Origin of the sequence: Echinicola arenosa, assembly GCF_014841125.1 — a bacterium.
Classification (GTDB): domain Bacteria; phylum Bacteroidota; class Bacteroidia; order Cytophagales; family Cyclobacteriaceae; genus Echinicola; species Echinicola arenosa.
In genome coordinates this window covers 1,095,758-1,153,428 of sequence record NZ_JACYTQ010000001.1, presented here as the reverse complement: position 1 = coordinate 1,153,428, position 57,671 = coordinate 1,095,758, and the positions used below count along the sequence as shown (strand labels likewise).

The 57,671-nt window shown below is 40.9% G+C and carries 46 protein-coding genes and 2 tRNA genes (1 of these 48 cut by a window edge); 25 read left to right on the top strand and 23 right to left on the bottom strand.

Going from position 1 to position 57,671, the window contains the following annotated elements; all coding sequences use genetic code 11:
- On the bottom strand, nucleotides 1-3,298 hold the 5' portion of the coding sequence (locus IFO69_RS04330; protein WP_192008655.1) for a nitrate reductase. 224 nt of this gene lie to the left of the window's left edge; the window shows 3,298 of its 3,522 coding nt (coding positions 1-3,298); the start codon lies at nucleotides 3,296-3,298; its stop codon lies off the left edge, out of view.
- A 17-nt stretch (nucleotides 3,299-3,315) separates the two neighbouring features.
- Nucleotides 3,316-4,671 (bottom strand): MFS transporter, encoded by a 1,356-nt coding sequence (locus tag IFO69_RS04325; protein WP_192008653.1) that lies wholly within the window; start codon nucleotides 4,669-4,671, stop codon nucleotides 3,316-3,318.
- Between the two features lie 891 nt (nucleotides 4,672-5,562).
- Here IFO69_RS04325 and IFO69_RS04320 point away from each other — a divergent pair.
- From IFO69_RS04320 to IFO69_RS04305, 4 genes are all read left to right on the top strand, one after another.
- On the top strand, nucleotides 5,563-6,243 hold the full coding sequence (locus tag IFO69_RS04320) for a DUF2461 domain-containing protein (protein ID WP_192008651.1): 681 nt from the start codon (nucleotides 5,563-5,565) through the stop codon (nucleotides 6,241-6,243).
- Nucleotides 6,244-6,788: 545 nt separating this feature from the next.
- On the top strand, nucleotides 6,789-9,179 hold the full coding sequence (locus IFO69_RS04315; RefSeq protein ID WP_225443980.1) for a TonB-dependent receptor: 2,391 nt from the start codon (nucleotides 6,789-6,791) through the stop codon (nucleotides 9,177-9,179).
- Between the two features lie 60 nt (nucleotides 9,180-9,239).
- Nucleotides 9,240-10,538 carry a hypothetical protein gene (locus tag IFO69_RS04310; protein WP_225443979.1) on the top strand — a complete coding sequence of 433 codons (1,299 nt, stop codon included), beginning with the start codon at nucleotides 9,240-9,242 and terminating at the stop codon, nucleotides 10,536-10,538.
- 188 nt (nucleotides 10,539-10,726) lie between these two features.
- A complete protein-coding gene (locus tag IFO69_RS04305; RefSeq protein WP_192008646.1) occupies nucleotides 10,727-11,995 on the top strand; it encodes a PepSY-associated TM helix domain-containing protein in 1,269 nt (422 codons plus the stop codon).
- A gap of 139 nt (nucleotides 11,996-12,134) precedes the next feature.
- Here IFO69_RS04305 and IFO69_RS04300 read toward each other — a convergent pair whose 3' ends face one another.
- The 5 genes from IFO69_RS04300 to IFO69_RS04280 form a co-directional block, all read right to left on the bottom strand.
- Nucleotides 12,135-12,959, bottom strand: coding sequence for a Cof-type HAD-IIB family hydrolase (locus IFO69_RS04300; RefSeq protein ID WP_192008644.1), 825 nt, complete (start codon nucleotides 12,957-12,959; stop codon nucleotides 12,135-12,137).
- Nucleotides 12,960-12,979: 20 nt separating this feature from the next.
- Nucleotides 12,980-13,255 (bottom strand): hypothetical protein, encoded by a 276-nt coding sequence (locus IFO69_RS04295; RefSeq protein WP_192008642.1) that lies wholly within the window; start codon nucleotides 13,253-13,255, stop codon nucleotides 12,980-12,982.
- 64 nt (nucleotides 13,256-13,319) lie between these two features.
- Entirely contained in the window at nucleotides 13,320-13,649 is a 330-nt protein-coding gene (locus IFO69_RS04290) for a hypothetical protein (protein ID WP_225443978.1), read from the bottom strand.
- Nucleotides 13,650-13,814: 165 nt separating this feature from the next.
- Nucleotides 13,815-14,837, bottom strand: a complete 1,023-nt coding sequence (locus tag IFO69_RS04285; RefSeq protein WP_192008638.1) for a PorP/SprF family type IX secretion system membrane protein — start codon at nucleotides 14,835-14,837, stop codon at nucleotides 13,815-13,817.
- The gene (locus IFO69_RS04280) at nucleotides 14,837-19,783 is read right to left on the bottom strand and encodes a PKD domain-containing protein (RefSeq protein WP_192008636.1); all 4,947 of its coding nucleotides are present in this window, start codon (nucleotides 19,781-19,783) and stop codon (nucleotides 14,837-14,839) included. The genes IFO69_RS04285 and IFO69_RS04280 overlap by 1 nt, the downstream gene beginning before the upstream one ends.
- Nucleotides 19,784-20,055: 272 nt before the next feature.
- Between IFO69_RS04280 and IFO69_RS04275 the strand changes: the two genes are divergently transcribed.
- From IFO69_RS04275 to IFO69_RS04265, 3 genes are all read left to right on the top strand, one after another.
- Nucleotides 20,056-22,200 (top strand): FUSC family membrane protein, encoded by a 2,145-nt coding sequence (locus IFO69_RS04275; protein ID WP_192008634.1) that lies wholly within the window; start codon nucleotides 20,056-20,058, stop codon nucleotides 22,198-22,200.
- Nucleotides 22,201-22,265: 65 nt separating this feature from the next.
- On the top strand, nucleotides 22,266-23,393 hold the full coding sequence (locus IFO69_RS04270; RefSeq protein WP_225443977.1) for a Gfo/Idh/MocA family protein: 1,128 nt from the start codon (nucleotides 22,266-22,268) through the stop codon (nucleotides 23,391-23,393).
- 161 nt (nucleotides 23,394-23,554) lie between these two features.
- On the top strand, nucleotides 23,555-23,815 hold the full coding sequence (locus IFO69_RS04265) for a hypothetical protein (RefSeq protein ID WP_192008632.1): 261 nt from the start codon (nucleotides 23,555-23,557) through the stop codon (nucleotides 23,813-23,815).
- Nucleotides 23,816-24,557: 742 nt separating this feature from the next.
- Here the strand turns inward: IFO69_RS04265 and IFO69_RS21580 are convergent.
- From IFO69_RS21580 to IFO69_RS04235, 6 genes are all read right to left on the bottom strand, one after another.
- On the bottom strand, nucleotides 24,558-24,740 hold the full coding sequence (locus IFO69_RS21580) for a GIY-YIG nuclease family protein (RefSeq protein ID WP_225443976.1): 183 nt from the start codon (nucleotides 24,738-24,740) through the stop codon (nucleotides 24,558-24,560).
- A 117-nt stretch (nucleotides 24,741-24,857) separates the two neighbouring features.
- Nucleotides 24,858-24,924, bottom strand: a tRNA-Leu gene (locus IFO69_RS04255).
- Complete coding sequence (locus IFO69_RS04250) at nucleotides 24,910-25,167, bottom strand: GIY-YIG nuclease family protein (protein ID WP_192008630.1); 258 nt, start codon at nucleotides 25,165-25,167, stop codon at nucleotides 24,910-24,912. Before IFO69_RS04250 ends, IFO69_RS04255 begins: the two co-directional genes overlap by 15 nt.
- Nucleotides 25,168-25,206: 39 nt before the next feature.
- A tRNA-Ala gene (locus tag IFO69_RS04245) sits at nucleotides 25,207-25,280 on the bottom strand.
- Between the two features lie 134 nt (nucleotides 25,281-25,414).
- Entirely contained in the window at nucleotides 25,415-26,035 is a 621-nt protein-coding gene (recR, locus tag IFO69_RS04240) for a recombination mediator RecR (RefSeq protein ID WP_192008628.1), read from the bottom strand.
- 11 nt (nucleotides 26,036-26,046) lie between these two features.
- Nucleotides 26,047-26,340, bottom strand: coding sequence for an ATP-dependent Clp protease adaptor ClpS (locus IFO69_RS04235; protein WP_192008626.1), 294 nt, complete (start codon nucleotides 26,338-26,340; stop codon nucleotides 26,047-26,049).
- Between the two features lie 53 nt (nucleotides 26,341-26,393).
- Between IFO69_RS04235 and IFO69_RS04230 the strand changes: the two genes are divergently transcribed.
- The gene (locus IFO69_RS04230) at nucleotides 26,394-27,839 is read left to right on the top strand and encodes a sodium:solute symporter (RefSeq protein ID WP_192008624.1); all 1,446 of its coding nucleotides are present in this window, start codon (nucleotides 26,394-26,396) and stop codon (nucleotides 27,837-27,839) included.
- Between the two features lie 11 nt (nucleotides 27,840-27,850).
- Here IFO69_RS04230 and IFO69_RS04225 read toward each other — a convergent pair whose 3' ends face one another.
- The 3 genes from IFO69_RS04225 to IFO69_RS04215 all read right to left on the bottom strand — a co-directional run bounded on the left by IFO69_RS04225 (nucleotide 27,851) and on the right by IFO69_RS04215 (nucleotide 29,631).
- Entirely contained in the window at nucleotides 27,851-28,219 is a 369-nt protein-coding gene (locus IFO69_RS04225) for a helix-turn-helix domain-containing protein (RefSeq protein ID WP_192008622.1), read from the bottom strand.
- 199 nt (nucleotides 28,220-28,418) lie between these two features.
- Nucleotides 28,419-28,763, bottom strand: coding sequence for an MGMT family protein (locus tag IFO69_RS04220; RefSeq protein ID WP_192008620.1), 345 nt, complete (start codon nucleotides 28,761-28,763; stop codon nucleotides 28,419-28,421).
- Nucleotides 28,753-29,631 (bottom strand): mechanosensitive ion channel family protein, encoded by an 879-nt coding sequence (locus IFO69_RS04215; protein ID WP_192008618.1) that lies wholly within the window; start codon nucleotides 29,629-29,631, stop codon nucleotides 28,753-28,755. Before IFO69_RS04215 ends, IFO69_RS04220 begins: the two co-directional genes overlap by 11 nt.
- An 83-nt stretch (nucleotides 29,632-29,714) precedes the next feature.
- On the opposite strand from IFO69_RS04215, the gene IFO69_RS04210 reads away from it, so the two are divergent.
- The 4 genes from IFO69_RS04210 (at nucleotide 29,715) to IFO69_RS04195 (ending at nucleotide 32,328) form a co-directional block, all read left to right on the top strand.
- Nucleotides 29,715-30,395, top strand: a complete 681-nt coding sequence (locus IFO69_RS04210) for an SDR family NAD(P)-dependent oxidoreductase (RefSeq protein WP_192008616.1) — start codon at nucleotides 29,715-29,717, stop codon at nucleotides 30,393-30,395.
- Between the two features lie 13 nt (nucleotides 30,396-30,408).
- Nucleotides 30,409-31,107, top strand: a complete 699-nt coding sequence (locus IFO69_RS04205) for a head GIN domain-containing protein (protein WP_192008614.1) — start codon at nucleotides 30,409-30,411, stop codon at nucleotides 31,105-31,107.
- Between the two features lie 4 nt (nucleotides 31,108-31,111).
- Entirely contained in the window at nucleotides 31,112-31,585 is a 474-nt protein-coding gene (locus IFO69_RS04200) for a hypothetical protein (protein WP_192008612.1), read from the top strand.
- A gap of 281 nt (nucleotides 31,586-31,866) precedes the next feature.
- A complete protein-coding gene (locus IFO69_RS04195; protein WP_225443975.1) occupies nucleotides 31,867-32,328 on the top strand; it encodes a hypothetical protein in 462 nt (153 codons plus the stop codon).
- A 12-nt stretch (nucleotides 32,329-32,340) separates the two neighbouring features.
- Here the strand turns inward: IFO69_RS04195 and IFO69_RS04190 are convergent, their stop codons facing one another.
- The gene (locus tag IFO69_RS04190) at nucleotides 32,341-32,760 is read right to left on the bottom strand and encodes an META domain-containing protein (protein ID WP_192008610.1); all 420 of its coding nucleotides are present in this window, start codon (nucleotides 32,758-32,760) and stop codon (nucleotides 32,341-32,343) included.
- Nucleotides 32,761-33,285: 525 nt separating this feature from the next.
- On the opposite strand from IFO69_RS04190, the gene thrA reads away from it, so the two are divergent.
- From thrA to thrC, 3 genes are read left to right on the top strand one after another with little or no spacing between them, the layout of a single operon-like run.
- On the top strand, nucleotides 33,286-35,733 hold the full coding sequence (gene thrA, locus IFO69_RS04185; protein ID WP_192008608.1) for a bifunctional aspartate kinase/homoserine dehydrogenase I: 2,448 nt from the start codon (nucleotides 33,286-33,288) through the stop codon (nucleotides 35,731-35,733).
- Entirely contained in the window at nucleotides 35,730-36,665 is a 936-nt protein-coding gene (locus IFO69_RS04180; protein ID WP_192008606.1) for a homoserine kinase, read from the top strand. Before thrA ends, IFO69_RS04180 begins: the two co-directional genes overlap by 4 nt.
- Before the next feature lies 1 nt (nucleotide 36,666).
- Nucleotides 36,667-37,959: a threonine synthase gene (thrC, locus tag IFO69_RS04175; protein ID WP_192008604.1), complete on the top strand. Its 1,293-nt coding sequence runs from the start codon at nucleotides 36,667-36,669 to the stop codon at nucleotides 37,957-37,959.
- Between the two features lie 123 nt (nucleotides 37,960-38,082).
- Here the strand turns inward: thrC and IFO69_RS04170 are convergent, their stop codons facing one another.
- Together IFO69_RS04170 and IFO69_RS04165 are read right to left on the bottom strand one after the other, a co-directional pair.
- Entirely contained in the window at nucleotides 38,083-39,867 is a 1,785-nt protein-coding gene (locus tag IFO69_RS04170; RefSeq protein ID WP_192008602.1) for a M56 family metallopeptidase, read from the bottom strand.
- Complete coding sequence (locus IFO69_RS04165) at nucleotides 39,867-40,241, bottom strand: BlaI/MecI/CopY family transcriptional regulator (protein WP_192008600.1); 375 nt, start codon at nucleotides 40,239-40,241, stop codon at nucleotides 39,867-39,869. The genes IFO69_RS04170 and IFO69_RS04165 overlap by 1 nt, the downstream gene beginning before the upstream one ends.
- Before the next feature lie 304 nt (nucleotides 40,242-40,545).
- On the opposite strand from IFO69_RS04165, the gene IFO69_RS04160 reads away from it, so the two are divergent.
- Together IFO69_RS04160 and IFO69_RS04155 are read left to right on the top strand one after the other, a co-directional pair.
- On the top strand, nucleotides 40,546-41,307 hold the full coding sequence (locus tag IFO69_RS04160; RefSeq protein WP_192008598.1) for an NRDE family protein: 762 nt from the start codon (nucleotides 40,546-40,548) through the stop codon (nucleotides 41,305-41,307).
- 98 nt (nucleotides 41,308-41,405) lie between these two features.
- Entirely contained in the window at nucleotides 41,406-42,389 is a 984-nt protein-coding gene (locus IFO69_RS04155) for a YpdA family putative bacillithiol disulfide reductase (protein ID WP_192008596.1), read from the top strand.
- 5 nt (nucleotides 42,390-42,394) lie between these two features.
- Here IFO69_RS04155 and IFO69_RS04150 read toward each other — a convergent pair whose 3' ends face one another.
- Nucleotides 42,395-43,717, bottom strand: a complete 1,323-nt coding sequence (locus IFO69_RS04150) for a sensor histidine kinase (protein WP_225443974.1) — start codon at nucleotides 43,715-43,717, stop codon at nucleotides 42,395-42,397.
- 112 nt (nucleotides 43,718-43,829) lie between these two features.
- The gene (gene ade, locus IFO69_RS04145; protein WP_192008594.1) at nucleotides 43,830-45,461 is read right to left on the bottom strand and encodes an adenine deaminase; all 1,632 of its coding nucleotides are present in this window, start codon (nucleotides 45,459-45,461) and stop codon (nucleotides 43,830-43,832) included.
- A gap of 190 nt (nucleotides 45,462-45,651) precedes the next feature.
- Here ade and cmk point away from each other — a divergent pair, with 190 nt between their 5' ends.
- The 8 genes from cmk (at nucleotide 45,652) to IFO69_RS04105 (ending at nucleotide 52,709) form a co-directional block, all read left to right on the top strand.
- Nucleotides 45,652-46,335, top strand: coding sequence for a (d)CMP kinase (gene cmk / locus IFO69_RS04140; RefSeq protein ID WP_192008592.1), 684 nt, complete (start codon nucleotides 45,652-45,654; stop codon nucleotides 46,333-46,335).
- A gap of 7 nt (nucleotides 46,336-46,342) precedes the next feature.
- The gene (locus tag IFO69_RS04135; RefSeq protein ID WP_192008975.1) at nucleotides 46,343-47,236 is read left to right on the top strand and encodes a 4-hydroxy-3-methylbut-2-enyl diphosphate reductase; all 894 of its coding nucleotides are present in this window, start codon (nucleotides 46,343-46,345) and stop codon (nucleotides 47,234-47,236) included.
- Nucleotides 47,237-47,367: 131 nt separating this feature from the next.
- A complete protein-coding gene (locus IFO69_RS04130; RefSeq protein WP_192008590.1) occupies nucleotides 47,368-48,729 on the top strand; it encodes a Na(+)-translocating NADH-quinone reductase subunit A in 1,362 nt (453 codons plus the stop codon).
- A gap of 3 nt (nucleotides 48,730-48,732) precedes the next feature.
- Nucleotides 48,733-49,935, top strand: a complete 1,203-nt coding sequence (locus tag IFO69_RS04125; protein ID WP_192008588.1) for an NADH:ubiquinone reductase (Na(+)-transporting) subunit B — start codon at nucleotides 48,733-48,735, stop codon at nucleotides 49,933-49,935.
- Nucleotides 49,922-50,671 carry an NADH:ubiquinone reductase (Na(+)-transporting) subunit C gene (nqrC, locus tag IFO69_RS04120; RefSeq protein ID WP_192008586.1) on the top strand — a complete coding sequence of 250 codons (750 nt, stop codon included), beginning with the start codon at nucleotides 49,922-49,924 and terminating at the stop codon, nucleotides 50,669-50,671. The genes IFO69_RS04125 and nqrC overlap by 14 nt, the downstream gene beginning before the upstream one ends.
- Nucleotides 50,672-50,717: 46 nt before the next feature.
- Entirely contained in the window at nucleotides 50,718-51,401 is a 684-nt protein-coding gene (locus IFO69_RS04115) for an NADH:ubiquinone reductase (Na(+)-transporting) subunit D (protein ID WP_192008585.1), read from the top strand.
- Nucleotides 51,402-51,415: 14 nt separating this feature from the next.
- Nucleotides 51,416-52,027, top strand: a complete 612-nt coding sequence (nqrE, locus tag IFO69_RS04110) for an NADH:ubiquinone reductase (Na(+)-transporting) subunit E (RefSeq protein ID WP_192008584.1) — start codon at nucleotides 51,416-51,418, stop codon at nucleotides 52,025-52,027.
- A 115-nt stretch (nucleotides 52,028-52,142) separates the two neighbouring features.
- The gene (locus IFO69_RS04105; RefSeq protein ID WP_192008582.1) at nucleotides 52,143-52,709 is read left to right on the top strand and encodes a DUF502 domain-containing protein; all 567 of its coding nucleotides are present in this window, start codon (nucleotides 52,143-52,145) and stop codon (nucleotides 52,707-52,709) included.
- A 55-nt stretch (nucleotides 52,710-52,764) separates the two neighbouring features.
- Here IFO69_RS04105 and trxA read toward each other — a convergent pair whose 3' ends face one another.
- Both trxA and dnaE read right to left on the bottom strand, forming a co-directional pair.
- Nucleotides 52,765-53,085, bottom strand: a complete 321-nt coding sequence (gene trxA, locus IFO69_RS04100) for a thioredoxin (protein ID WP_192008581.1) — start codon at nucleotides 53,083-53,085, stop codon at nucleotides 52,765-52,767.
- A 130-nt stretch (nucleotides 53,086-53,215) separates the two neighbouring features.
- On the bottom strand, nucleotides 53,216-57,505 hold the full coding sequence (dnaE, locus tag IFO69_RS04095) for a DNA polymerase III subunit alpha (protein WP_192008579.1): 4,290 nt from the start codon (nucleotides 57,503-57,505) through the stop codon (nucleotides 53,216-53,218).
- Nucleotides 57,506-57,671: the final 166 nt, after the last annotated feature.

Below are 57,671 nucleotides of genomic sequence, written 5' to 3'. Positions count from 1 at the left end.
GGCGCTTTTTGGAAAGCTCAGTTTTTTCTTCTATGAGACTTTTAAATTCGGCAAACTCAGATTTATCACCCATCAGGATGGCTCCCACCAATCGGTCCTGGTAGACAATACACTTTTTATAATAGGTTTGAGCGGTGTCAATCAGTAAAATTTCCTCATATCCTTCCCCATTTGGAGGAGGTTCAGGGATACCAATAGAACAAAGGTCTAGGTCAGCAAACTTTAGGATGTTCATTGGGACTGATCCTTTGTAAATACTCAAAAGGTCACCAGTAATAAATCTTGCAGCTATATCGGCTTGCATTTCTGCTGCGGCCGTAATGCCATTGAGTTTACCTTGGTGTTCAGCAATTTCACCCATAGCAAAGATTGAAGGATCACTGGTCTGTAAGTAATCGTTTACTTTGATTCCTCTTCCGCAGATAAGTCCAGCAGATTTGGCCAGTTCCATTCTTGGACGGGTGCCAATGGCATATACTACGGCGTTACAGTTTATGGTTTGACCACTTTTTAAGTTTACGGTTACACGTTTTTCATCTTCGTTACTTTCCAATTGGGAGACTTGGTTGTTCATGTACAGCTTTACCCCCATCTCTTCTATTTTTTCTCTCAACAGTGAGCTGGCCATCGGATCTAACTGTCGCTCCATGAGCCTTGATCCAAGCTGGACAATGGTGACGCTGATATTGATTTCACGCAACGCCGCCGCAAGTTCTAGTCCCAAGAGCCCGCCTCCTGCGATTAATACATGGCCTTCATAATTGAGGTATGATTTAAGTTCGTCCGCGTTTCTGCGGCTTCTCATGGTAAAGATACCCGGCAAATGCATGGGGACATCAGCGGGGACAAATGCCCGGCTACCAGTAGCCAGAATCAACGTGTCATAGTGATGAACCCTTCCTTTTTGGTCCGTTACTGTTTTATTGGATCGGTCAATGGATTCAATGCCATTTTCAACAAAAAGGGTTATGTTGAGTTTGTCCATTTCTTCCGCGTTCTTGAACTTCAACAAGTCTTCCCATGCTTTATGTCTGTTTACATAGTCTGGTAGTAGAACGCGGTTGTAAAAGGGATGTTTTTCTTTGGAAAATACATGGATTTCATCCTCTTCATTGAATTCCCGGTATGAGTTGATAAAGCGATAAGCAGCAGCTCCCGCGCCCACGATCAGGATCTTTTGCTTTGGTTTTACATATCGGATAACCTGCACAGCCGAGTATTTGAAGTCTGGCTGCTTAGACACTGGGTCAATGGCATTTCCGGTAATGTTGTTGGTCCTTGAGAAATCATTTTGAAGGATTTTTCCCCAGTGCATGGGTAAGAATACCACTCCCTTTTTGATTTTGTCCGTAACTTGTGCGTGGACCCTCACTTCTCCTCTCTTTCCTGTGATGAGCACGGTTTGACCATTGGTGATGCCTCGCTCAGAGGCGTCATCAGGGTGAATTTCCAGAAATGGAGTGGGGATATGCTTGTTCAGTTTAGAAACCTTCCCCGTCCGGGTCATAGTATGCCACTGGTCTCGGATTCGGCCTGTGGTCAGGATGAGCGGGAAATCTTCGGAGGGCTTTTCTGTTTTGTTTTTTGGTCCATTGGCAAGAATCTGAGCGCGACCATTGGCGGTATAGAATTTTTTATCGGTAAATAACCTTACTGTACCGCCTTCTTGCTTACTTTTAAATGGCCACTGTACAGTGCCTTGGGATTTTAAATAGGCATAGTCTAGACCTGAAATGTCAATATTGGTACCTTTTGTCAGTTGTGTGTATTCGGCATAAACCTCGGCCATATTTTGGAAATCAAAGCCTTTGAAGCCCATTTTCTGAGCGAATCGCAATAGTATTTCAGCGTCTGGAAGGGCATCTCCTGGAGCTGGATTGAATTTGTTAAGGTAACTGATTCTTCGTTCCGAATTGGTCATCGTGCCTTCCTTTTCTCCCCAACCTGCGGCTGGAAGTACCAGGTCAGCATAGGGAATAGCTTCTGCTTTACTGGAGATATCTTGGACGACCACAAATTTGGCTTTTTTTAGGGCTGCTTCTACGCGTCTGGCATCAGGCATGCTGACCAACGGGTTGGTGCAAATGATCCATAGCGCTTTAATGGTTCCTTCTTCAATGCCTTCAAAGATTTGGGTGGCGGTTTTGCCCGGTTGATCCGGTAAACTGTCCACTCCCCAAAAATTCGCTACCTCATCTCGGTGTGTAGCATTCATTAAGTTGCGATGGGATGCCAGTAAGGTTGCCATGCCTCCGACTTCCCTGCCTCCCATTGCATTGGGTTGGCCAGTGAGGCTGAAAGGACCTGATCCTGGTTTTCCAATGTGGCCTGTGATCAAATTGAGGTCTATCAGTGCGAGGTTCTTGTTTACTCCCTCTGCACTTTGGTTGAGGCCCATGGCCCATAAAGAAAGAAAACCTTTGGCATTGCCAATATACGAAGCGGCGAGCTTTATATCTTCTACGGGCACATCACAGATGGCCGCTGATTCTTCCAAGCTGGTCTCCATGACCAATTCCTTGTAAGCCTCAAATCCATCCGCATGGTTTTGGATAAAGGCTACATCAATATCTCCTTGCTCGATAAGGCATCTGCCTATAGCGAGGTAAAGTACTTCATCTGTACCAGGGTTAAGCTGAAGGTGAAGATCAGCTAGTGTACAACTTTGAGTGACCCTTGGATCAACCAAAATTATTTTTGTGTCTGGATGGTTCTCTTTATGTTTTTCAACCCTTCTCCAAAGAATGGGGTGGCACCAAGCTGGGTTGGCGCCAGCCACCAAGAAGCAGTCTGCTAACTCGATGTCTTCGTAGGCAATAGGGACACTGTCTTCACCTAATGTTTTAATATATCCCATTACGGCTGAACTCATGCACAGACGGGAATTGGTGTCTATGTTATTGGTTTTAAGATAACCTTTGGTCAGTTTATTGACCAAGTAATATTCTTCTGTAAGGCACTGACCTGATACGTAAAAAGCTACGGCATTAGGTCCATGTTTTTTGATGATAGATTTGAATACTGCTGCCGTTCTGTTGAGTGCAGTGTCCCAATCCACTTTCTCTAATGGATGTGATTTTCCCCAACGCATTTGGGGATGTAAAAGCCGATCGGATTTGTCTTCCACTACATAGTGGAGGTTCATGCCTTTTGAGCAAAGCATGCCCTTGTTGACAGGATGCTGTGGGTCACCTTCTACCGTGACCCTGCCTTTATTGTCTTTGTTGACAATGATACCGCATCCTACTCCACAGTAGGAGCAGGTACTTTTGTAGCTTTCAGCTTTGGCAGTTGACATGTGAAAGTTATTTAACTTTAGCTTTTTACAAATTCAGGCTGAAGATCTTTTTCAGAAAGTGATGCTTCCAACTCTGTTTTGGCAATTCTTTCATCTTCCTTAGAGAACCTCACAAGAAGGGAAGTTGCGCTGATCGCTGTAACAGCAATACCCAAGACGGTCAAGGCCTCACCATAAGAGATGCCTTCCATCTTGAAAAGGAAACCAGCCATTACAGCTCCTGCATTTCCGCCGGCACCGACAATTCCCGATATGGTCCCAATAGCTTTTTTATTCACAAATGGCACCACAGAGAAAGTAGCGCCCTCTGCCATTTGTACAAAAAGACTGAACAATATCATAGTCCCGATAGCCAATGGCAAAATGGTCATTTGAGCAAATAAGATCAATGCAAACCCTTCTACTAGAAGCACCGCGCCAAGAAAGCCCACTCTGCCTTTTAAGCCCCATTTAATGCCCGCTTTGTCCCCGAACATTCCGCCTACTGATCTAGCAAAGAGGTTCATCAAGCCAAAGAGACCGGCAATCAAACCTGCTGTTTTTAGATCTAATTGGAAGTAATCATGATAGTATATGGCAGCGATATTGTTGATGGTGAGCTCTATCCCAAAACAAGCTCCGTATATCAGAAACAAAGCCCATACCCTGTGGTCTTTAATAGCCGCTTTAAAGGCTCCTTGTCCATCCGCTTTTTTCTTCTTTTTATATTCCAAATCGGCTTTGCTTAGATCAGCAATATTGCCTTCTGGAAAATCAGTGGTCCATTTATAGTAAGCGATACCACATAATATCATGGCAATACCCGGAACGACCATGGCATATCGCCAGGCCTCCGCCTCCAGAAAACCTAAAGAGATAAATAGGGCAAAGATCAAAGGCATTATCATTTGAGTAACACCTCCACCCATATTTCCCCAGCCTGCAGAGGTAGCATTGGCAGTGCCCACTACGTTGGGGGCAAACATCACTGAAGTATGGTATTGTGTGATGACAAAGGAGGATCCGATTACACCGATCGCTAATCTGAAAAGCAAAAAGCTTTCATAACTATTGCTCAGTCCAATGAGCATTACGGGGATAGAACCAAGAATCAGCAAATAGGTGTAGGTGATCCTGGGGCCAATCCGATCCACTAACCAGCCAATCATTAACCTCGCAATTACAGTTATGGAAACAGAGGCAATGATGATGTTTCCGATTTGAGCCTTTGTCAGGTCCAATTCATTCCTAACCACCGCCATCAGGGGAGCAATTCCGAACCATCCGAAAAAACATAAAAAGAAGGCAAACCAAGAAAGGTGAAAAGCCCTCATCTGTGGTGATTTGAAATCCAATAATTTGATCGATGTTGCTTTTTTTGCTGATAGTTTCATGTCGTTTAGCATTGAAGATGAGACATCTGGTTAGGACTTGTTCTTTGGTTTAAGGATGAGGACCCGGGAGCACAAACCCGGATCCAAATCTATAAGCAGAGAACTATTGACTTTAAGCATAAGTGTCAAAAAGACTGTCGAAAAGCAGAAGAAGCCAACCTGGTGATTTTTCTACCCGATAATCCCTCAATTGAAGGGTATGGAATTTTCCCTAGGTTGGGCTCTGTTCTGCATCTCAATTGTTCAACCTTTTTGTCTACTCAAACGCTCTTTGAGTATTGTTTCTTTACCAGTGAGAAGCAGGATTCGCATTTTTTTAGTGTTCATTTCCTGTCGCTTTGTCTGGTTAAGGGGTTATTTGGTATTCATTGCTCATGACAAGCTATGTTGCAGCGCATAGAAAGGTGTTTTGATGTATTCCTTTTACTGTAATTAACACCTTCTATGGTTCATGCTGCTGGTTGTTTGTGTGTTAGTGAATCTCGCTAACAAGTGCTAAAGTAAGTAATAAAAATTAAATTAAGTAAAATTACGTAAATATTTTTACGTAATTTTTAATTAATACGTAGTAGAGAGGTAAGTGTTATGCCTAAATCCTAAAGGAAGGTTTTTCTATATTGGTATTCATGAAATAGTGAGGGCCTAAAATTAAAATCTGATTATCCGCAATGATGCCAGTAACCTTAAATCCTTTGCTTAAAGTGGTCAGAAGTTTGAAGCCTGAAGACCGAAGCAGTTGATATTTTAATCAAAACGAACATTTCGACTCGCTTTTAACCTTTACTGGTGCAATTGCGGATATACATTAATTAAAATAAGGGGCATTAGATAATCAATACAGGAAATAAATCTTACTTTTATTATTAGTCATCGGATCAAATATTTTCTACTATGAAAAATGACACATTAGAATTTCTGAGTTCATTGGCAAAGCACAACAATAAGGAGTGGATGGATGCAAATAGGGATTGGTACCTAGATGTAAAAGCAGGCTTCTTGGAGACAGTGACAGCTTTGCTGACAGAACTCTCTAAAATCGATTCAAGGCTGTCATTACTTAAAGCCAAAGAGTGTATTTTTAGGCAAAACCGGGATATTCGATTTAGTGCCAATAAGAATCCTTATAAGAATAATATGGGGGCTTATTTTGCAGTAGGAGGAAAAAAGTCTGATGGACCAGGTTATTATTTACATATTCAGCCTGGTGAATGTTTTTTGGCCGGAGGAATATGGATGCCTTCCTCAGGTGTATTGAAAAAAATCAGGCAGGAAGTAGATTATTCGGGCGCTGAATTGGAAAAAATCATTGCTGATCAATCATTTCAAATGACATTTGGAGAAATAAAGGGGGAAAGACTGAAGACTTCTCCTCGAGACTATTCAGCAGATCATCCTTATGTAGATTTTTTGCGCTTGAAGAGCTTTGTAGTTTCCGCTCCACTTTCTGATCAAGAAGCCCTTTCAGATAACTTGGTGGATATCTGTATGGCCACCTATCAAAAAATGAATGCTTTCAATGGTTTTTTAGAGAGAGCTGTTGAGGAGGCTGAAAGCGGAGAAGGAATACTTTAATGACAGAATTGAAGAAGCTAAATTTTTTTTTAAAGATATAGCACTGACCTCAAAGATATTTGTTGGTTAATTGTAATTATTTGAATTGAGCTAAGATAATTTATAAAGATTTATCTCCGGGAGAAGCTGACCTTACCGATTTACCAAAAGAAATTTTTATCAAAACCTCGAGTTCTCACGAAAAGAGGATTAATGATCTTGCGGTGCTGTAAGGGTATCTTCATTTATGAGCACTAATTGGATTTCATAGGTTGTGTTCCTTTCCTCTTGTATGTAAGTAATTATCAAGAATAAACCGTTCCCTCGCTTTAAATAACCATGCGGTAGTTCTTATTAAAAATAAATCTAAATAAACATTGCATTAAAAGTTTTTCATCCATATTTTTGCCTTCAGTTAGATTAAATCTAAATAAATACAGTATACTTCTGCTAATAAATGAGCAGAATAGAAAGCGAAACCTGAAATTTCATTTGAATTGATTGGTGCAAAAACAATTAGAATGGCGAATTCTTTACTTTTATTGAGAAAATCATGCGGCTTAACCATGCTTCTTATTCTAAGTGGATTGGTATTGGGGATTCAAAGCATTTACGCAGCCACAGTGAAAGGAAAGGTTCTTGATGCTCAGTCTGAACCAATACCTGGTGTTATTGTCCAGATCAAAGGAAGCACTTTGAGCACTATCACCTCCCTTGATGGAACATATCAGATCCTAGATGTGCCTCAAGGGGAATTTGAACTTCACCTCTCTTGCTTGGGTTATGAAGGTCATTCCAAAAAGTTATTTGTAAAGGAAACAGAAGAAGTGTTTCTCCTTGATTTCTCATTGGTTGAATCAACTACGGACCTGGATGGAGTGGTGGTGGTAGGACAATCTGTTAAAAGTGAAATCGAAACACAAGGCTTTGCTGTAGAGGTAATAGAGACTGAAAAGGCTGCCCTGCAATCAGTTCAGACCAACGATCTGCTCAATAGAACAGCAGGAGTTCGTGTAAGACAAAATGGAGGATTGGGCTCACGTGTGGAGTACAATCTTAACGGTATGACAGGTGGCTCTGTCCGCATTTTTATCGATGGGCTTCCTATTTCTACGTATGGACCATCTTTTAGTCTAAACAGTATTCCCCCAGCTTTAATCGAAGGTATAGAAATATACAAGGGCGTTATTCCTGCCCATCTTGCAGATGATGCATTGGGAGGAGCCATCAATGTGATCCTCAAAAAGGGAATGTCCAACCACCTATCTGCATCTGTTTCCTATGGCTCTTTCAATACTTTTCAGAATAGCCTCAATGCAGTTTTTCGGAATGAAAAATCTGGATTTACTACAAAAGTATCGGGCTTTTATAACTACTCGGATAATGATTATGAGGTGTGGGGGAAGTTTGTGAGGAATATTTTGCCTAATGGAAGATATGATTATGTCAGAGCCAAGAGGTTTAATGACAGCTACAGGTCTGTGGGAGGGAAGATTGATATTGGTTTTTCCAACGTGAAATGGGCGGATCAGTTTTTTATAAGCTACACGGGGTCTGATGACTATAATGAGATCCAGCACGGAGCCTATATGTCAATTCCTTACAAAGGCCGCTTTTCTACTTCCCAATCAAATGTCTTTGGACTTAATTACTCAAAGGAGGACCTATTAACCAGAGGCCTTAACCTTAATTTCAATGGTTCTTTCAGCAAGAGATCACAAGTGGTGACGGATACGGTAAGATGGAATTACAATTGGTTTGGTGAAATGAGCCTTGGGAAGTATGGGGAGCCAATATTGCGGCCGCAGGGCGCACAACAAGGAGCTCCCACCATTAACCACATAGACAGAAATGTAAGTACTTTCAGGGCAACTGCAGATTATGATATCACTAAAAATCACAAGGTGATCCTTTCTCAATCTTATTTTAATATTGATAGAAATGATCAGGACATGATGCGTAGTGCGCTTGAACGAGAGTTTGTGGGTACTAGGGATCTCCAGAAGTACATTACCTCATTAGGGTACGAGTTCAATTTGATTCAATCAAGACTAAAAGGAAATATCTTTGGTAAATACTATGTTCAGGATATTGATCGGATGGATCCACTATTGGAAGAGGGTGAAAGGGTAGAGGATCGGGTGTCCAGTAAGAGAAATACAATTGGCTACGGTATGGCTTATTCTTTTAAGTTGTCCAAGAAGCTGTTGATACTGACATCTGGTGAAAAGGCAGTAAGAATGCCTTCTGAGGGAGAAATCTTTGGTAGCCCTGGAGAAAATATCGTGGAGAATATTAGTATCAGGCCTGAGATCAGTAATAATTTCAACCTTGGGTTCAAACTGGGTGATTTTATAGTCGATAAACATGAGTTTTCATTCTCCGGTACAGGGTTTATAAGGGATACCAAGGATAAGATTACACGCGAGATCAATGACAGGATTAACGATGCGGTACAGACAGCTCCCTTTGTGAACTTGGGAAAAACCAAGGCCATTGGCTTTGAGGGCCAGGTAAACTACTCTTTTAGAAATAAACTACAGGCATCAGTGAATTTCTCCAAATTCAACTCTGTATTTAATACAAAATATGATCCGAATGGGAATGTCTATAAAAACTATAATCAGCAGATTCCCAATGACCCTTACTTTACGGTAAACAGCTCTTTAGAATATACAGTCAGAGATCTCTTTCAAAAAGGATCTACACTAAGACTTTCCCATTATTTCAGTTTTGTAGAAAGTTTTTACACCACATGGTTGGAAATTGAGGACTTCAGAACACCTCGACAGTACGTTCATGATTTTGGCACAACCTATATCCTTCCAAATCAAAGGCTTGCCATTAGTGCGGACCTGAGAAATATTTTTGATAAGCAGGTTTACGACAACTTTGCTGTACAAAAACCAGGAAGGGCCTTTTATCTCAAAATCAACTATACAATCAATAAATTCTAAAATTTTTGAAAAATTAAAACCAATAAGATGTTCATTACAAACAGTTTAAAATCAAGGTTTTTGCAGTTAGGACTTGTGGCAGTTACATTGTCGGCGGTCAGCTGTAACAGTGAAGAAGATATTACTCCTGATACCGAAGTAGAAGCAGGTCGTTGGGTGACCATAGCCGGTGCAGTTATGGGCGAGAATCCTGGTGATGGAAATGGTGGAACCCAGATTTATGCAGTAAGCTATGAGGATGCCATTGATCCAGAAACAGAGATTAATGTTTTTGACAATGGTGCTCCAGTAAAATCAAACCGTACCGCAAGACTGCAGGTTTCTGAAGATGGAAATACCTTGTTCAACATTGCTTACGCAGGTGAAAATGGTGGGGAATATTCCAAGTTTGCTGTTGAAGGTGGAAGCAGCTATATGCAGGAAGATGTGACCGTCAATATCTCTCAATATGCAGGGACTGCTCCGCGATGGAGTAAGTTATATAACGGTGACCAAAACGGAATAGCAGTAAATGTAGCAAATATCACTGCTAACAATGCAGAAGATGAAACTATTCCCTATCAATACCATAGAGGGATAGCTACCATATTGGATTTGGATTTACAGAATACATTAATTCAGGATTACAAGCAGTATGAGATCCCGTTGACAGCAGAAGAAGAGCTAGCAGGTCACTGTATTTTCAGGTTGGATGCACCTGTGCTCAACCAAGCAGGGGACAAATTATTGATCGGTACTTGGATGCGTAAATATGATCCAGCTACGGGTGATAGTGAAAGTGAGTGGGAAAGATTGGGTACAAAGACTGTTGTGGTTGATTACCCTTCATTGGAAAACCCAACAATCATCACTTCTACACAAGCCAATGGAGACTGCTCTGGGTACAGAAGTAACGTGAACCAATTGGCAGAAGACGGATACATTTATCAATCTACCAATAGAGATACCAATGGTTCCCATATCTTAAGAATTACTCCCAACAATGAATATGATAATTCCTTCTCTATTAGTCTAGATGAGGCACTTGGACTAACTGACGTTTATGTAGATACATGGAAATATGTCAATAATGGAATTGGTTATGCGTTGATCCGTCATGGAGAATCTGATCAAGGTTATATCGTTAGGTTGGACCTTAACCAGCAAACAGCAGCTTTGGTGGATGGTATTCCTGATGATGCTGATGTAAGATTCAATCAATACCAAGGATTCGTGGTGAATGAAAACGATCTTCTTGTAACGGTTTCTCCACTGGGTAAAAATGGTAATATCTATGTGCTTCACAGCCAAACTGGCGAGGTGTCAGTAGGTGCTAAATTGGTAAACCAGCCAGGAAACCATTTTATCGGCGCGTTCTAAATAAGAAAAATCCTTCCTATAAGCCCCTGTACCATCAGTTGTTGGTACAGGGGCCTTATGGGTTCAAAGATGATCTTCATAGACTACTGCCTCCAAGAAATCAAATAAAAGAAATTGCTGACTTAGTAATTTCTTTTTCCAACTGAAATAAATGATCCCCTTCTCAAACCATAACTAAGTTCAATAAGATGAAGACGAAAAAGAAAAAGACCAATTGGCAAAAGGTCAGGAAGTTCTTTAATGATATCCACCTTTGGGTAGGACTGGCTGGAGCCTTAGTGCTCATTCCGATTTGTTTATCAGGAACTATTTATGTTTACAATACTGAACTGCAGGAAATGTTCAGTTCTCATCTTCATTGGATCGAAAAGGAGGAGGGGCAAAGTAAGTTGACTGTTGAGGAAATGCTGAATAAATTATCCAGCAAGGTGGAAGGAAATATTACAGGAGTTTCTATTCCTCATGATGAAGCAAGAACCTACGAGTTTTCTGTCAGGGAAGAAGGGAGTCGAAGCCGGTTTGGTACAACTTATTACATAAACCCGTACAATGGCGCAATTGTAGGTAATTCGGAGGAGAAAAACTCTATAGCCGGATTTATGCGGGATATGTTCAGTCTGCATCGATGGTTGTTGTTGGACAAAATTGAGGAACCACTGTTTGAGGGTTTGGAAAATAGGAAATTGGGAAGTTATATTTCGGGAACAGCAACCATTTTATTTACCATAGGCTTGATCACCGGAATAGTAATTTGGTTTCCCCAAAAGCTGAAAAGCTGGAAGCAGGGCTTGAAGTTAAAGTTAAACGGTAGCTGGAAAAGAGCCAACCATGATTTGCATAATACATTGGCTTTTTATTCCTTTTTATTTCTTTTGGTCATGGGCTTGACGGGCCCACAGTGGTCTTTCCCATGGTACCGTACAGGACTTCAGAAGGCTTTGGGGACTTATCAAGCTCCTTCATCAAGAGGAGGAGATCATGGTCGTCCTACTCAACCCAACAGAGAAGATAAGTCTGATGAAATACAGGTAGAATCCCCTTCCTTTTTGGCATTTGAAGAGTATATCCTGGCGGCGGATAAAAGCCTTCCGTATAAAGGAGATTACCGGATCAGTATTCCACAAGATGCAAATAGTAAAATAGATATATCCAAAAGTAAAGTGGGTTTCTTTGCCCCAGCTGCTGGTGATAGGGTAAGTCTGGATCCTGAGACGGCAGAGGTAACTGATGTTCAGATTTTTTCCGACCAACCCTTTAACCAGAGAGTGGCCAGATCCATTAAAGCACTGCATATCGGTTCCGTTTATGGAGGATTTACAAAGCTACTTTACTTTATTTCCTGCTTGATTGCAACAAGCTTACCGGTTACAGGTACCTTGATTTGGATTAATAAAATGAAGAAAAAGCCGAGAAGAAAGAAGCCAGTAGTGAAAAAGGAGGCTTTAGTGACTTCCTGAGTTTTGATTTTGGATAGATGTTTTTAATGGTGCCTGTTTGAGAATTTTTATCACTAAGAAAACATCTTAAAAAGTAAAAGGCCATTACATTATTTTTTGTAATGGCCTTTTACTTTTTTAAACACTTGCTAGAAGATGATCAAAGTAAATATTTTTCGATCATTAGTGCCACGCCATCCTCGGTGTTTTTGGCTGTGATTTCATTGGCTACTGATTTGACTTCTTCTCGGGCATTGGCCACAGCCACCCCATGTCCCACTGCATCCAGCATTTCTATATCATTGTAATTGTCACCAAAGGCCATTACTTCTGACATTTTAATGCTGTATTTCTGGTTAAGAAGTAATGCAAGGGCACTGGCTTTAGAGATTGCTTTAGGCGCAATTTCGATATAAGTGTCTTTGGATCTATAAAGGTGGAGATCTTCATTTTTTTCCAGTTCCAAAACTCTAAAGATGTGATCTATTTGCTCAGCTGGCCCCATACACATGACTTTGTGGGCACCGGCCTTTCTGCTGTTCCAGTCATCATGAACTTCTTGCCAAGGGCGAATCAAGGGTTTGACTTTAGTACTGGTGATTTCTCGGTCAGTCCAAAAATCTTCTTGTGGGGCATACCATTCATCTTCATGGTAGACACTGACATGGATGTCTGTTCCAGCAGACAAATCAGCAATATGATGGCAAATATCCAATGGGATTTTGACCGTGTCCAATAACTCGAAGTCATCCTTTGTGCCATTAAAGTGGATCACATATCCTCCATTATAACAAATCATAGGGTTTTTGAGCCTATCCATGGTAGCTTGTAAATGTCTCATGGCACTGGGCATTCTGGAAGAAGCCAATATAACCGGAAAATCATCAGGAAGCTGTTTTATAGCTTTGATGGTTCTTTCAGAGATTTCTCTGTTTTTGTTCAATAAAGTACCGTCAATATCGGTACATATTGCTTTGATGTTCATGAATTAACTTGTTCAATATTTTATGAAAAACCGAAATCACTTGCCCTGTGTCCGCTTGAAAAGAAGCTGAGCCCAACCAAACTTATAAACAGGAAAGTAAGCACTACAGCGATTGCATAAACAATTAAAGCGGCTTTGGCATAATTGGCTTTGCTTTCAGGTGTGTTTTTATCCACTGCCCAGATAATAAGCATGATAAACCCAATAAATGGAATACTGGTGACTATCAGGGTGATGATCCAGTCTCCTACTGAAACCGGGGGCTGGTAGTTGGATTGGGGCGCATTATAATTCATGTTTCGGTTGTTAATGGTAAAAATAATAGATTAAACCTTAAGGCTTTCTTATAAATCTGTGAGTCTATTGTTTGTCAACAAGACTCGCCACCTCGAATGTGTAATTACTTTGATAAATGGTTTGGGATGGGATTTGTTCGTTGGTCTTAATGATGAACACTTCTATCTCATAATAATCTTCACTTTCGGAAGCCTCAATGTATGTCTTTGCACATTTTCTGGCAATGTTGGCTTCATTCTCATAAAGCTCGGGTAGTTTGCCATCAAACAGCTTAAGCTCTATTCTACTGCTGTCGTTGCTAAAGTCCTTTTGGAAGTGGGACTCAATCCTGGAAAAACCGCCAATGGCCATCACCTCCCCTTGCCCCTTGAACATGCTTGAATTGGCTATCATTTCGAAGATTTTCTCAGGATTACAACTACAGCTAGTAAGTAAGAAGCAACTGCATATGAGTATTAAGTAGGGGAGTTTGGTAACTTTCATAGTGTTTGAGGTTCTATTCAAAGTTAACCTAAAATGTGAAAAGTTAAAATTGGGCCATTCAATCCAAATCGACTTTTACATCATATAATAGAAACAGTCGTTGATTCTGGATCTTCTATTTCTATCCCTAGGGTTGCCCCAGAGGAATAAATAGCGCAGGGATATTTCATGTGCACCTTTGGTCTGACTCCCAATATTGGACAGCATAAAATCATAGCTGTAGCCAATCACAATGCCCGATTCCAATTTGATTCCCAATAGAAATATTAAAGAATCATGATTGGCGTTTCCCCGTGTTCCTGGGATTCCGCGGTAGCTTAGTCCTCCAATAACGGATCCATAGAGCAATTGGGTGCCGATGTCCAATTGCTTAAAGGGCCCCTGTTGCTTGTAACTGGCCATAACGGTAGCTTGATTATCAAATTTTGAACCGAAATAATCATTTGCTCCCAAAGGAAAATTGATCCCTCCATGGCCTCCCCATTTAACAGGAAGTGTGCCCAAAGACTCATCGGGATAGAAGCTCAATCCAGGTTGATTGATATGGTGAGCTGCGGCTCCTAAAAAGAAATATTCATTATGCACCAAGGCTCCAAATGAAAGGTCAAGATAATTATAAGGTTCAAAGTCTGGAACATCATCCAAAGTGACCGGATTGATGTTCTGGGCAAAGATGTCAATCTGGTCACCAAAAACAAGGTTGTCCAGTACAGCACTTCGCTGAACGATAGCGGCTTGCCCACCAAAGCGAAAGACCCAATCCTCAGCCAGTTGTAGTTTGTAGGAATAAAAAAAGGAAATGTCGCTGGTTTTGATTTTCATATTGGACTCTTGGAAACTGTTGATCGCTACCCCAAAGCCGCTTTTAAGGTCATAGCTGTAATGGTCGAAGTAAGCAGAATACGCTGTAAAATCATTGGAAAGCCCTGGCCATTGTTTGCGATAGTTGGCTCCAGCTCGGGATAATTCTGTGGCTCCGGCCATGGCAGGGTTGAGGTACAGTGGTGCGGCATAAAACTGAGAATATTGAAAGTCCTGAGCTATGCCGGCACTGAGCAGTATAAAAGTAAACCATATGGTCAGTAGTGCTTTTTTCATTATTTTAGAAGTAAAAAGACATCAGTAACAGACTTTTGCCTGTTGTCCATTGTACTGTAGTTGAGCTTGTATACATAGTTGCCCGGCTGAGCAGGAACACCGTTTATCGTGCCATCCCACCCTTCTGAATTAAGGTCATCCGTAAAAAAGATGATTTCTCCCCATTTATTATAAATCCAGAATTCCAGTGATTTGACCAAGGTAAATTTTGGAAAGAATTGATCATTGATGCCATCGCTATTGGGAGTGAAAACATTGGGTACAGCAATAAAATGATCGCTAACTTCTAGGGTAAGCTGTTTCGTGGAAGTACATCCATAAACATCTATGATATTCAATGTCGTGGTATAGGTTCCGGGGCTACTGTATTGATGGATGGGATTTTGCTCTGCGCTGGAACTGCCATCCCCAAAGTCCCAAAAGACCGAGGCAATATTTCCGGAAGAGAGGTTTTGAAAAGAAACATCAAAATTCACCAAATGGGAATTGAACTCCGCAAAACTGTCTGAGTTGGCTTCAGCATCTACCACTGTTGGGGGATTTTCTATGGTGAAGGATTCTGTATAGAAACATCCGTTACCGTCGACAATTTCTACTGAGAATAGGCCGGATTGATCGGTACGCATCAATAAACCATTGTTGCTCACTTCCCCTGCCGACCAATTGATCGAATAGGGTGGAATTCCTCCTGTGACAAAGAGTTCTATTTCTTCAGTTACTTGACTTTGCTCACAGGAAATTTCAACGACCCTTCTATCGATTACTGAGATAGCTGGTGGTCTTTTGACTTCAAATTGTTGCACATAGGTACAGCCAGCAGCATCAATGACCGTAGCGAGATATTGTCCTGCAGGTATATTCAAGATTTCTTGATCTGTTGATCCGTGGTCCCAGCTAAAGCTATAGGGAGGTGTTCCTCCAGAAATGCCAATGCTTATACTTCCACTTTGCGGATTGTCACAATCAGTAGCATCTATGACTTGGGACTCCATAATAAGAGGTGCGGGTTCAAGGATATTGAATTCTTGCCTGATCTGGCAGCCATCATCCAACTCTAAAGTGACTCCATAACTGCCTGATGCGAGGTTGAATAGGTTTTCAAGTTCTGATCCATGGTCCCACCTGATCGTATATCTTTGGCCATCTTGCTCCAAATTAAGACTAATGCTTCCATCTTGCTGGCCAAAACATGAAATAGACTGCACTTCTGGGTTGATCTGAAATATGTCAGCGTCCAAAATCGTGATCTCTTCGATTTTTGTACATCCTACTTGATCTGTCACCGTAGCAGTATAAGTCCCAGGGCCAAGATTTTCAAAGGCCAGTTCATCAGAACCAAAATTCCAGGATAATTGATAAGGAGCTACTCCTCCTTGGATGTTGAGGGCCAAACTTCCATCATTGGCGCCGTAACAACTGATGTCTTCTTTAGTATAGTCGATTTCTAAAGTGGCGGCAGGTTCCGTAATGCTGATTGGCCCTAAGCTGGCAGGACAGTTGGAGCCATTAAATACGGTCAGGAAATATTCTCCAGCTGGAATATTGCTTAGATTTTGGGTGGCCGCACCGAAAAGTTGTCCGTCTTTTTCCCACTCATAGGTATAGGGGATATTGGTGTTTCCCCCACTGATGTCAATGTTGATCGCGCCGGAGGCTTCGCCTGCACAAAGTATTTGAATGGCTTCTGATAAGCTGATATTTACTCCGGAAGGTTCTTCCAGAATATATTCGATGGTCATTGCGCAGCTTGAACCATCTCTTATGGTTAAGTTATAAGTTCCGGCCACTAGACCATCAATGACAGCATCAGAAGAAGTAAAGCCATTTGGTCCAGTCCAGTCAAAGGTGTAAGTGCCATTTCCACCAGATGGATTGATTTGGATGGCTCCGTCTGCTGCTCCAACACAGGAGATAGGGTAACCGCTAAAGTCTGAAATCTGCTCAGTTACTGTGATTGGAGGGTTTACTGTGATGGAATAGGATGAAGTGTTTCCTGAACAATTCCCTTGAGACTCAGCTGAGCTGCTTACGGTGTAGATTATTTCGACAGGAATTCCTGTCGGGTTAATTATCTGTTGAGCGGGGATGGTGTTGCTTTCTCCAGAAAGAACCAACCCATCTAAGCCATTGGCCTCAGCTGTCCAGGTGAAGGTAGCGTCATCTATGTTGCTGGAAATGTTGATAGCTTGGGTTTGTTCACCGGAGCAGATTACCTGGGTGGGAGAAGAGTCAAAATTGATCACTGCTGAAGGAATGACTTCTACGGTTAATTGGAAAGATGGACCTGTACAACCATCCAATTCCGGAATGATCAAGTAATTGACACTTTCAGAAGTGTTGCCTGAATTGATCAAAGTCTGTTCGATAGTAGGCGAAGGATTTGATTGATTGGAAGACCCAGAAATATTGTCTCCTCCCAATGCTGTCCAAGTATAGGTAGTGCCTGAAATTTGCTCCTCGGGTACAAAGTTGAAAGGTTCCCCATTACAAACTGAGATTGTATCATTGCTGTATTCCAGGCTAGGGTTAACGGTGATTGTATAGACGGCAGGCTGAACGTTGCAGGAACCTTGTTCTGTAGCAATTATGATGGCCGTGTAAGTGACTTCCACTGGGGACCGGGTGGGGTTGATAAGGGTTTGAGATGGGATTTCCGTACTTCCAGAGGTAGCTCCACCTGTAATGGGACCATAATCTGCGCTCCACTCCAGCGTAGTCCCGGGGGAAGAAGTTAAGGTCACAGCTTCAGAAATTCCTCCTGAACAAATTATTTGATCACCTAAAGAAAACTCAATAATGGGTGCAGGTTCTACGTTGATATTTACCGTATCTTCGGCACTGCATCCTGTTTCATTGTCTGTGATGATCAGGGTGTAGGTGCTGTTTGCACTCGGGCTTACAGAAGGATTGGCAATGTTGGGAGGACTTATAAGGTCATTTCCCGAGCTGAACCATCTGTAGCTATAATTTCCTGAATCCAATGCTGCTCCCATAAGTGTTATGGTTTCCCCATTACAAATGGTGCTGTCTTGACCTGCTTCAGCGATTGGCGGCGCATTATATGCAAAATTGACAGTATCCCTCACCACGCCACATCCAGAAGTAACAGCGAGAATTACAGACTTTTCACCAGGTGTGTCAAATGTAATCAAGCCAGGGTCTCTCAGGGTAGAGCTTGCTGGTGTTCCGCCAATAAATGTCCAAAGGTAGGTGGGTTCACTCGGGTCGCAGAGGTCTATACTAGCCTGAGGATTGAATTGTGAAGGCTCGCAAATATTCGCAATAGAAGCAATGTTTACAATTGGTGGTGCATAAACACTGATCTCTTTTTCATCTGTAAATGTCCCACAACTGGTGGTAGTACTTAGGGTAATCGTGTATTTACCAGGACCGATAAAGTTAAATGTTGGGCTTAAGGAATTTGCTCCGCTACCTTCTCCAAAAGCCCAGTCTGCGCTAGTTCCGCAGAAATCCCTTTGGTACCTTACGGTCCAATTGTAAACAGTCGAATCTCCGCAGCTTTCATCTACGATGGAGTTGTTGGTAGTATTGACGGTTAGTGGTCCGCAGCCTTCCAAGATGTCCGCTTCAAACGTAATATTTGGAATGGCGGTGACACAAATGGTTTTTACTTCCTCATTAATACCACAGCGGTTGCCTGTGATCAATTTAACAGTATAGGTGCCAGGTTCAGAGAAGATAGGGTAGATCAGTTCTGATCCATTCATCCAAGAGTTGGGTGCATTGGGGTTGGGTTGATTGCCTAAGTTCCCGGAAGATAATTCCCAGCCTGTCTCAGGAGTGATTTGCCAGACGAATTTTCCAAAATCCTCACACTGTCCATTATTGCTCACTTCTCCCCCAAATTCTGTAAGATTCTGAATACGTACAGGGCTTTCAACGCATACAGGTTCTTCTGGTGCCGAAAATTCTGGATCTGGGGCCTCAGATACGTAAATAGGAGAAACCACTGCTGATGAAGCAGAACAGGGGTTGGAAGCGGTGATCTTTACTGAGTAGGAATTGGGAAAGTCACCACTATTTACACCGCAAGAAGATTCTTCAAAGGTATGGGTTACTTCTGCTGGAGGGGGGTGATTATAAGTCTCTATGGGAGACCCGTCTGAATAATCAACGGTATAAACGGTGCCTTCAGGGTTGTTTTCGGTTCCTGTTATGGGGAAGGAAAGTGTTTGCCCCCCACATACGTTCGTGTTACCCGGGTTGCCCAAACCGACTGCAGGGTTGGATCCCACAAATATTCCGTACTCTTCTGTGGCAGTACAGCCATTTGAGCCAGTTACAGAATAGGTGATTCTATAAATGCCGATTGGATAGGCATGAGAAAGTTCGGACCAGGCCGATCCCGTAAATTTTTCAGAACCATCCCCCCAGTCAAGTTCATAGGATACATTGGTGTCTTGGGTAGTGGATTGGTTGTAAAAGATAAATTCAGAATCATTGTTTTCACAAATGATAATATATTGCAGGTCATCAAAGTCAACACCGTTTTGTTCACTTCCCACGGCAAGGGAAGGGGCCTGATTGAGCGTGATGTCTTTGGTGATCGTGCTTTGACTTCCATCTGGCTCGGTGGCGGTAAGTGATACTGTGAAGGTTTGTGTGGAGGTGCCTGGATCTCCAATAAAGCTGTGGAAAGGATGCTCTTCCGTAGAAAGGTTGTTGTTACCTGAGTTTTCATCACCAAAATTCCACTCAAAGGTCAAGCTGTCTCCTGTGGAAAGATTAGTGAAGTTAATGTCCGTGTAGCTACAGGTAATGGAAGTATCAAATTCAAAATCCGCAATGGGAACCAATCTCAAATCATCAGAAAGCCTTGATGGTTGTAATAAATCTGTAAAGGAAAAATTGTTAGCAAGGGCAAGAACAGCACCCATTATTAGCATCAAAAACACGATGAAAAAGAAGGGGAGCCTGTGGTTCATAAAAAATAAAATTTAGAAATAGCGCAGATCAATGGTTTGGTTAATTTAACGCTAAATCTCAAATAATCAATGTTAAAATATATTTTTTTAATTTTAAAATACCTTTTTATGTATATGTATATTGTTTTAGTAAGCGTTTAGAATTCTCAGGTTTTCAAAATCACTAGGCGTTGAAATGGCTTCACTCTCAGATTGATTTATTTGTGTTTTAATCGCTCTCTTTACTAATATTTTAATCTTCCTTTTTTAAATTGACGCTGTAAATTTTTGAGATGGCATATTTAAAACCTGTAGCGCTAAAGAGTTTTATTTTAGGTCAGTATTTCACTGATGGTGTAAAGATGACCCTTGGGGTGTTACTCCCAGCAGTAGTGTTTTCATTTTTGGGAGACTTTAGAACAGGAATAAGTATTTCTTTAGGGGCTTTTCTGGTAAGTATTTCAGATAGCACAGGCCCTACAGAACATAGAAGGGTTGGGATGTTGGCCAGTTGTGGTTTTGTCTTTTTAAGTGCCCTGATTACAGGGATTCTCAATTTTAGCACCTTGTTGTTGGCCATTGAAATTCCATTGTTTTGTTTCATCTTCGCCATGTTTACAGTGTATGGAGTCCGTGCTTCCTCCGTTGGGGCAGCGGCTTTGCTAGCCATGGCCATTTCTATGGATTCCAACAAAACAGAAGCTGCCTTTTGGGTTTATGCCTTGATGGTATTGGCAGGAGGGCTGTGGTATACGGCATTGAGTCTTTCCATAATGGAAATCCGGCCTTACAGGGTTGCACAGCAGGCATTAGGGGAAAGTATCTTGAAGGTGGCCGCTTTTCTTAACCTAAAGGCCAATTTTTATGCGAAACAGGTAGATATTGAAAGTAATTTTCAAAAGCTGGCGACCACCCAGATAGCCGTAAATGAGCATCAGGACAATGTACGTGAGATGTTGTACAAGACCAGGGTAAGAGTAGGGGAGTCTATCAAGTCTGGCCAACTGCTCTTGGTGATCTTCGTGGATACCTTGGATATTTTTGAGCAAATGATGTCCACCCATTATGATTACAAAACCCTAAGACAGCTGTACGGACATCATGGGGTTTTGGAGGATATGGGGAAGGCAATTAAAATGATTGCAAATGAGCTTTCCCGCTTGGGCTATGCACTGATCAATAATGAAAAGCCCCGGAAAAAGCAGCCTAAAGAAGCTGTTTTGACAGAGCTTCGATCCAAAATTGAAGAGATGGAAAGCCAAGGGGTGAAATGTTTGATGTTGAGGAAAATACTTTCCAATATACGTACCATCAGCACCCGTGTGGATAATATCTATAATTATTTTTATGAGGAAAAGTTGACATTTATTTCCCAAACTCGAGAAGAAAGCTTATCAAAATTCGTAGGGCATCAAAGCTTTTCATTTAAGATAATCCTTGACAACCTGAGTTTGGAGTCCAATGTTTTTCGCCATGCAATAAGGCTAGCTGTTACCTGTTTGGTTGGCTTTTTGATTTCTCTACAGCTTTCCTTGGGAAATCACAGTTATTGGGTGGTTTTGACCATTTTGGTGATCTTGAGACCGGGATTTAGCCTGACCAAACAGCGGAATACGGAAAGGATTTTGGGAACGCTGATCGGAGGAGTGACGGGTGTTCTGATTCTTTATCTGGTGGATGATTTTACCGTTCGCTTTGTTTTTCTTGTATTATTTATGGTTTTGGCTTATTCTTTTTTAAGGATTAGATACATTCTTGCCGTGGTATTTATGACACCGTTTATTTTCATCGTTTATGGGTTTCTCTATCCGGAATCCAATTTTATGATTGCTCGGGAAAGAATTATTGATACCCTGGTGGGGTCCGGTTTGGCCTATTTGGCCAGCACTTACTTTCTCCCTAGCTGGGAGTATATTGGCTTTAGGCCTTTGATTATAAATGTGCTTAAAGCAAATTTGGAATATTTCGCACAGATTGTCAGCCGCTTTGAGGAGGAGAAGTTTGATGAGATATCCTATCGTTTGGCAAGGAGAAAAGTTTACTTGCAATCGGCGAACCTTTCTGCAGCTTTTCAGCGTATGCTGGATGAACCAAAAAGTAAACAAAAACACAAACAAGAGTTACATCAGTTTGTGGTGCTAAACCATATACTGGTCTCTTGTTTTTCCACTTTGTCTTCTAGTTTGATCAGAGAAGACCTGGTGCTTTCCTCCCACGACCAAGTAGTAAGGATCAAGCGAGCTAGGAATTATTTGCTTAGGGCTTTAGAGCATTGGGGCGGTAATTATGAAGGACTTGACTTTTCGGTTTTGAATGATGAGTCTCACTTATTAAAAGAAGCAGATTCTTCCGAAACTTCATTACTGACAGAGCAGTTGCGCTTAATCAGAAAGACCTGCTCTGATTTGGAAAGGATAAGTAGAAACCTGGCAGACTAAGCTGGGTGACAAGGAAAGGCATGATAAATTCTGTTATATTGGGGCAACTAAAACCTAATTAACCTATGAAAATAACCGTATTTATTAAGTGTTTTTTTGTTTTGCTTTTTGCAAATATTATGCTAGTAAACCCATCTCTTGGCCAAGAGAAGGTCAAGTTTGCGATGGTGGGACTTTCCCATGGCCACAGTCCTTGGTTTTTTGAGTGGGGACAGCAGGAAAATATGGAGTTGGTGGGCGTTTTTGAACCCAATGAAGACTTATTGGATAAATTTCAACAACGTTATAATTTGAAAGGCGACCTGCTTTTTACTGATCTGGAAGAAATGCTAACAAAAAAGAAGCCTGATGGCATTTTAGTATTTGGCCCCATTTATCATCATTTGCAGGCTGTGGAGCTCGCAGCACCGTTGGGGATTCATGTGATGGTGGAAAAGCCCTTGGCCACGACACTTGCGGATGCGGAAAAAATGAAAGCTTTGGCCATTAAACATCATATTCACCTACTGGTGGACTATGAAACTTCTTGGTATCCAACGACAGAACAAACTTTCCGTTTTTTTAATAAACCACAGACAGCATATGGGGACATCAGGAAAATGGTTTTCCATCATGGCCATGAGGGGCCAAAAGAAATTGGTGTTGGACCGGAGTTTTTGGAATGGCTGACAGATCCTGTGAAAAATGGTGGGGGAGCTTTGGTAGACTTTGGCTGTTATGGAGCTAATATCATGACCTATTTGATGCATGGTGAAAGTCCAGTTGCAGTCACTGCAGTCACCAAAACATACAAACCGGAAACATATCCAAAAGTGGATGATGAGGCGACCATTATCGTGGACTATCAGGATGCCCAAGGTATTATCCAAGCCTCTTGGAATTGGCCTTTTGGAAGGAAGGATATGGAAGTTTATGGTGTGAAAGGTTATGTCATCACCAAGGATGATACAGAATTGAGGTATCGCACTAAGGGTAATGGGGAAGTGGTCGAACAGATCAACCAAGAGGACTTGGGCTTAGTCAGCAATCCTTTTGAATATTTCAAACAAGTAATAAAAGGAGAATTGGTTCCTCCTCCATTTAGCCCTTATACTTTGGAAAATAATATGCGGGTCATGGAGATTCTTGAAGCCGCCAAGGAATCTGCTAAAAGAGGAGAAAAAGTGATGTTGAAGAATGATGCTGTCCACTGATTTTTGAGGGTGATGTTTATAAGAAGATGTGATGATATAAAATGGTGATAAATAGGTTTTTTGAAGAATTTTTTGTAAATAATGATAATGTAAATGAGTGTGGATTAGAATATTATTCTTTTTCACTTTCTATGGATAACAACCTTTTAACCCAAAATGCCATGTTAGATAAACTTAATGTTGCCCAGAGTAAAATAGCGGTAAGCCCTGAAAGTCACAGGCGAATCAGGATTATTGCAGGATGTGTAAAGGTGATAGCTTTTTTGATTTTTATTTCCCCTTATATTTTACGGATGACAGACAATGCTTCCATCAATGAGTTTTTTCATTTGACGCTAGGGAGTATGGGGGTCTCCTTATTTTTGATGCTGGCTGCTGAATTATCAGTGGCACTCATAGAGCCAGGAAGATTTGATGGGTAGGGAGAAATGAGAATTAATTGAGTAAAAAATAAAAAAGGCAAGCTGATCAGCTTGCCTTTTTGGTAGAGTTAGCTATACTAAAATATTTGATGGAGAATTTGAAATCGCTAAGTTGGACTTTATGTGCGAAATTAAGTTACAGGTGTTGCTTTAGGAGTTGTAGCCACAATTAAGACAGGAGGCCAAGATGATTTAATAAGATTAAAAAACCAAAGAATAAAAAGAAGATGTTAAATAACAAAATGAAATAATCGTTTTTTCCGCACAGTTTAGTAATGATTTGAGGGAAGCGATTCTTACATTATGAAAGTCGGTCAAACTGTCCCGACGGGTTATTAGCAAAATGATACCTCAAGTTGCTGTCTCAAAAGCCTCATCCTTACTTTCTAAAAGGGGTGTTCCCTTATAGCAGTCTTGGGGATACCTTGGGGTCTAGTAGTATATACGTTTCCTTTTGGCTATTTTCCCAGAAATCATGGTATTTTTCCGATAAGGAAAGGCTTTGAATATCGATTGGAAACGATATAGAATTTGATTATAATTTGAAGCTTACGATAGAGATTAAAATAGTTTCAATTGCTTTATGTTTTTTTAGAAAAGCGTAAATTCCCCTGTCATCTGATTATTGTTTGCCACCGAACTCCAACCCCTTCCCGCATTCTTACCTGTTTGTTCGTTGGGTACTTTCTTCTTTTTAAATTAAGTGAATAGGCCTTGCGACTAGGCGGGGAGTCCGGGATGCTCAACTGGTCATAAAAACGGTCGTCGAAAAGCCATTCGATGTACTTCCTGCTTTTTTCTTTTTGATTTCATATTCTCTTTTGAGTGCAGCTGTCCGATCTTCGTATTCTTCGAAATACCTGATTTCCCAATGTGGGGCTCCAGACTTTGTTGAAGGTGTCAGTCCTTGATTGTGATGATACAACCGTCCCTCCAAATCCTAGGTGCTACCTGTATAGTATTTTTTTGTCTTTAGAGAATATGAAATATAAACGTAATACATAGCAAAAATAGAAAAGGCCCGCAAATTTGCGAGCCTTCGTGGAGAATATCGGATTCGAACCGATGACCTTCCCGACAGTTGTCGGGACGCTCTAGCCAATAGAGCCTTGGTCGAAAAGCCATTCGATGTACTTCCTGCTTTTTTTCTTTTTGATTTCATATTCTCTTTTGAGCGCAGCTGTCCGATCTTCGTATTCTTCGAAGTACCTGATTTCCCAATGTGGGGCTCCAGACTTTGTTGAAAGTGTCAGTCCTTGATTGTGATGATACAACCGTCCCTCCAAATCCTGTGTGCTACCTGTGTAGTATTTTTTTGTCTTTGGAGAATATAAAATATAAACGTAATACATAGCAAAAATAGAAAAGGCCCGCAAATTTGCGAGCCTTCGTGGAGAATATCGGATTCGAACCGATGACCTCTACACTGCCAGTGTAGCGCTCTAGCCAACTGAGCTAATCCCCCATTTTCTTTTTGGACTTCAACCGATGACCTTCCCGACAGTTGTCGCGCTCTAACAATGCCGATAACTATCGGGATAATGCCCCTTTATGAGGGCACAAATATAGGATGGGGATTTTTTTGAAACAAGGATTTTTTTATTCTATTGAATAATTTACCCGGGTCAGGATACTTCTGCCCAAAGTAACCTCATCAGTATATTCCAGTTCGCCACCGATGGGGATGCCTCTGGCAATGGTGCTGACCTTGACTCCTTTTTCTTTTAGCTTTCGGGTAATATAAAAAGAAGTGGTGTCGCCTTCCATGGTGGATGGCAGCGCCAAAATAACTTCATTCACTGGTTCGCCCGAATGGGGCTGTTCAATGCGCTGCATTAGGGAATCGATTTTCAATTCCTCGGGGCCTATGCCTTGAATGGGAGAGATCACCCCACCAAGCACATGGTACAAGCCATTATATTGGGAGGTATTTTCTATGGCCAATACATCAGGAATATCTTCCACTATACAAATCAGTCCTTTATCCCTCCTTGCTCCTTGACATACACTACATACTTCTTGATCTGAAATGTTATGACAGACCTTACAGTATTTGGTGTCTTTTCGAAGTTTGGTAATGGCTTCGGTAAGGTTTTCAGAAATGGCTTCGGGTTGCTTGAGCAGGTGTAATGCCAGTCTTAGGGCAGTTTTTTTGCCTATACCGGGCAATCTGCTGATTTCATTGACCGCATCTTCAATAAGTTTGGAAGGGAAGTTCACCGGGAAAGGGATTAAACGATGGCTGCCTGGATACCAGCATCCAGAATGGATTGGCACATTGGCTTTAGTTGCTTTTTACTGCCTTTTTTGACAGCACACTTGCCTTTGTAATGAATGATGAGGGTGCACTGTTCTGCTTGTTCTTGGCTGTGCTTGCAGACCTTGATCAGGACTTTAGTGACATGCTCAAACGTATTGATGTCATCATTAAACACCACCAAGTCATGCTCTTCAGTATCCACCAAATCTTCCAGTAAGATTTCGATTTCTTCTTCTACAGTATGTTCTAATGGTTGCATGCTCATTTTGCAAAGTTAATAATTATAAACAAATTAGCAGCCTTTATTATCAGCACTCTATGGATTCAAATTTAATACTCCTCGTAATAACTTCCTATTTCCTGTTATTGTTCATTATTTCCTGGTTAACCTCTAGAAAAGTGTCACAGGATACTTTTTTCACAGGAGACAGACAATCTCCGTGGTTTTTGGTGGCCTTTGGGATGATTGGAGCCTCTTTATCAGGGGTGACCTTTATCTCGGTGCCTGGGGAAGTGGGGAGCAGTAATTTCTATTATTTCCAGGTGGTGATGGGCTATACGCTTGGCTATCTTACGATTGCCAAGGTGCTTTTGCCGCTCTATTATAGGATGAACTTAATTTCTATTTACGCTTATTTGGAAGATAGGTTTGGCTTTTGGTCCTATAAAACAGGAGCTTTTTTCTTTATCCTTTCCCGGACATTGGGTTCTTCCATCAGGGTTTTTCTAGTGGCAGGAGTGCTACAGCTGATTTTGTTTGACGATTGGGGAATTCCTTTTTGGGGCTCTGTATTGATCACGGTTTCATTGATATGGCTCTACACACATAGGGGAGGGATCAAGACAGTCGTCTGGACGGATACTTTGCAAACTTTGTTTATGCTCATGGCCGTAGGGACAAGTATCTATTTGGTGGGCCAGGACTTGGGGATAGATGGTGCAGGAGGATTATTGGGCCGTGCTTTTGCAGATAGTCGATCTAAGATATTCAATTGGGACTGGCAGGCTGGCACCAACTTCTTTAAGCAATTTGCTTCTGGTGCTTTTATCACCATTGTCATGACAGGCCTAGATCAGGACATGATGCAGAAAAACCTTACTTGTAAGAATATTGGTGATGCACAGAAAAACATGTTTTGGTTTACGATTATCCTAGTGGTGGTTAACTTATGTTTTTTGGTACTTGGTGTGTTGCTTTACCAATATTGCGAAGTCAATCAGATTACTTTGCCGGCACGGACAGATGATCTTTATCCCATGCTCGCCACTGAGCATTTCAGTATGTTTGCAGGAACGGTCTTTGTGTTAGGGATCATTGCTGCTGCCTACTCCAGCGCCGATTCTACCTTGACTGCACTGACCACTTCATTTTGCTATGATTTTCTGGAGATAGAAAAAAGATACCCGCAAGAAAAGCGCTCGGGAATTCGCAAACGGGTCCATTTGGTCTTTACAGGGATTATGTTTTTGGTGATCCTGGCCTTTAGGTGGATCAATGATCAAAGTGTCATCAATGCTGTTTTTATCATCGCAGGCTATACTTATGGTCCATTATTGGGATTGTACAGCTTTGGCTTGTTTACCAAAAGAAAAGTAAAGGACAAACTGGTTCCTTTTATCGCGCTGGCAGCTCCCGTTATCGCATTTATCCTCAGCAGTAATTCGGAAGCATGGCTTTGGGGTTACCGTTTTGGTTTTGAAATTCTAATATTAAATGGTGCCCTGATGTTTGTAGGCCTTTTGATTTGGAGTGAAAAAAAATAAGAGGAGAAATACTAAACTTCTCCTCTTTCAATTAGGGTATTCAACTTTCTTAATCTTTTTAGTTGGTTTTCCAAAGTTTCCATTGATCCATCCAATTTGATGAGAACAGAAAAACTGTTGCTGCTGCTGGAGTCACCATGAACACCATTTGAGCTGATTCTTGGTGAACCATTAATCAATTCCTGAACTTCCACATCGTAAAGTTTGGAAAGCTTGATCGCATCGTCCATTTTGAGATTGGATCTGCCTTGTTCATATCTTGAATAGGCGGTGTAATCTTTCTTGCCGAGGTAATCTGCAATATACTCTTGGGTAAAGCCGCGAAGGACACGGTATTTTCTTAAATTCTCGGCAATGTGCTGTTTTAATTCTCTTTCCATTTTAATCAAGGTTTCTAATTCTGAAAATCATATCGCAAAAAGCGTACACTTTTTTCAGGATAAATACTTAACACCAAAAACAGGTTATTAATTCCCTTTATTTATCGCTTTAGGTTTTTTTTACTAAAATATACATACGTAAAAAACGTTAATAAAGGATGAAATATTGGTGACATACTCCCTAAATTTCAACAGAAAGTTAAAGCTCAAGTCTTAATTCTTCATTAGGATCCCAAAATACCTTGTTAAAATCCATGATTTTATCGTTCTCCACTTTTATGCCTTCTTTTTCTAGCTGTTCCTGCATTCTTTCTGGTGGGGAAAAATGGTGTTTTCCAGTAAGCATTCCTGATCTATTGACTACCCTGTGAGCGGGTACATCATCCATTGTGTGGGCTGCATTCATGGCATACCCCACGGTTCTGGCACCACTTTTAGCTCCTAAGTAGTTGGCAATGGCTCCGTAGGAGGTAGCTCGTCCCCTCGGAATAAGCCTTACTACCTGGTAGACCAGGTCAAAAAAGTTTTCTTTATCAGTTTTCACGGGCAATTTCAATGATGGTTTGATTGATCAGTCTTTTGATTTCTTTTTCGTTTGTCTTATTGGTGGTGGTCAAAAGAAATTGACATTTGAATTTGATGGCTTCCCTTAAAATTTCCATGGTCTTGAGGGTGAAGCTGTCTTTTTGAATATGTTGATTGAAGGAAGAGGCTGCCATTCTGAGCTTTTTCTCAATGTCATTGACTTCCAGGGATTGACTGATTTTCATTTCAAATTCAAAAGTGAGCTTCTTATTGTTTTGTTTGGAATGGTTAATGACCTGGGAGGTCAAAATCAGGCTGTTGGGAATCATGACCAAATCTGCGTCCTCATTGACCAAAACCATGTTGAGTAGGGTGACATCTTTGATACGGCCCTGCTGGTCTCCTATTTTTACCATGTCACCTAAAGAAAGTTGGTCAGAGAACATAATGATCAGTCCGTTGATCATATTGGTGATATAGTCTTTGGAAAGCAAGGCAATGGCTGCAGCGACAATAGTGATGCTAGTGAAAAAGTCAATAGGTTTGATACCAAATAAAAACATCATGGAAATGACCAATACGGCTACATTGAGGATGCTGGCAATATGGTTGATCCCAAGGACAAAATTACTTCTGAATGGGTCTTGGCCTTTTCTTCTAAGGTAAAACCTAACGGTAATGATTCTTCCCAATGAAATTAGTATGTGACTACTCAATAGGAAAGTGGCAGCTTTTAAAACATCATCAATGTTAGGTATATGATAGATCAGGTTTTGCGAAATCTTGTTTTCAAATACCTTAAGAAGAATGAAAGACAAAACCTTAAAAAAGAAAAGTAGTCTATTTCTCTTTTCCCGCTCTCTAATTTCTGTTTTTTCCGTTGTCATGTTGGATTCGAAAATAAAATCTTAATTTTAAGATTGTACTTTTTTCATCAATACTAGATAAAAAAATATAACCATAAAACAATATGAATAGAAATATCATCATTACGGGCGCAGCAGGAAATTTAGGGACGGCAGTTGTGGAAAAGTTTACTCGGGAAGGGTTCAAGGTGATCTCAACTGTGGCTCCAGGAAAGCGTGAAGAAATGGAGGAAGCCAATGATGTCTATGAATTGGACGTAACAGATGAAGCGCAAGTGGCTGAATTTGCCAAAGAATATGCGATTCAATATGGTGGAGAACTCGAGGCCATTGCCTGTTTGGTAGGTGGGTTTGGAATGGGAGACTTGGAAAATACTTCTCAGGCTGATATCGAAAAAATGATTCAGCTAAATTTCTTCAGTGCATTTAACATGACCAAGGCCTTTTTGCCAGTCTTTAAAAAATCCCAAAAGGGAACATTTTTATTTGTAGGTGCCAGGCCTGCTTTACAGCCAGCAGATGGAAAATCACTTGTGGCATACACTTTGAGTAAGGGAATGGTGATCAGTTTGGCAGATTTGGTTTCGGAAGAAATGAAAGGTACAGGAGTACGTTCGCACGTTTTTGTGCCCAGTATCATAGATACACCACCAAACCGGGAAGCCATGGCTGATCAGGATTTTTCAAAGTGGGTAAGCCCATTGGAGATTGCAGAGGCAATGCACTATGCGGTTTCAAGCCCAGCTTTGAGAAACATGACTTTCAAACTATATGGTGGAGTATAAACAATCGAGTATAATGAAAAATCAAATTAAACTTATTTTGGTATTTGCCTTAGTGGCAATCGGCTCAAAAACCCGGGCTCAGACAAGTGAGGCTTCTAGGGATTTAGGGATTTTCAATGCTGTGGAAGTTGCTAATTCCATTGAAGCGGAATTGATCAAGGGAGAAGCTTATAAGGTTGAAATTTTTGCTTCCGGTATTGATGAATCGAATATCGAAACAGAAGTAGAAGACAGGCAGTTGAAGGTGAAAATAGGTAAAGGGAGTTTTGGAAGTAATTCTGTGAAGGTGAAAATCACTTATGCAGGAGAATTGGATAAAATTGAAGCCAGTACCAGTGCCAAAATCTTTGTCAAAGATGTGATTAAAAGCAAGAACCTGACTTTGTTTGCTCAAACCAGTAGTTATTTGGAAGCCAAAGTAAATGTTTTAAAGCTTAAGCTGGAAGCCAACACCAACGGGAAATTATTTGTGGAAGGATCCACTACTGATTTAGACTTGGAAGCTTATACCAAAGCAAATATAAGCGCAGATGGGCTGGTTACAGAAAATGCGGAAGTAAGAACCAATACAGCCGCTGAATCTGTAGTCACGGTGAAGTCTTCAATAAAGGGGACTGCGGGCACTGCTGGAAAAGTTTGGTATATTGGTGATCCAGGCATGGTTGATGTTAAGACCAATACTGGAGGAGATATTGCCAGAAAGAAAAACTAACAGGATGATTAACCATTGGAAGAAAATTATATTGACCCTGCTGTTGATAGCAGGGTTTTCTTATTGGGGGCATGCTCAATCTTTTGATACTGATGAACTGGAAGTGAAATCGGTAATAGATGCCATGTTTAAAGGGCTTGAAGATAAAGATACAGCAATGATCAGAGCCGCATTTTCCGAGGGAGCCAGGCTAGAAACCATTAGTCAAAGACTCGAAGAGGTGTCCACAAGAAGCCAATCTGTGGAAGATTTTGTGAGCGGGATTGGAAAAGTTCCTGCTGAGATGGAGCTGGAAGAAAGGTTGTTGGATTATAAAATAAAAATAGATGGCCCTATGGCTGCCGTTTGGACACCTTATGCGTTTTATGTCAATGGTGAACTCAGTCATTGCGGGGTGAATTCTTTCCAGTTGGTAAAGTTCACGAAAGGTTGGAAGATAGTTTATATCATAGACACGCGGAGAAAAGAAGGCTGTTAACTTTTTCTACGTTTTTTTAATGCAACAGCAGTAATAACTGCCACCTCAAGAAATACAAAGGAAAAAGCAAAGATGACTTGTCCTTGGTCACTTTTAATGGAACCTTTGAAAAGGATGAAAAGTAGGAATACGGCGATGGCTATGATAAAGCCTGATTTTATACTCATGCCCAAATAAACGAAAAAAATACCTTCCCAGAAAACCAAGACCTTGGTAAACAGAAATTCAAATCAGGGGATTTCCTTTATATTTGAAGCTTCATTACTATTTAAGTTGCCAAAATGAACCATATCCCTTTTTCAAAGATAGAATTGCATCAAGAACTGGTCGGTCAAATCAGTGAAAAGTTGAAACTCATTTCGGACAGCATCCGTCAACTAAAGGATTCTTCTGCAGAAGATACCAAAAGTAGTGCTGGTGACAAATATGAGACGGGCAGGGAGATGATCCGGCAGGAAATGGACAAGGCAGAGAAAATGAGCTTGGAGTACAAAAGCCAGTTAGAAGTGCTTTCCAGTTTGCGTCCGGATGAATCCACTGAGCTCATTCAAAGGGGAAGTTTAGTGGTTACTGACCGCATGCCATTGTATATTTCTGTTGGATTCGGTAAGGTCAATATAAGTGGGCAAGAAGTTTTTGTGATTTCGTCACAAGCCCCACTTGCCCGGTTAATGATGGGGAAAACTGCTGGTAAGGTAATCAGCCTAAATGGAATAACTTATCATATTAAGGCTGTGCAATAGATAAACGAACTGTTATTTGCTTTGAGGGATTAGGGTCATAAGTTCTGAGGCCCCATCAAGTAAGGTGAGTTTGTCCTTGTCTACTTTGAAATTGGAAACGTTTTTTAAAGCACTCATGAATTTATCCTCACCGCCTCCAGGACATGCTTTTTTGGTCATTGCACCAGGGTCCAGATTAAGATTGGTGCCACTCAATTCGAAATCTCCACTAAAAGAATTACATCCACCGAATCCGGATAATTTGCCATCATCCATAAAGCTTAAAGAAGGAAGTGCTCCACTGAACATATCCAGCCCGCCGCCCATTAAGGAGGATAAAACCCAATTGTTGCCAGTAAGCATTTTTAATGGGTTAAGACTAGATACGGAACTACAGGAACCTAACCCTAAAAAAAGGGCAAATAGCAATGCAGAAAGTTTTAACTGTTTCATAGAAAAGTGATTTTATTTTAAATTTTATTGAGATAGTTAAAATATAAAAAAATCCTGATACTTTTTTTCGTTTTATAAAGTTAATGGAAAGAAACGTAAATAGAATATCTGAATGGGATGAAGCAATTAAAGAAATCTCAACAGGTTAATGTTGTGTTCTTTCTGTTTATTTAGAAATAAAATATTGTTTTTATTAATGATGTTTGTTGTGGATGTGGTAAAAAACGAAAGGTAGTTCTGATGATTTGTTAATAAATATTTGGGATAATAGAAATTTGTCACTAAGATTGTCCTGTCAATAATGAAATGATGATTAGCTCAGTCGAAAAATATTCCGATCTCACCATCGCTGCAAATACGCAGAAGTTTGGCTGTGCCATTTTTTTTAGCATCATTACACGAACCTTTTTTATGACTACCATTACGGGGTAATCCCGTGTCTATCTATTATATTGCCGCAAAGTACCGGTCCTGTTTTGGGACATCAAAATCCATTTACATGCCATTAAAAATCGATTCATTTTTATGAAAATTATAAAATTCGGAGGATCCTCCATTGCTAATATCGAGAATATCGAGAAGGTGTTTTCCATAGTAGAGAAGAGAGCTGATAAAGAGGAGTTTGCGTTAGTATTTTCTGCTTTTGGAGGCGTCACCGAACAATTACTTCAATGCGCCACCATCGCTCAGCAAAGTGAAGAGAGTTACCATACCATTCTCCAGGAATTAGAGAAAAAGCATTTGGACATCGTCAGGAGCTTGGTACCTGTACAGCAACAATCCACAGCCTTGACTTTCGTCAAAGTAAGGTTCAATGAGCTGGGAGACCTGTTTCATGGGATTTATCTGATCAAAGAATGCTCTGATAGAACCATGGATTATGTGTTGAGTTTTGGAGAGCGCCTGTCCAACTTTATCCTAGTGGCTGGCCTTCAAGCAAGAGGAAAAGACGCAATTTATTTAGATGCCCGTGATGTGGTCAAAACCAATGACCGTTTTGGGCACGCTAAAGTGGACTTTGCAAAGACCAATGCGCTAATACAAGATTATTTCAAATCGCACAAGGGCTTAAAAGTAATTACAGGCTTTATAGGAGCTACTGATAAAGGCGAAACAACAACTGTAGGCAGAAGCGGTTCTGATTACACCGCATCAATTTTTGCAGCTGCTCTAAAAGCTGAGCAAGTGGAAATCTGGACGGATGTATCAGGGGTGATGACAGCAGATCCAAGGTTGGTGTATACAGCCTTCACCATACCCCAGCTGAGCTACAATGAGGCCATGGAGCTTTCCCACTTTGGAGCGAAAGTGGTATTCCCTGCAACTATGCAGCCAGCCATGAAAGAAGATATTCCTATCTATATCAAAAATACATTTAAGCCAGATGAAGTAGGAACGCTGATCAGCCGTGAATCTGGTGAAGGCAAGATCATTAAAGGTATTTCCTCCATGGGGAATATTTCTATCCTTAATGTTCAAGGGCCAGGACTTGTTGAAGTGATCGGCGTAAGCCAGCGTTTTTTCGGAACTTTGGCCAGCTATGGAATCAATATTGTGTTGATCAGTCAGGCTTCTTCTGAACATAGCATCTGTGTGGCTATCCCATCTAAGGACGCAGCCAAAGCCAAGTCCATGATAGAAGAAGAATTTAGATATGAAATTCAAAGTGGGGAGATGGATGAGGTGCAGGTGATGCCTGATATGGCAGTGATCGCAGTAGTGGGTGAAAACATGCAACACAACCCAGGAGCCAGTGGAAGAATGTTCCAGGCACTTGGTAGAAACAACGTAAACGTAGCGGCTATAGCACAAGGCAGTTCAGAGTTGAATATTTCTGCAGTGATTTCACAAGCAGACTTACAAAAGGCACTTAACGCGCTTCATGAGGCTTTCTTCTTGTCTGACTTTAAAGTACTACACGTATTTTTGGTAGGGGTTGGCTTAATTGGTAAAGCACTCATCAAGATGATTGCCATCCAACAGAAGAAGCTCCAGGAAGAAAATATGTTGGACATCCAGATCCACGGTATGGCCAACTCAAGATATATGAAATTCCATGAAGATGGCTTTGATTTGGCAACTGTTGGGGCGCCAGATGAAAATGACACGCCAATGGATATGGAAGCTTTTATCGGTACGATGTCAGATATGAACTTTTCCAACTCAGTCTTGGTGGATTGCACAGCAAGTCAAGATGTGGCGGATGTTTATAGCCAGATATTGGATGCCAAAGTGGGGATAGTGACACCGAATAAGAAAGCAAATTCAGGTCCATTAGATACCTATAAAGCGCTGAAGAAACTGGCTGGTCAAAGAGGGGTAAGGTTCTTTTACGAAACCAATGTGGCGGCGGGTCTTCCTGTAATCAATACTTTACAGGACTTAATGCTCAGTGGTGACCATGTCCACCGTATCGAGGCAGTACTGAGCGGTTCGATGAATTATATCTTCAGTGAATTGGAGAAAGGAATGCCGTTTAGTGAAGTAGTCGCCCAAGCTAAGGAAAAAGGATATACGGAGCCGGACCCAAGGGATGATCTCAGTGGTATGGATGTAGCCAGAAAGATTTTGATTTTAGGCCGTGAGGCTGGTCAGGACCTGCATTTTGAAGATGTGGCAATACAGAGTATGGTGCCTGAAGACTGTGTGGATGCCACAACGGTGGAAGAGTTTTTTGAAAAGCTGAAAAAGCATGATGCACATTTTAAGCAGCTGTTGGATGAAGCCAACACCAAAGGGGAGAAACTAAGGTTTATGGCTACTCTTGAAAATGGCAAGGCGAAGGTGGGATTAAATTCCTTGAACAGTGAGCACCCTTTCTATACCTTGAAAGGGAGTGACAATATGATATTGTTCACTACTGAGCGATACAATGACTTCCCGATGATTGTCAGAGGGCCAGGAGCAGGCGCCGATGTGACAGCTGCCGGTGTATTTGCAGATATTATCAGGCTAGGAAACTATTCAAGATGAAAAAGGTAACAGCATTTGCTCCAGCAACGGTAGCCAATGTTTCATGCGGTTTTGATATTCTTGGCTTTGCCGTGGAAGAGTTAGGGGACAAGGTAGCAGTGTCTTTGTCTGATGAGCCGGGCGTAAGGGTAGTGAAGATAGAAGGTGATGGAGGAAGACTGCCCTATGAAACAGATAAAAATACCTGCAGTGTAGCCGTAAAGGCTTTCATAGAGGAGATAGGTTATAAAGGGGGCTTGGAAATAGAGCTCTTTAAAGGCTTGCCTTTAGGAAGTGGCATGGGTTCAAGTGCAGCTAGTTCAGTGGCGGCCTTGGAGGCGGCCAACCAGCTTTTGGGTAACCCATTAGAGAAAAAAGCCTTGCTTCCATTTGCAATGAAAGCTGAGGGAGTAGCTTGTGGAGCAGAACATGCGGATAATGTCGCACCTTCGCTTTTGGGAGGTTTTGTGTTGATCAGGAGCTATAAGCCTTTGGATGTGACTAAACTCCATGTTCCGCCGGGGTTGTATTGCACATTGGTCCATCCTCACTTGGAGTTAAATACTGCAGACTCTAGAAGTGTTTTGCGTCAGCAAGTGCCTTTGAAAGATGCTATTATCCAATCAGGAAATATTGCTGGATTGGTTGCGGGTTTGTTTCAGGAGGATATGGGCTTGATCAGCAGATCCCTTCAGGATGTGATCGCAGAGCCTTCCCGTTCTGTTTTGATTCCAGGTTTTGACGAAATCAAGAAATCTGTAAAAAGTGTTGGTGCTTTGGGAGCTGGTATTTCTGGCTCGGGCCCCACAACATTTATCCTTTCTCCAAGCAGGGAAGTAGCTGAGCGGGCAAGTGAAATTTGCCAAGAAGTTTTCAATAAAATTGGACTGGAAGTGGACTTGTACGTTTCTGCAGTAAATGTGAAGGGAACATACGTCATCAACAAAGCTTAATATGAAATTTTACAGTACTAATAATAAAGACCATAAAGTATCTCTAAAAGAAGCAGTGATCAAAGGTTTGGCTCCCGATCAAGGTTTGTATATGCCTGAGCAAATTCCGCAACTGCCGGCTTCCGTAATTGAAAATCTCTCCAAATTGTCTTTTCAGGAGATAGGGTATGAAGTGATCGGGGCAATTTTTGGGGAAGACCTAAGCCATGATGAAATCACGGAATTGGTAGATCATACTTTAGCATTTGATGCGCCTCTTGTGGAGGTTGAAAAGGATATTTATACCTTAGAATTATTCCATGGGCCTACGCTGGCATTTAAGGATTTCGGGGCAAGATTTTGCTCTAAGTTGATGAGTATGCTGGTTGAGGAGGAAAAGGTGAGGGTTTTGGTGGCTACCTCAGGTGATACGGGCAGTGCGGTGGCCAATGGCTTTTATAAGGTTCCAGGCGTGGAGGTCATCATCCTGTACCCTTCGGGCAAAGTAAGTGTTTTACAGGAAAAGCAGTTCACCACTTTGGGAGAGAATGTGAAGGCCTTGGAGGTAGATGGAGTGTTTGATGATTGTCAAAGGATGGTTAAAGAGGCCTTTCTGGATCGTGAATTGAATGAAAAGATGTTGCTGACTTCTGCCAATTCGATCAATGTTGCCAGATGGATCCCTCAATGCCTGTATTATTTTTATGCTTATTCCCGATTGCCTAAAAACAGCAAAAAAGTAATTTTTTCTGTGCCCAGTGGCAATTTTGGAAACATAGCAGCAGGGATATTGGCAGAGCGTATGGGGCTGCCCATTGATGGTTTCGTAGCGTCTACCAATGTGAATAAAGTGGTGCCAGATTATTTGAAAGGTGTTCCATTCAGGGCTCGTCCTTCTTTGCAAACCATTAGTAATAGTATGGATGTTGGTAATCCAAGTAATTTTTACAGATTGCTAGCGCTATATGGTGGGGATGAGGACTTGCTCAAGGAAAAGGTCAAAGGGTATTTCTTTGATGATGCGACTACTCGCGAAGTGATGAAAGAAGTAAAGGATGCCCAGGGTTATGTAATGGATCCTCATGGAGCTGTGGCTTATTTGGGGCTCAAAGAATATATGGAAAGTAATTCGGATGTGTTAGGTGTATTTTTAGAAACGGCCCATCCCGGAAAATTCAGAGATGTAGTAGAAGCAGTACATCAGGAAGAGGTGATATTGCCAAAGCGATTGGCTGAATTTCTAGAAGGAAAGAAAAAAGTGGAAAAGCTTCCAAACGATTTTATGGCTTTCAAAAAATACCTCATGGCTGAATAGGTAGGATTATTGCCGCTTTAGTCAATTTTGACAAAAAGAAGGAGCCGCAACAGGTACAGGTTGAATAGTATAGAAGCCTGTCTTGTTGCGGTTTCCTATGGCTAATAGAAAAGTGAATGTTGGTTATTCGATTTGTTTTTCTTTTTCACGCTGTCTTTTTTCCCATTCTTTCATCTTTGCTTCAAACTCCTTGATTTTTGGCTCATTTTCTTTTTCCCAAGCCTTCATCTTCGTCTCAAACTCCTTCATTTTAGGTTCAAAAGCAATTTCCCATTCTTTTTGTTTCAATTCCATTTCTTTGCCCCAAGCTTCCATTTTGGTTTCCCATTCTTTCATGGTTTTGCCATGTTCGTTTTCCCATTCGGACATTTTTTCTTCAAACACCTTGGTCTTGGCTTCCAGCTTTTTCTCAGCTTGTTCAAGTTTCGCTTGGAGCTGGGCTCTTTTTTGTTTGTCTTGGATGGAAGTGTCACGTTCCATCTGGGCCAATTCTATGGCTATTTCACTGATTACTGAAGTTTCCTCGGAAATGTCAAGTTCTATGGTTGGCATGGGAGGGACAAAATCCATTTCTTCCAGTTGCGGAATCATTGGAACGGGAGGAATTTCTACATCCATTTGAGGTACAGGGCTCAGCTCCAATACTGGCATAGGGTCAGCAACAGCTGCCACTTTTACAACTACCTTTGGAGCTGGGGTGGTGTCGGTTTTATAAGAATATACATAAGTACGTCTGCTGTTACTGCTGGATTTGATTTCATCAGGACATGGAAGATGAACGCTCCAATTTTTTACAACAGTTTCAGTTTTAAGGTTTGTCATCAAAAACTCTTTGGAGAATTCATGTTTTTCTGATGGTATAGCGCCCATTACTAATGAGGCACTTATTACAAGAGATACTAACATAGTTAGGGTAATTAATGGTGAAAGTTTTTCTTGACGGGATTGTAGTCCCATGATTCTTTTTATCCTGTTCAAAGTAGGATTAGTACTTCCGGTTGCTGCCAAAGCCATTTCTGGCGTGGCGGTATGGGCATATTCGGCTACTTCAGCAAGCCCATATGCCAATTCCTGAGGGGAGAATCCCATGCCTAGAACGACATCGTCACAGGCGTTTTCCCTTTCAGTCCTGACGATTTCGTTGATCCACCAAAAGCAAGGATGGAAGAAGAAGAAAACTTCCAGGCAGTGTTGTAAGATGTTTATCAAATAATCATACCTTTTTATATGTGCCAGTTCATGTGCAATAATAGCTTCCAATTGCTGAGGGGAGGTGTTAAGCAGGAGGCCAGCTGGAATTAGAATAACTGGTTTAATGATTCCGTAAGTGATTGGAACATTGACCAACTGGCTTTTTAGCACTTTTACTTTTCTGTAAAACTCCATGGAGGCAATCATGCTATTTACCTTTTTTATCAATTGCTCTGGAACTTGTTGGTTGTGCTTTTTATGTAAGTTTCTGAGGTCAAATAGACTGCCGGATAACTTTACCAAGAAAAACAAAGCGCCCAATAACCATAGGTTGACCAATGTCGGAAGGAAAGCTTCTAACTTTTGGAGCCAAGTAGGATTGAAATAGTTACTTTTTATGGTTGGAGCAGTACTGGGAAAATTGGCATCTTGAGATGAAATGACTTGAACCCCACTGGAATGAGTATGGGCAGTCACAGCAATTTTATCTTGCGGTGTATCCAGCATCATAGAAAAAGTAATAACACTGGTAGCTGTAATGACAAGTAGGGCAATTATTCCTGCGGTATATCTGAAATTGGCTGATTTCCGGGAGGAAAATTTGAGAACAAACCACAATAATAGGCTTACCGCAACTATTTGCCAGGTTGAATGGATCAAAGTCCAACCAATAGCTTCTAGGTATTCTTGATGGATAAAGTCATTGATAAAGTCCATTATTGTTGATTTTCTAGTTCATTAAGTAATTGTCGGATTTCATTGATTTCCTCCTTGGAGGGATTGCTCTGTCCAAGAGCTCTCATGATGAGCTTTTTGGCAGAACCACCGAATGTCGAATCCATAAAACTGTTTAAAAGTGAATTTTGAGTATCCTTTTCAGTGATCAGGGGAGTATAGATATGGCTCCTGCCTTGTTCGGATCTCTTGAGCAGTCCTTTGGAATACATGATCTGCATGATCTTAAGTGTGGTAGTGTATCCGGTGTCCTTTGTCTTGGAGAGCGCATCGTGTACTTCCCTTACGCTGCCTTTTTGTAGTCCCCAAAGAATGGAAAGGATTTCAAGTTCGGATTCAGTAGGCTTGTATTTCATTGTTTGGTTACGATTCGTTTCGTAGTAAATATATACGACTCTTTTCGTAATTCAAAAAATACTACGATTATTTTCGTAATTAGAAATGTTAAAATAAGTTAAAACCGCTGGTTGATAGTGTGTTGTGGAACTTACGAGGGCGTGCGAGGGTTTGAAAACTGGTAATGTCAAAAAGATATTGCCAATTTAGATTTCAGTTTTAAGTGTTTAGTGAAATGAATATCCAACTCAATACGACGGTGTAGAAAGTTGTTTATTCACCCTGAAGGCCGGATTTATCCGGCCTTTTCATTAATTTAGTTTCATGTGTTTAATAACATTTCATTGGCAGTCAGATCCTATTTATAAATTGATTTTAGTAGCTAACAGGGATGAGTTTTTTAGTAGGCCCAGTGCTAAAATCCATCAATGGGATAATGGTATCTATGCAGGAAGGGATTTGAAAAGCGGAGGTACATGGATGGGGATTCATCCAAATGGCCGTTTTGCTGCACTGACAAATTATCGGGACTTGGCTCACCTCAAGGCAAACCCTGTAAGTAGGGGGAAGTTGGTGTTGGATTATTTGACTTCCCAAGAATCTCCTTCAAGATATTTAGAAAATGTACATGAAAACCGTGATCAATACGATGGTTTCAATCTATTTGTCGCTGATAAAGATAATATGTGGTACTTTTCCAACTATGACAACAAGCCCAAACTGGTAAGCCCGGGATTGCATGGGATTAGCAATGCTTTGTTGGATGATCCGTGGTATAAAGTAGTGAAAAGTAAATCAGCCTTTGAAAGGCAAATGCAAAATCAAGATATTTCTCTAAATAGTTTAGGGGAAATACATCAATCAACTTCACGGGAGCAAGACGAAAGGTTGCCCAATACAGGCTTGCCCTTGAAGATGGAACGCGCATTGTCAGCGCCATTTATCAAAGAGATAGAAGGATATGGCACAGTGAATATTTCAGCAATTTTATGGAGGCATGACGGTCAGGTAGATTTTCTTGAAAAACGTGTAAAGAAGAATGGTCAAGGCTTTGAAGATGAAGAGTTGAAGTTTAAGATGTCCTAAGGATTGAGGTTACTTATTTTTCAAAGTGATATTTTAGCACTTTAAAAGAAAGTCTTGGAAAATCGAACTCTTAAAGGGTAAATCTGTTTTAATATAATATGAAAAAAATAGACGTACTGATCGTAGGTGCAGGCCCTATTGGTTTAGCTTGCGGGATAGAAGCAGAGAAAAATAAATTGAACTATGTGATCCTGGAAAAAGGTACTTTGGTCAATTCAATTTTTAACTATCCTGTAAACATGACATTTTTTTCTACTTCAGAAAAGTTGGAGATGGGGGATATACCGTTTATGTCTATTAATAAACAACCTACTCGGCCCGAAGCGCTGGAATATTATAGAAGGGTCACAAAGCATTATGACCTCAAGGTGAATCTTTATGAAGAGGTCAAACAGCTAAAGAAACTAGAGGATGGTACATTTTTGATTGAATCTTCTAAGGAAACGTATTTAGCAGAAAAGGTGGTGCTCTCTACTGGATTCTATGATCTTCCAAATAAAATGAATGTTCCTGGTGAGGAGCTTCCTAAAGTGACCCATTACTATAAAGAACCTTGGCCTTATATAGGTCAAAAAGTGATTGTGATTGGTGGTGGCAACTCTGGGGTTGATGTGGCTCTGGAAACATGGCGAAAGGGAGCAGAGGTGACAATGGTGCTTAAAGATCAATCCGTAGACCGAACAGTAAAATATTGGGTGCTTCCTGATATCGAAAATAGGATCAAAGAAGGTTCTATTAAGGCCTATTATAATAGTAGTGTTAAGGAAATTCGAGAAAAAGAAGTTGTTGTTGACACCGAAAATGGTGAGGTGACTTTGGAGAATGATTTTGTTCTGGCCATGACTGGTTACAAGCCAAATTATGAATTACTGAACCAACTTGGGGTTGAATTGACTTTGGATGAAAAAAGGAGGCCTTGCTTTGATGGAAAGAGCCAGGAGTCCAATGTGTCAGGGCTTTATTTAGCTGGAGTGGTTTGTGGGGGGCTAAATACCCGGGAGTTTTTTATAGAAAACACCATAGTGCATGCACATGCTATCTTTGAAGATATTATGAGTAAAAGAAAGCAGGTGCTGAAGTAAAGTTTTTAGGCAGCAGGTGATGTTGGGAATACAGGGAGAGACAAGGTGAAGGTAGTGCCTTTGCCTACTTCACTGTAGACGGTTAGCTCACCTTTGATTTTTTTTGCGTTTTCATTACAAATGAAGAGACCGAACCCTGTGCCTTTTTCAGTATGAGTCCCTTCTGTGGACTGGAAGTCCATATCAAAAATGCTTTTGAGCTTATGTTCTGGTATACCGACTCCTGTATCGGAAACCTCAATGATGATTTCGTGTTCTTTATGGTTAAAAGTGAAATCTATTTTCCCTTCTGTTGGTGTGAATTTGATAGCGTTTTGCAATAAGTTTCTAATAATCAAAAGAAGCCTGTCAATATCTGTGGTAATGATAATACTTCCCAAAAATATGCTGTTTAAGGTGATTCCTTTTTGTTTAGCCAAGTTGTGATAGATGTTAAGTACCTCTTCGCTTTTCTTTTTGATGTTTACTCTTTTATAATTGGGTTCTGTGTTTTTAAGTTCTACGGTCGCCCAGTCCAAAATACTTTCAGCCATCTTTTGGGTATTGGAAGCCATGATAAAAAGGTCTTCTTGGATGCTTTTGGCTTCTTCATCGTTGAGTTCACCTTCTTTGATCATTTCGAGTATTCGTGTAATGGAAAGAAGAGGGTTTTTCAGGTCATGTGAGATCAAGGCAATAATCTTGTTTTTTTGTTCATTGTTTTGATGTAAGTTGAGATTTGCCTTTGTCAAGGCTACACTTTTCAACTCATTTTTTGTTTTCTGTTTTTGATAGTTCCACTTTAATGCTGAAATGATGGCCATCATGCCGATAGCGCAGGCCATATAGCTTAACGACTGATCGAGAAATTTAATCTCCGGACTAATGTAATTATTGACGATCAGATCTGGATAAAAATTATGGATGAAATAAAGTGTAATGAAAAAAACGATATTGTAAATTGTCCAAAACCAAAAGGTCTTTCTTTCAGTAAGGGTCAGGACAATAATATGGACCATTAAAAATATATAAGGAGTGGGGCCCTCTATACCATCATTGAGATAGAAGTTTAGCGCCAAAATGGGGTAGCTTAGGGCAGCTAAAATTTTTATGCCCCACTGATAGTTTTTTCTTGATCTTCCTGCTAAATAAAACCCTAAAATAATGATAGAGGTAATGAACAAAAGGGCAGACAAAAGGTATTGGGACAAGACATAATTGAAGATGACCATGCTTTTAAGGTAGATTATCGTTATGATAGCTACTGCATTAAAAATCCTGGATTCCAACTCTTGTTCCTGATCGCTGAGGGTCAGTTTTTGCCACAATTGCTTAGGTCGATTAGTCAAGGGGTCGTTTAATTTGTGTGGTTCAAAACGAAGTATAAAATACGAAAATTGAATCTAATATAATAGGTGTTTTTGGTTTTAGGTTTTTTGGACTAATTTTTTTGATTTATTACTACTCTAGGAATAGTGGGGAGAACTCAAATTTGAGCCCATCAAAAAGCCCTTGGTCACTGAGTTTCAATTCTGGAATTACCAAAAGGGCCATGAAACTTAAGGTCATAAATGGTGAATTCAGGGTTGAGCCCATCTTTTTGGCCATTAAGTCTATTTTCGTGTAAGCTGTGGCTATATCATAGCCATTCTCATTGGACATGATTCCCCCAATAGGAAGGGGTAATAGGAAATCTTCAGTTTTAGAAACCGCAGAAATACCTCCCTTAGCTTCTATGATAAGGTTGACTGCCTTGGCAATGGAAGTATTGTCGACTCCAACTGCAAGAATATTGTGACTGTCATGTCCTACAGAAGAAGCTATGGCTCCTTCCTTCAGTCCAAAATTTTTAATAAATGAAATCGCAGGACTTTGGTCTTCATACCTATTGATTACCGAAATTTTAAGTATGTCTTCTTCGATATTTGATTCGGCCAGCCCTTCTTTTATTTTTATTTTCCCTGCAGCCTGTGGTGTGATCAATTGGCCATCTTGAGCTACAATTACCTTAACTGAGTCACCTTTTGCTTGGATTTCAAAATCTGCCGGACTTTTGGGAGAAGTGTTAAAGTTGTTGATCAAGTTGCTAGGGATGGAAGGCATCAATGTTTGCCCATTCTCAGCAATTTTTTTTCCATTGACATAAGTGGCGATAATATCAAACGCTACTAAGTCCTTGGATATGATGAAATCTGCCTTATCACCAACTTGAAGCTTTCCTACATCCATCTGATAGTGTTCAATAGGATTGATACAAGCTACTTGAAGAACTTTGAATAAGTCTTTTCCTATTTTCACTGCTCTAGAAACTAACTTATTGATATGGCCTTCGGCAAGATTGTCAGGGTGCTTATCGTCCGAGCAAAACATGATTTTGTCATAATAGTCATCAATTAGGTCAATAAGGGCATCAAAGTTTTTTGCAGCACTGCCTTCCCTGATAGCTATTTTCATTCCGTATTGGAGTTTATCCAAGGCCTCTTCCGCTGTAAAACACTCGTGATCTGTGCTTATACCTGCAGTGATATACTTTTTTGCCATCTCGCCCTTTAGTCCTGGTGCGTGGCCATCTACTGGTTTTCCAAACTTTTGGGCAATGGCTATTTTTTTCATGACCTCAGGGTCCCGATTGACAGTGCCTGGCCAATTCATCATTTCGGCCAAATAGCTTACTTCTGGACGTGACAGTAAATCTTCCAGGTCTTCCAATGAAATTTCGCCACCTGCCGTTTCAAACGGTGTAGCAGGTACACAAGATGGCGCTCCAAAGTAAAATTTAAAATTGATCTGCTTTCCATTTTCAATCATATATTCAACACCTTCTTTTCCACAGACATTGGCGATTTCGTGTGGGTCTGATACTGTTGCGACTGTTCCATGAACAGATGCTAGCCTGGCAAATTCGGATGGGATCAACATGGAGGATTCCACATGCACATGAGCATCTATAAAGCCGGGAAGAATATATTGTTTTGGCGCACTTTCAATAGGATTTATGGCTGAAATAAGGCCGTCTTTGATAGTGATTCTATTATTTACTATTGTTTTGTTAATTACATCGACCAGCTGGCCATCAATAAAAAAAGTGTTCATGTTGTTAGTAGAGTGTCTTTAGTATAATACTAAAGATAACTAAATCGATTGGCTAAAAGTAGTGGAAGCAGTTTAAGTTTTCTGTTGGCACATTGGCTTGGGGAGAGCTTTGTAGGTGTATTAAAGGTTTTTGTCTTTATAAAATTCTATATTTGCAGCTAAACTTACGGATAGAAAGTAGATTTTTGATATGAGGAAAATTGTAATTGCAATAGATGGCTTTTCAGGATGTGGAAAGAGTTCGACGGCCAAGCAAGTGGCCAAAAAGCTGGGATATACCTACATTGATTCTGGAGCCATGTACAGAGCGACAACCTTACATTTTCTCAACAGGTTTACTGTTCTTACCAACCCAAAAGATGTGGATAGGGCCTTGAAGAGTTTGGAAATATCCTTTCATAAAAATGAGGAGACAGGTCTGCAAGAAACATATCTCAATGGGCTCAATGTGGAAAGGAAAATCCGGACCATGCAAGTTTCAGAGAAGGTGAGTGAAGTCAGTAAGATTAAAGAAGTAAGGCGTGAACTGGTCAGCCAGCAGCAACGTTTAGGAAAGCACAAAGGTGTGGTGATGGATGGAAGGGACATAGGTACAGTGGTGTTTCCCAGTGCTGAGCTGAAAGTGTTTATGACCGCTGATTTAAAGATTCGGGCGGAAAGAAGACAGCAAGAGTTATTGGAGAAAGGGGAGATGGTGGAGTTGGAAAAAATCATCCATAACTTATCAGAAAGGGATAGGATTGATTCAAGCAGGGCGGAAAGTCCCTTGAAGAAAGCGGAAGACGCTGTCGAAATAGATACCAGTTTACTGGATTTTGAGGATCAAGTTTGCGAAATTACCCATCTGGCGCAACAAAAAATAGCGGCAAATTAATATTATGATGCAAGTTACAATAGATAAAAATTCAGGTTATTGCTTTGGAGTGGAATTTGCTATCCAAATGGCAGAAGATGAGATGCAGGAAGCAGATCGTTTATATTGTCTTGGAGATATTGTCCACAATGACATGGAAGTAAAGCGGCTCAGCGACAAGGGCTTGGTCGTGATAGACCGGGAGAGTCTGAAAGACCTAAGAGACTGTAAGGTGCTGATTAGGGCGCATGGAGAACCCCCTGAAACTTATAAGCTTGCCATCGAGAATAATATTGAGCTGATCGATGCTTCTTGCCCAGTGGTGCTGAAACTACAGCATCGCGTAAAAACTGCTTTTGATAAGATGGAAAAGCAGGATGGCCAAATCGTAATCTATGGCAAAAAGGGACATGCTGAAGTGATTGGGCTTACTGGCCAAACATTGGAAAAGGCTGTCGTGGTCATGGAGGATGAAGACTTGGAAAAAATAGATTTTTCAAAACCTGTCACACTTTTTAGCCAGACCACGAAAAGCACCAAAGGTTTTTATGCTTTAAAAGCTAAAATAGAGGAGCGGATGGCCAAGGCCAACCAATCTTTGGAAGAGGTAGAATTTACCGCCAATGATTCAATTTGTAGGCAGGTTTCTAACCGAGAACCTCAGTTGACCAGATTTGCCAATGAGAATGATGTAATTATTTTTGTTTCAGGTAAAAAGAGCTCAAATGGTAAGGCCTTGTACCAGGTATGTAAAGCCGAAAACGAGCGAAGTTACTTTGTGGAAAATGAAAGTGAAATAGATACCGCATGGTTTGAGACGAACGATAAAGTGGGGATATGTGGTGCCACTTCTACTCCTATGTGGCTTATGGAACAAGTAATGGACTATATCAATTCTTTGGGGGAAGTGGTGAGCCAATAGTCAGTCCTCTAATAAATTTTAGTCAAGACAATATCCCACTCATAAATATTACTGGAATTATCTTCTAATAACTAATGTATTTTATTAGATTTGAGGCGTTTTTCAAAGGACCATATAGTTTCAAATTAAATATGTCAAAACTAGTTAAGCTTAAGAAGGGATTTGATATTAAGCTGGTGGGAAAGGCAGAAAAGCAAATGGAAGCTTTCAAGCCAGCACAGACCTTCGCGATTAAGCCTACAGATTTTGTAGGTATGCGGCGTCCAAAAGTTCTTGTAAAAGAGGGGGATACGGTAAAGTCCGGTACTCCGATCTTGTTTGATAAAAAACTTGATAAAGTACTTTACGCAGCTCCTGTTTCCGGGGAAATCGTTGAAATTAAAAGAGGTGAAAAGCGAAAGTTGTTGGAAATCAGAATCATGGCAGACGCTGAAGTCAGCTATGAAACTTTCGAAAAATTCTCCGAATCTGACCTCAAATCTCTCTCCAAAGAGCAAGCCACTGAGCAAATCCTAAAAGGAGGCGCCTGGCCACAAATCATCCAAAGACCATTTGGTGTCGTAGCAAACCCAGAAGATGAGCCAAAAGCCATCTTTATCTCCGGGTTTGACTCTCATCCTTTAGCACCGGATTATGGTATGTTGCTGAAAGGACAAGAAAAATTCTTTCAAGCAGGTATCACTGTTCTTAAAAAGCTTACGTCAGGAACGGTTCACTTAAATTTGGACGCTGAATCCGAGGTGTTCCCTGTTTATGGTGGCATTCAAGGTGCGCAAGTGAACAAATTCTCTGGCCCACACCCTGCTGGTAATGTAGGCGTTCAGATTCACCATATTGACCCAATCAATAAAGGTGATTTGATTTGGACTGTTAATCCTTATGGGGTTGCCCAAATTGGAAAACTATTCCTCGAAGGAATCCTTGATGCATCTAAACTGGTTGCGATTACTGGTTCTGAACTGAAGAAGGCTGCTTACGTGAAAACTTATGTTGGAGCAAATGTTTCCACATTTGTTGATGGAAATCTAAAGTCTGATCATGTAAGGGTAATTTCCGGCAACGTGCTAACTGGTGAAAAAATAGCATCAGATGGCTATGTGGGATATTATCACCATCAGATCACTGTGATCCCAGAGGGAGATTATGAAGAATTCTTAGGATGGATCAAGCCTACCACAAGCAAGCTAAGTTTTAGCAAGGCATTGGGGATTTTCTCATTCATGAACAAAGGAGAATTTAAAGTTGATACCAATGCACATGGTGAAGAAAGGCCATTTGTAGTTTCAGGAGTATTTGAAAAAGTGCTTCCTATGGATATTCTTCCTACATACCTATTCAAGGCAATTATTTCGGAAGATTTTGATGAGATGGAAGAGCTTGGGCTTTTTGAAATCATTGAAGAGGACGTTGCCTTGTGTGAGTTTGTAGATCCTTCTAAGAATGATTTGCAGGAAATTGTGAGAAATGGGATTGAATTATTAATGTATAGTTAAAATATGAAGGCATTACAAAACTTATTTGATAAGCTAAAGCCGAATTTCGAAAAAGGGGGAAAGTGGGAGAAATTCTACACCCTTTACGAAGGACACCGGACAATTGCTTTTGCTCCTGATATCACTACTAAAGCAAAAGGTTCTCAGATTAAGGATGCAGTAGATTTAAAGAGAGTGATGATTACGGTAGTAATTGCCATGATTCCAGCTCTTCTTTTCGGGATATTTAATGTAGGCTTTCAACATTTTCTTGCCGTAGGTGAAGAAGCTACATTAGTTGATAAGGTACTATTTGGTGCGATGGCTGTATTGCCTACCTTGATTGTATCTTATGCGGTTGGTCTATTGACTGAATTTACTTTCTGTGTAATCAGAAATCACCCAATTAGTGAAGGATTCTTGGTTTCAGGGATGTTGATCGCTTTGGTTATGCCTCCTTATATTCCTGTATGGCAGGTGGCACTAGCGACGATTTTTGCGGTAGTGATTGGTAAAGAGGTATTTGGAGGAACAGGAATGAATGTTCTGAACGTAGCTTTGACGGCCAGGGCTTTCTTGTATTTTGCTTATCCAGCACAAATTTCAGGAGATAAAGTTTGGACTTACCTTGGAGATAAAGCTGCCGTTGATGGTTTCTCTGGAGCGACTGCTCTTTCTGTAGCTTTCCAAGCAGGACAAAATGGTGAAGCTGTTACTTCTGCTTTTGCGAATCATAATTCAGCAATAGGTGACAATTTGTTCAGCGTAGCCAATATGTTCTTAGGCTTGATTCCTGGTTCAATTGGCGAAACTTCTGTTTTGATGATCCTTATCGGTGCCGCTATATTAGTAGGTACTGGGGTAGGAAGCTGGAAAATCATCGTCAGTGGTTTTGCAGGTACCTTTATCATGGGATTGATCATGAATGCCTTTGCTGTAAATGAATTTATGGCTATGCCGGCTTACTATCACTTGCTTATGGGTGGTGTAGCTTTCGGTATCGTATTTATGGCTACAGACCCAGTTTCAGCTGCGCAGACAGAAAGTGGAAAGTGGGTGTATGGTTTATTGATCGGTTTCCTAACGGTGATCATCAGGGTAACCAACCCCGCTTATCCAGAGGGCATTATGTTGGCAGTTCTATTGATGAACGTCTTCGCTCCACTTATTGATTATTATGTTGTAAAAGCAAACAAGAAAAGGAGGTTACAACGTGCAACAGTCTAATACATACATTATCACGTTTTCGGTAATCCTTACCGTCGTTTTAGGATTTTTACTTTCCGGAACTTCTCAGCTGCTAGGTCCAATTCAGAAGGAAGCAGTGGCTTTGGATACGAAAAAACAGATTTTAGGTGCAGTAATGGATGCAGAGAAAATTGCAGCCATGAAGCCAAATGAAATCAAAGAATATTATGAAAACACGATCTCTTCCAAGGTGGTTAACATCAAGGGAGAGGAAGTGACTGAACAGGAAGGTGCAGCTGTGACCGCTGAGACAGTAGATGTGGCTAAGAACTACAAGAAGCCTGCTGATGAGCGCCTTTACCCAGTTTATATTTATCACGAAGAAGGTAGTGAAGATAAGGTAGTCGCTTATATCCTTCCTCTTTATGGAGCTGGGCTTTGGGATGCTATATGGGGGTATTTGGCTTTGAAAACAGACTTGAACACCATTGAAGGGGTTACTTTTGCACACGCGGGAGAAACTCCAGGTCTGGGAGCAAGAATTACTACTGGTGATGTACAGAGTCGTTATGAAGGAAAGAAAATTTATGACGAGTCAGGCGAATTGGTAGCTGTGGAGATGCAAAAAGGTGAAGGCAAAGACTATTCTGGAGATGAACATAAGGTTGATGGAATGTCTGGAGCTACCTTGACAGCAAAAGGAGTGAACAATATGTTTGTGAATTATTTGGGAGCTTACGAGTCTTACTTGGAAAAAGTAAAAGGTAACTCTTAATTAATACGCTAAGAAAATATTTTAGAACATCTCAATATTTATTGATATGAGCACAGAAACAGCAGAAAAAACAGAAGTTAAAAAGCCAGCAGAGGCGCTTCTGTCAAAGCGTAGAAAGAAATTGATATCTGATCCATTGGTGGATGATAACCCAATTACCATCCAGGTTTTGGGGATTTGTTCAGCCTTAGCGGTAACCACTCAGATGAAGCCAACCTTGGTAATGGCACTTTCTGTAATTTTCGTAATTGTGATGTCAAACTTGACCATCTCTATTATGAGAAATACCATTCCAACTAGGGTTAGGATTATCGTGCAGCTAGCGGTTGTAGCAACATTGGTGACCTTGGTAAACGAAATTTTGAAAGCTTTTGCTTACGATATGTACAAAGAGCTTTCTGTATTCGTAGGTTTGATCATTACCAACTGTATCGTAATGGGTAGATTGGAAGCCTTTGCGATGGGAAATAAACCATATGATTCAATTTTGGATGGTTTTGGTAGTGCATTAGGTTACTCTTGGATTATCCTGGCAGTAGCTTTCTTCCGTGAACTTTGGGGTTCAGGTACTGTATTTGGAATTCCAGTATTTGAAACAATCTCTTCTTGGTTTGGTGAAGATTTCTCATTGGCTACCAACGGTCTTATGGTAAGCCCGGTAGGAGCATTTATCATCCTTGGTCTTATCATCTGGGTACAACGTACCAAGACTGGTTATGTAGAACATTAAAATATTGCTAAGAAATGGAATTATTTAGCTTAGGAATTCGGTCGATCTTTATCGACAATATGGTATTTGCTTATTTCTTGGGGATGTGCTCATTCTTGGCCGTTTCTAAGAAAGTAGATACAGCCCTTGGTCTTGGTGCAGCGGTTATCTTCGTTTTGACCATTACAGTGCCATTGAACTGGTTGTTAAATGAATTTGTCCTTAAGGAAGGAGCATTGTCGTTCTTGGGTGAGTCATTTGCTACTGTTGATCTTACTTTCTTAAGGTTTATCATGTTTATCGCCATTATTGCAGCGATGGTACAGTTGGTAGAGATGATTGTGGAGAAATTTGCTCCTGCATTATATGGTGCATTGGGTATTTTCTTGCCTTTGATCGCTGTAAACTGTGCGATCCTTGGTGGTTCTTTGTTCATGGCCCAAAGAGACTATACTTTGGCTGAAGCAACTGTTTATGGCTTTGGTTCAGGTATTGGTTGGATGTTGGCAATTATAGCATTGGCGGCTATCCGTGAAAAGTTGAAGTACTCTAATGTACCAAATGGATTGAAAGGATTGGGGATTACGATGTTGATTACTGGATTGATGGGCATTGCATTTATGTCTTTCATGGGTATAGATTTATAAATTTCCCAAAGAAATATATCAAAGCCCTGTCGTGAAAGACAGGGCTTTTTTTGTGCCTTTTCTCAAATCAGGCATTATTTTTATTACTTATATACTTGTATCAATTTATAGCATTATGTCATTTACATCTAAGCGGTTGTTGAATTATTTCCTTAAAGGACTATTGTTTGTGGCTCCCTTGGCATTGACCATTTATATTATCTTTTTGATTATTCAGTTCTTGGATAACCTACTTCCTGTGCCTATTCCTGGTCTAGGAATTTTGATAGTTTTTGCGCTGATTACTTTTATTGGTTATTTGGCCAACATATTTATCACAAGGCCAGTATTTGACTTGGTGGAGAAGTGGCTGTTTAAAATACCACTGGTGAATATCCTATACACCAGCATTAAGGATTTGATGTCAGCATTTGTAGGGGATAAGAAGAAGTTCAATACACCTGTAATTGTTAAGCTTTCGGACAATATGAGTAGGCTGGGGTTTATTACACAGGATGACCTTTCGGTGATTGGAGAAGAGGCTCTCGTAGCGATTTATTTTCCCCATTCTTATAACTTTAGTGGCAACTGTTTTTTAGTGCCTAAGGAGAATGTGCGAATCCTTAAAGGAGTCAACAGTACGGATGTTATGAAATTTATCGTGTCTGGAGGGGTTTCAGAGCTAAATCCTCCAAAAATATAAATAACAAAAAAGGCGCCTGTTCGGGCGCCTTTTTGATATTTGATATATGCTTAAATTAAATTTGAGCTTCTAGTTTTTGAGAAAGCACTGCTTTTGGTACAGCACCAACTTGCTTGTCTACAACTTCACCATTCTTAAAGAACAAAAGGGTAGGGATACTTCTAATTCCAAATTTAGAAGCGACAGCTGGATTGGAATCAACGTCCACTTTACCTACAACTGCCTTACCATCATATTCACCAGCGATTTCTTCTACTACTGGTCCGATCATTTTACATGGTCCACACCATTCTGCCCAGAAATCCACTAGGATAGGTTGATCAGATTTGATGATCTCTTCAAAGTTAGCGTCTGTAATTTCAATTGCTTTTGCCATTGTATTGTATGTTTATAGTTATTCAATCTTTCAAATATAATACACTAAAGTATTTTAGGATTCTTTTAGTTCCAGATTGGTGAAAATATTTCATACATATGGCCTATTTAGCTTTCCTTAAATGATTTTTTTACAGGATTTTATAGACTACTTCTGGAATACTTTCCAGCTCCTTGATCATTTCATGGGAAGGATCTATGGTGAATTTGGTTGACATCAGGTCTACCGCTATTTTCTCTTTCATGTCCGTTACATTGATGTACAGTTTGGCCTCTCCTTTATATTTGGTGGTAATGGCTTCTAGTTTTTCCATCAGGTCTAAGCTGAGGTCATCAAGGTTAATGTTGACGCGAAGCCCTTTCACCATTTTACTTCGCACCTCGTTGAGCAGCATAATGTTTCCGACCTTGAATTCCATTTCGTCTGGATTCCATCTTTTGGACTGCACACTACCTGTAATGTAAAGGAACCAGCCTGTCATAAAATACTCCTTGTACTTGATGTAGTCATCCCCAAAGAAGAAGAAAGTATGTCCTCCATTGTAGTCTTCCACGGTTAATGTCCCAAAAGGATTTCCATTTTTTGTAGTTCGGTGGGCAAAAGAGGTGACCACACCAGCAGCTTTTACATTTTCTCCTTTTGCTTTGAGGCTTTCTGTATTGGCAAATTCAGCCAAAGGAGTATTGGTAAATGACTCGAACTCCACCCTGAATTGATCCAATGGGTGGCCTGAGATATAAAGACCAACTACTTCTTTTTCAATATTGAGCTGTTGAAGCTGACTAAAAGGTTCTATTGGGGTAATGCTTGGCATAGGAACTTCCATTCCAGAACCACCTCCAAACAGTGAAACTTGGGAGCTTTCCGCTTCTTGGGCTTTTTTCTGCGCATATTTTACCGCTTTTTCAATCAAGGTAGCATCATTTTCAGGCGCTTCTAGGTATTGCCTTCTATGATGTTCGGTAAAGCAGTCAAAGCCACCCGCCATCGCCAAAGATTCCAAGGTCTTCTTGTTGACGGCACGTAAATTCACTCTTTGAGTAAAGTCGAAGATGTTCTTATAAGGACCGTTTTCAAGCCGTTCTTCTATAATAGAGTGTACTGCCGCTCCACCGGCCCCTTTAATCGCGGCAAGACCAAATCTTACCTGACCTTCAGGGTTTACCGTAAAACCTTCTTTTGATTCATTGACATCAGGGCCTAATACTTCTATTCCCATTCGCTTACATTCTTCCATAAAGAAAGTAACCTGAGTAATATCATTCATGTTGTTACTCAACACAGAAGCCATATACTCAGCAGGGTAATGTGCTTTTAGATAAGCAGTTTGGTAAGCTACCCAGGCATAACAAGTGGAGTGGGATTTATTAAATGCATAGGAGGCAAATGCTTCCCAGTCTTTCCAGATTTTCTCCAATTTGGACTTGTCGTGCCCTTTTTCAGCTGCTTGGTTAACAAATTTGGGCTTCATCTTATCCAGGACATCCTTCAGCTTTTTACCCATTGCCTTTCGCAGAACATCGGCCTCACCCTTGGTAAATCCAGCCAATTTCTGGGAAAGTAGCATCACTTGTTCCTGATAGACCGTAATACCATAAGTCTCTTTTAGGTATTCCTCCATATCATCCAAATCATAGGATATTGGTTCCAAGCCATGCTTACGCTTGATAAAGCTCGGGATGTATTCCAATGGTCCGGGACGATAAAGGGCGTTCATGGCAATAAGGTCAGCAAAAACAGTGGGTTTCAGTTCTCGCATGTATTTCTGCATCCCAGCGGATTCATACTGGAATATACCGACAGTTTCACCCCTCTGGAAGAGCTCGTAAGTAGGCATATCATCAATTGGGAAATTCTCTGGATCCAAATCGATGTTATGCCTTTCTTTGACAATTTTCACGGCATCTTTGATCAGTGTCAGGGTTTTTAACCCCAAGAAGTCCATCTTGAGTAGCCCGGCACTTTCTACCACGGAGTTATCAAACTGCGTACAATACATGTCCGAGTCTTTTGCCAAAGCCACTGGGACGAAATTGGTAATGTCATCAGGGGTAATGATGACCCCACAAGCATGGATACCCGTATTCCTTACAGACCCCTCCAGTATCTTTGCTTGGTTGATGGTCTTGGAAAGGTCATCATTGCCTTTAGAGATATTGATCAGCTCATAGGCTTTATCGATGTTTTCTGAGTTGCCTTTCAGTTTATCAGAAAGCTTAGCCCGGTCACTGGCCAAACCAAAAAGGGCTTTCAGTTTGATGTCAGGAACCAGTTTAGCGAGCCTATCTGCATCGGATAATGGAAGATCCAAAGCTCTTGCGGTATCCCTAATGGCTGATTTGGCGGCCATGGTGCCATAAGTAATGATTTGGGCTACCTGATTGGCGCCATATTTTTTGATGACATAGTCGATTACTTTTCCACGACCGTGATCATCAAAGTCAATATCAATATCGGGAAGGGAAACCCTGTCAGGATTAAGGAATCTCTCAAAAAGGAGATCGTACATAATGGGATCCACATTTGTAATCCCAATACAATAAGCAACGGCAGACCCTGCTGCTGATCCCCTTCCAGGTCCTACAGAAACACCCATCTGACGTGCAGCAGTAGTGAAATCCTGTACAATAAGGAAGTATCCCGGATAACCTGTATTGGCAATAATGGAAAGCTCAAAGTCTAGCCTTTCCCGGATTTCATCCGTGATTTCAGGATAACGTTTTTTGGCTCCCTCGTAGGTAAGGTGTCTTAAATAAGCATTTTCACCTCTTTTGCCACCATCTACATCATCTTGAGGGTCTTGGAATCGTTCTGGAATGTCAAACTTGGGAAGCAATACTTCCCTTGCTAGTTTATACACCTCGATCTTATCGACGATTTCATTGGTGCACTCAATGGCCTCAGGAAGATCAGCGAAGAGCTTTTTCATCTCCTCAGGCGTTTTGATATAAAACTCCTCATTGGGAAATCCATAACGAAATTCCCTGCCCTTCTTGCCAATGTAGCGCTTAGGCTTGTCTACTTTTTCACCGTCCTTGACACAGAGCAGAATATCATGAGCCTTAGCGTCGTTCTTTGTGTTGTAATAGGTGTTGTTAGCGGCAAAATATTTGACCTTATATTTTTGGGCGAAGCGCAACAGCACTTCATTTACTTTTTCTTCTTCAGCTACTCCATGACGATTAAGTTCTACATAGAAATCATCGCCGAATTGCTCTTTCCACCATACAAAGGCTTCCTCCGCTTGGGTTTCTCCGATATTCAGGATCAAGAAAGGGATTTCACCCCAGAGGCCTCCTGTGGTTGCAATAATGTCCCCTTTATATTGGACAAGAAGTTCTTTGTCAATTCGAGGAACATAATAGAATCCTTGGGTATAAGCAAAGGATGCCAGTTTGGCGAGGTTATGATATCCCGCCTTGTTTTTTGCCAAAAGGACTGCTTGAAATCCGTCGTCTTTCTGGGATTTATTGGTGTGTTCTCTGCAAATGTTGAATTCACAACCCACAATAGGTTTGATGTCGTTGGCCATTGCCTCTTTCACAAAGTGGAAAGCAGCCATCATATTGCCATGGTCAGTCATGGCAATGGCCGGCATATTGAATTCCTTTGCCCGGGCCACCATGGCAGGAATCTCTGATGTAGCCTGTAGAATGGAATACTGAGTGTGGACATGGAGATGACTAAAAGGAACATCTACCAAGTCACTAATGTCAGCCCTTCGGGCTTGCTTTATGACATCCTGGGCAGCTTGTTTTTGACTGTCCTTGGCTGCAGCGAAGTTGGCTGCATCCAATTTTGGAGCTTCATAAATTACCTCTTCTGGAGATATGCCCTCTTCGGGAGCCAATACCTTTTGTGTGATCAGGCCAAAGAAACACTTGGCCGTGGCATCAACGTCATAAGCAGCATCGTGGGCATCATCAAAGCCTACCCCGAATAGTTTTTGGTGGAGCTCTGTTAGGGTAGGCCACTTATATTTTCCTCCTTTACCACCGGGAATGGCACAGAAATCTGTGGAAATGTCCTTGGTGTCCAATTCCTTTTTCTCCATGAGTTGCATAGGGACATCTGCACGGAGAAACTCGGATCCACAAACATTGACATCAAAGCCAATGTTATGACCAACCAAATAAGTGGCTTTCTCTACATCTTTGTGGAAAATTTCCAATACCTCTTTCAGATCATGTCCTTCCTTTAAGGCCCTGTCCGTAGAGATTCCATGGACTTTTTCGGCATTGTAAGGAATGGTGAAGCCTTCAGGTTTGACAATGTAATTGTTGTTGGAAATCAGTTTGCCTTTTTCGTCATGCAATTGCCAGGCTAACTGAACCAGTCGGGGCCAGTTGTCAAGATCAGTGATGGGGGCATTGTAGTCCCTTGGTAAACCTGTGGTCTCGGTATCAAAAATAATGTACATAAGCGCTCCTTGGATTTGGGGAATCTAAATTAAGCCTAAACTTTTGAATCTGCCAGTATGAACGCGCTTATTGTCCTAGAAATTCCAATGCTTTTAGGTCTTGTAAAGAAGTGCCTTTTAGTCCGTTTAAATGATGATTAATGAGAGTAGTTTCAAGGTTGAATCT

Coding starts and splice junctions, on each gene's coding strand:
- IFO69_RS04325 (WP_192008653.1), bottom strand. CDS start 4,671: ATGAAACTATCAGCAAAAAAAGCAACATCGATCAAATTATTGGATTTC.
- IFO69_RS04320 (WP_192008651.1), top strand. CDS start 5,563: ATGAAAAATGACACATTAGAATTTCTGAGTTCATTGGCAAAGCACAAC.
- IFO69_RS04315 (WP_225443980.1), top strand. CDS start 6,789: ATGCTTCTTATTCTAAGTGGATTGGTATTGGGGATTCAAAGCATTTAC.
- IFO69_RS04305 (WP_192008646.1), top strand. CDS start 10,727: ATGAAGACGAAAAAGAAAAAGACCAATTGGCAAAAGGTCAGGAAGTTC.
- IFO69_RS04300 (WP_192008644.1), bottom strand. CDS start 12,959: ATGAACATCAAAGCAATATGTACCGATATTGACGGTACTTTATTGAAC.
- IFO69_RS04295 (WP_192008642.1), bottom strand. CDS start 13,255: ATGAATTATAATGCGCCCCAATCCAACTACCAGCCCCCGGTTTCAGTA.
- IFO69_RS04290 (WP_225443978.1), bottom strand. CDS start 13,649: ATGATAGCCAATTCAAGCATGTTCAAGGGGCAAGGGGAGGTGATGGCC.
- IFO69_RS04285 (WP_192008638.1), bottom strand. CDS start 14,837: ATGAAAAAAGCACTACTGACCATATGGTTTACTTTTATACTGCTCAGT.
- IFO69_RS04280 (WP_192008636.1), bottom strand. CDS start 19,783: ATGAACCACAGGCTCCCCTTCTTTTTCATCGTGTTTTTGATGCTAATA.
- IFO69_RS04275 (WP_192008634.1), top strand. CDS start 20,056: ATGGCATATTTAAAACCTGTAGCGCTAAAGAGTTTTATTTTAGGTCAG.
- IFO69_RS04270 (WP_225443977.1), top strand. CDS start 22,266: ATGAAAATAACCGTATTTATTAAGTGTTTTTTTGTTTTGCTTTTTGCA.
- IFO69_RS04265 (WP_192008632.1), top strand. CDS start 23,555: ATGTTAGATAAACTTAATGTTGCCCAGAGTAAAATAGCGGTAAGCCCT.
- IFO69_RS04250 (WP_192008630.1), bottom strand. CDS start 25,167: ATGTATTACGTTTATATTTTATATTCTCCAAAGACAAAAAAATACTAC.
- IFO69_RS04235 (WP_192008626.1), bottom strand. CDS start 26,340: ATGAGCATGCAACCATTAGAACATACTGTAGAAGAAGAAATCGAAATC.
- IFO69_RS04230 (WP_192008624.1), top strand. CDS start 26,394: ATGGATTCAAATTTAATACTCCTCGTAATAACTTCCTATTTCCTGTTA.
- IFO69_RS04225 (WP_192008622.1), bottom strand. CDS start 28,219: ATGGAAAGAGAATTAAAACAGCACATTGCCGAGAATTTAAGAAAATAC.
- IFO69_RS04215 (WP_192008618.1), bottom strand. CDS start 29,631: ATGACAACGGAAAAAACAGAAATTAGAGAGCGGGAAAAGAGAAATAGA.
- IFO69_RS04210 (WP_192008616.1), top strand. CDS start 29,715: ATGAATAGAAATATCATCATTACGGGCGCAGCAGGAAATTTAGGGACG.
- IFO69_RS04205 (WP_192008614.1), top strand. CDS start 30,409: ATGAAAAATCAAATTAAACTTATTTTGGTATTTGCCTTAGTGGCAATC.
- IFO69_RS04200 (WP_192008612.1), top strand. CDS start 31,112: ATGATTAACCATTGGAAGAAAATTATATTGACCCTGCTGTTGATAGCA.
- IFO69_RS04195 (WP_225443975.1), top strand. CDS start 31,867: ATGAACCATATCCCTTTTTCAAAGATAGAATTGCATCAAGAACTGGTC.
- IFO69_RS04190 (WP_192008610.1), bottom strand. CDS start 32,760: ATGAAACAGTTAAAACTTTCTGCATTGCTATTTGCCCTTTTTTTAGGG.
- thrA (WP_192008608.1), top strand. CDS start 33,286: ATGAAAATTATAAAATTCGGAGGATCCTCCATTGCTAATATCGAGAAT.
- IFO69_RS04180 (WP_192008606.1), top strand. CDS start 35,730: ATGAAAAAGGTAACAGCATTTGCTCCAGCAACGGTAGCCAATGTTTCA.
- thrC (WP_192008604.1), top strand. CDS start 36,667: ATGAAATTTTACAGTACTAATAATAAAGACCATAAAGTATCTCTAAAA.
- IFO69_RS04170 (WP_192008602.1), bottom strand. CDS start 39,867: ATGGACTTTATCAATGACTTTATCCATCAAGAATACCTAGAAGCTATT.
- IFO69_RS04165 (WP_192008600.1), bottom strand. CDS start 40,241: ATGAAATACAAGCCTACTGAATCCGAACTTGAAATCCTTTCCATTCTT.
- IFO69_RS04160 (WP_192008598.1), top strand. CDS start 40,546: ATGTGTTTAATAACATTTCATTGGCAGTCAGATCCTATTTATAAATTG.
- IFO69_RS04155 (WP_192008596.1), top strand. CDS start 41,406: ATGAAAAAAATAGACGTACTGATCGTAGGTGCAGGCCCTATTGGTTTA.
- ade (WP_192008594.1), bottom strand. CDS start 45,461: ATGAACACTTTTTTTATTGATGGCCAGCTGGTCGATGTAATTAACAAA.
- cmk (WP_192008592.1), top strand. CDS start 45,652: ATGAGGAAAATTGTAATTGCAATAGATGGCTTTTCAGGATGTGGAAAG.
- IFO69_RS04135 (WP_192008975.1), top strand. CDS start 46,343: ATGCAAGTTACAATAGATAAAAATTCAGGTTATTGCTTTGGAGTGGAA.
- IFO69_RS04130 (WP_192008590.1), top strand. CDS start 47,368: ATGTCAAAACTAGTTAAGCTTAAGAAGGGATTTGATATTAAGCTGGTG.
- IFO69_RS04125 (WP_192008588.1), top strand. CDS start 48,733: ATGAAGGCATTACAAAACTTATTTGATAAGCTAAAGCCGAATTTCGAA.
- IFO69_RS04115 (WP_192008585.1), top strand. CDS start 50,718: ATGAGCACAGAAACAGCAGAAAAAACAGAAGTTAAAAAGCCAGCAGAG.
- nqrE (WP_192008584.1), top strand. CDS start 51,416: ATGGAATTATTTAGCTTAGGAATTCGGTCGATCTTTATCGACAATATG.
- IFO69_RS04105 (WP_192008582.1), top strand. CDS start 52,143: ATGTCATTTACATCTAAGCGGTTGTTGAATTATTTCCTTAAAGGACTA.
- trxA (WP_192008581.1), bottom strand. CDS start 53,085: ATGGCAAAAGCAATTGAAATTACAGACGCTAACTTTGAAGAGATCATC.
- dnaE (WP_192008579.1), bottom strand. CDS start 57,505: ATGTACATTATTTTTGATACCGAGACCACAGGTTTACCAAGGGACTAC.